General features: G+C 48.8%; 43 protein-coding genes and 2 pseudogenes (2 of these 45 only partly in view). 35 read left to right on the top strand and 10 right to left on the bottom strand.

Features of this window, described 5'->3' with window-relative positions:
• From AC0YNZ_RS04400 to AC0YNZ_RS04375, 6 genes are all read left to right on the top strand, one after another.
• Positions 1 to 419: the final stretch of an ABC transporter permease gene (locus AC0YNZ_RS04400; protein WP_475825427.1), read on the top strand. 568 nt of this gene lie to the left of the window's left edge; 419 of the gene's 987 nt are visible here — the last part of the coding sequence; its start codon lies beyond the left edge, outside the window; it ends in the stop codon at positions 417 to 419.
• A gap of 23 nt (positions 420 to 442) precedes the next feature.
• Positions 443 to 1,327 (top strand): carbohydrate ABC transporter permease, encoded by an 885-nt coding sequence (locus AC0YNZ_RS04395; RefSeq protein ID WP_475825426.1) that lies wholly within the window; start codon positions 443 to 445, stop codon positions 1,325 to 1,327.
• A 128-nt stretch (positions 1,328 to 1,455) separates the two neighbouring features.
• Positions 1,456 to 3,198, top strand: a complete 1,743-nt coding sequence (locus tag AC0YNZ_RS04390; RefSeq protein ID WP_475825425.1) for a type 2 periplasmic-binding domain-containing protein — start codon at positions 1,456 to 1,458, stop codon at positions 3,196 to 3,198.
• 284 nt (positions 3,199 to 3,482) lie between these two features.
• The gene (locus AC0YNZ_RS04385; protein ID WP_475825424.1) at positions 3,483 to 6,398 is read left to right on the top strand and encodes a glycoside hydrolase family 9 protein; all 2,916 of its coding nucleotides are present in this window, start codon (positions 3,483 to 3,485) and stop codon (positions 6,396 to 6,398) included.
• A 405-nt stretch (positions 6,399 to 6,803) separates the two neighbouring features.
• Positions 6,804 to 6,926 (top strand): hypothetical protein, encoded by a 123-nt coding sequence (locus AC0YNZ_RS04380; RefSeq protein ID WP_475825423.1) that lies wholly within the window; start codon positions 6,804 to 6,806, stop codon positions 6,924 to 6,926.
• A 147-nt stretch (positions 6,927 to 7,073) separates the two neighbouring features.
• The gene (locus AC0YNZ_RS04375; protein ID WP_475825422.1) at positions 7,074 to 8,570 is read left to right on the top strand and encodes an alpha-L-fucosidase; all 1,497 of its coding nucleotides are present in this window, start codon (positions 7,074 to 7,076) and stop codon (positions 8,568 to 8,570) included.
• Positions 8,571 to 8,704: 134 nt separating this feature from the next.
• Here the strand turns inward: AC0YNZ_RS04375 and AC0YNZ_RS04370 are convergent.
• A pseudogene (locus tag AC0YNZ_RS04370) lies at positions 8,705 to 8,938 on the bottom strand (IS4 family transposase); the annotation flags it as partial.
• Positions 8,939 to 9,306: 368 nt separating this feature from the next.
• On the opposite strand from AC0YNZ_RS04370, the gene AC0YNZ_RS04365 reads away from it, so the two are divergent.
• On the top strand, positions 9,307 to 10,782 hold the full coding sequence (locus AC0YNZ_RS04365) for a GMC oxidoreductase (protein WP_475825421.1): 1,476 nt from the start codon (positions 9,307 to 9,309) through the stop codon (positions 10,780 to 10,782).
• 20 nt (positions 10,783 to 10,802) lie between these two features.
• A complete protein-coding gene (locus AC0YNZ_RS04360) occupies positions 10,803 to 13,004 on the top strand; it encodes a GMC oxidoreductase (RefSeq protein WP_475825420.1) in 2,202 nt (733 codons plus the stop codon).
• A gap of 69 nt (positions 13,005 to 13,073) precedes the next feature.
• On the opposite strand, the gene AC0YNZ_RS04355 is transcribed toward AC0YNZ_RS04360, so the two are convergent.
• Positions 13,074 to 13,913, bottom strand: coding sequence for a helix-turn-helix transcriptional regulator (locus AC0YNZ_RS04355; RefSeq protein ID WP_475825419.1), 840 nt, complete (start codon positions 13,911 to 13,913; stop codon positions 13,074 to 13,076).
• Between the two features lie 284 nt (positions 13,914 to 14,197).
• On the opposite strand from AC0YNZ_RS04355, the gene AC0YNZ_RS04350 reads away from it, so the two are divergent.
• The 8 genes from AC0YNZ_RS04350 to AC0YNZ_RS04315 all read left to right on the top strand — a co-directional run bounded on the left by AC0YNZ_RS04350 (position 14,198) and on the right by AC0YNZ_RS04315 (position 23,184).
• Positions 14,198 to 14,815 (top strand): sugar-binding domain-containing protein, encoded by a 618-nt coding sequence (locus tag AC0YNZ_RS04350; protein WP_475825418.1) that lies wholly within the window; start codon positions 14,198 to 14,200, stop codon positions 14,813 to 14,815.
• On the top strand, positions 14,779 to 15,102 hold the full coding sequence (locus AC0YNZ_RS04345) for a glycoside hydrolase family 2 TIM barrel-domain containing protein (protein ID WP_475825417.1): 324 nt from the start codon (positions 14,779 to 14,781) through the stop codon (positions 15,100 to 15,102). Before AC0YNZ_RS04350 ends, AC0YNZ_RS04345 begins: the two co-directional genes overlap by 37 nt.
• 159 nt (positions 15,103 to 15,261) lie before the next feature.
• The gene (locus tag AC0YNZ_RS04340) at positions 15,262 to 16,122 is read left to right on the top strand and encodes a helix-turn-helix domain-containing protein (protein WP_475825416.1); all 861 of its coding nucleotides are present in this window, start codon (positions 15,262 to 15,264) and stop codon (positions 16,120 to 16,122) included.
• 189 nt (positions 16,123 to 16,311) lie between these two features.
• Positions 16,312 to 16,473 (top strand): hypothetical protein, encoded by a 162-nt coding sequence (locus tag AC0YNZ_RS04335; RefSeq protein WP_475825415.1) that lies wholly within the window; start codon positions 16,312 to 16,314, stop codon positions 16,471 to 16,473.
• A 119-nt stretch (positions 16,474 to 16,592) separates the two neighbouring features.
• Positions 16,593 to 17,249, top strand: coding sequence for an SGNH/GDSL hydrolase family protein (locus AC0YNZ_RS04330; RefSeq protein ID WP_475825414.1), 657 nt, complete (start codon positions 16,593 to 16,595; stop codon positions 17,247 to 17,249).
• A gap of 239 nt (positions 17,250 to 17,488) precedes the next feature.
• Positions 17,489 to 19,000: a glycoside hydrolase family 43 protein gene (locus AC0YNZ_RS04325; RefSeq protein ID WP_475825413.1), complete on the top strand. Its 1,512-nt coding sequence runs from the start codon at positions 17,489 to 17,491 to the stop codon at positions 18,998 to 19,000.
• Positions 19,001 to 19,102: 102 nt separating this feature from the next.
• Complete coding sequence (locus tag AC0YNZ_RS04320) at positions 19,103 to 21,907, top strand: glycoside hydrolase family 3 protein (RefSeq protein WP_475825412.1); 2,805 nt, start codon at positions 19,103 to 19,105, stop codon at positions 21,905 to 21,907.
• Between the two features lie 164 nt (positions 21,908 to 22,071).
• On the top strand, positions 22,072 to 23,184 hold the full coding sequence (locus AC0YNZ_RS04315) for an RNA-guided endonuclease InsQ/TnpB family protein (RefSeq protein WP_475825411.1): 1,113 nt from the start codon (positions 22,072 to 22,074) through the stop codon (positions 23,182 to 23,184).
• 394 nt (positions 23,185 to 23,578) lie between these two features.
• On the opposite strand, the gene AC0YNZ_RS04310 is transcribed toward AC0YNZ_RS04315, so the two are convergent.
• Positions 23,579 to 23,761, bottom strand: a complete 183-nt coding sequence (locus AC0YNZ_RS04310) for a hypothetical protein (RefSeq protein ID WP_475825410.1) — start codon at positions 23,759 to 23,761, stop codon at positions 23,579 to 23,581.
• A 634-nt stretch (positions 23,762 to 24,395) separates the two neighbouring features.
• Here AC0YNZ_RS04310 and AC0YNZ_RS04305 point away from each other — a divergent pair.
• The 6 genes from AC0YNZ_RS04305 to AC0YNZ_RS04280 all read left to right on the top strand — a co-directional run bounded on the left by AC0YNZ_RS04305 (position 24,396) and on the right by AC0YNZ_RS04280 (position 31,250).
• Entirely contained in the window at positions 24,396 to 24,863 is a 468-nt protein-coding gene (locus tag AC0YNZ_RS04305) for a hypothetical protein (protein WP_475825524.1), read from the top strand.
• A complete protein-coding gene (locus AC0YNZ_RS04300; protein WP_475825523.1) occupies positions 24,754 to 26,427 on the top strand; it encodes a cellulase family glycosylhydrolase in 1,674 nt (557 codons plus the stop codon). Before AC0YNZ_RS04305 ends, AC0YNZ_RS04300 begins: the two co-directional genes overlap by 110 nt.
• A gap of 62 nt (positions 26,428 to 26,489) precedes the next feature.
• Positions 26,490 to 26,714, top strand: a complete 225-nt coding sequence (locus AC0YNZ_RS04295; RefSeq protein ID WP_475825409.1) for a hypothetical protein — start codon at positions 26,490 to 26,492, stop codon at positions 26,712 to 26,714.
• 548 nt (positions 26,715 to 27,262) lie between these two features.
• Positions 27,263 to 27,469: a zinc ribbon domain-containing protein gene (locus AC0YNZ_RS04290; protein ID WP_475825408.1), complete on the top strand. Its 207-nt coding sequence runs from the start codon at positions 27,263 to 27,265 to the stop codon at positions 27,467 to 27,469.
• A gap of 499 nt (positions 27,470 to 27,968) precedes the next feature.
• On the top strand, positions 27,969 to 29,498 hold the full coding sequence (locus AC0YNZ_RS04285; protein WP_475825407.1) for a response regulator: 1,530 nt from the start codon (positions 27,969 to 27,971) through the stop codon (positions 29,496 to 29,498).
• 261 nt (positions 29,499 to 29,759) lie between these two features.
• Positions 29,760 to 31,250 (top strand): glycoside hydrolase family 43 protein, encoded by a 1,491-nt coding sequence (locus tag AC0YNZ_RS04280; protein ID WP_475825406.1) that lies wholly within the window; start codon positions 29,760 to 29,762, stop codon positions 31,248 to 31,250.
• 671 nt (positions 31,251 to 31,921) lie between these two features.
• Here AC0YNZ_RS04280 and AC0YNZ_RS04275 read toward each other — a convergent pair.
• The 6 genes from AC0YNZ_RS04275 to AC0YNZ_RS04250 all read right to left on the bottom strand — a co-directional run bounded on the left by AC0YNZ_RS04275 (position 31,922) and on the right by AC0YNZ_RS04250 (position 40,008).
• Positions 31,922 to 32,809: a carbohydrate ABC transporter permease gene (locus AC0YNZ_RS04275; RefSeq protein WP_475825522.1), complete on the bottom strand. Its 888-nt coding sequence runs from the start codon at positions 32,807 to 32,809 to the stop codon at positions 31,922 to 31,924.
• Between the two features lie 52 nt (positions 32,810 to 32,861).
• The gene (locus tag AC0YNZ_RS04270; RefSeq protein ID WP_475825521.1) at positions 32,862 to 33,800 is read right to left on the bottom strand and encodes an ABC transporter permease; all 939 of its coding nucleotides are present in this window, start codon (positions 33,798 to 33,800) and stop codon (positions 32,862 to 32,864) included.
• 130 nt (positions 33,801 to 33,930) lie between these two features.
• The gene (locus AC0YNZ_RS04265; RefSeq protein WP_475825405.1) at positions 33,931 to 35,613 is read right to left on the bottom strand and encodes an ABC transporter substrate-binding protein; all 1,683 of its coding nucleotides are present in this window, start codon (positions 35,611 to 35,613) and stop codon (positions 33,931 to 33,933) included.
• 123 nt (positions 35,614 to 35,736) lie between these two features.
• Positions 35,737 to 37,482, bottom strand: a complete 1,746-nt coding sequence (locus AC0YNZ_RS04260; protein WP_475825404.1) for a sensor histidine kinase — start codon at positions 37,480 to 37,482, stop codon at positions 35,737 to 35,739.
• A 14-nt stretch (positions 37,483 to 37,496) separates the two neighbouring features.
• The gene (locus tag AC0YNZ_RS04255) at positions 37,497 to 39,062 is read right to left on the bottom strand and encodes a response regulator transcription factor (protein WP_475825403.1); all 1,566 of its coding nucleotides are present in this window, start codon (positions 39,060 to 39,062) and stop codon (positions 37,497 to 37,499) included.
• 43 nt (positions 39,063 to 39,105) lie between these two features.
• Positions 39,106 to 40,008 carry an AraC family transcriptional regulator gene (locus tag AC0YNZ_RS04250; RefSeq protein WP_475825402.1) on the bottom strand — a complete coding sequence of 301 codons (903 nt, stop codon included), beginning with the start codon at positions 40,006 to 40,008 and terminating at the stop codon, positions 39,106 to 39,108.
• A 234-nt stretch (positions 40,009 to 40,242) separates the two neighbouring features.
• Between AC0YNZ_RS04250 and AC0YNZ_RS04245 the strand changes: the two genes are divergently transcribed.
• Positions 40,243 to 40,500 carry a hypothetical protein gene (locus AC0YNZ_RS04245; RefSeq protein ID WP_475825401.1) on the top strand — a complete coding sequence of 86 codons (258 nt, stop codon included), beginning with the start codon at positions 40,243 to 40,245 and terminating at the stop codon, positions 40,498 to 40,500.
• 187 nt (positions 40,501 to 40,687) lie between these two features.
• Here the strand turns inward: AC0YNZ_RS04245 and AC0YNZ_RS04240 are convergent, their stop codons facing one another.
• Complete coding sequence (locus AC0YNZ_RS04240) at positions 40,688 to 40,837, bottom strand: RICIN domain-containing protein (protein WP_245599912.1); 150 nt, start codon at positions 40,835 to 40,837, stop codon at positions 40,688 to 40,690.
• Positions 40,838 to 41,132: 295 nt separating this feature from the next.
• On the opposite strand from AC0YNZ_RS04240, the gene AC0YNZ_RS04235 reads away from it, so the two are divergent.
• From AC0YNZ_RS04235 to AC0YNZ_RS04180, 12 genes and pseudogenes are all read left to right on the top strand, one after another.
• The gene (locus AC0YNZ_RS04235) at positions 41,133 to 41,927 is read left to right on the top strand and encodes an alpha/beta hydrolase (protein ID WP_475825400.1); all 795 of its coding nucleotides are present in this window, start codon (positions 41,133 to 41,135) and stop codon (positions 41,925 to 41,927) included.
• A gap of 443 nt (positions 41,928 to 42,370) precedes the next feature.
• Complete coding sequence (locus AC0YNZ_RS04230; RefSeq protein WP_475825399.1) at positions 42,371 to 43,129, top strand: IclR family transcriptional regulator; 759 nt, start codon at positions 42,371 to 42,373, stop codon at positions 43,127 to 43,129.
• Positions 43,130 to 43,227: 98 nt separating this feature from the next.
• Positions 43,228 to 44,133, top strand: a complete 906-nt coding sequence (locus AC0YNZ_RS04225) for a fumarylacetoacetate hydrolase family protein (protein WP_475825398.1) — start codon at positions 43,228 to 43,230, stop codon at positions 44,131 to 44,133.
• A 13-nt stretch (positions 44,134 to 44,146) separates the two neighbouring features.
• Positions 44,147 to 45,628 (top strand): alpha-ketoglutaric semialdehyde dehydrogenase GucD, encoded by a 1,482-nt coding sequence (gene gucD / locus AC0YNZ_RS04220; protein WP_475825397.1) that lies wholly within the window; start codon positions 44,147 to 44,149, stop codon positions 45,626 to 45,628.
• A gap of 20 nt (positions 45,629 to 45,648) precedes the next feature.
• Entirely contained in the window at positions 45,649 to 47,637 is a 1,989-nt protein-coding gene (locus tag AC0YNZ_RS04215; RefSeq protein WP_475825396.1) for a YjhG/YagF family D-xylonate dehydratase, read from the top strand.
• 151 nt (positions 47,638 to 47,788) lie between these two features.
• A pseudogene (locus AC0YNZ_RS04210) lies at positions 47,789 to 48,200 on the top strand (beta-xylosidase family glycoside hydrolase).
• A 408-nt stretch (positions 48,201 to 48,608) separates the two neighbouring features.
• Positions 48,609 to 50,216 carry an extracellular solute-binding protein gene (locus AC0YNZ_RS04205; RefSeq protein ID WP_475825520.1) on the top strand — a complete coding sequence of 536 codons (1,608 nt, stop codon included), beginning with the start codon at positions 48,609 to 48,611 and terminating at the stop codon, positions 50,214 to 50,216.
• Positions 50,217 to 50,280: 64 nt separating this feature from the next.
• Positions 50,281 to 51,183, top strand: coding sequence for an ABC transporter permease (locus AC0YNZ_RS04200; RefSeq protein WP_475825395.1), 903 nt, complete (start codon positions 50,281 to 50,283; stop codon positions 51,181 to 51,183).
• Between the two features lie 47 nt (positions 51,184 to 51,230).
• A complete protein-coding gene (locus AC0YNZ_RS04195; protein WP_475825519.1) occupies positions 51,231 to 52,121 on the top strand; it encodes a carbohydrate ABC transporter permease in 891 nt (296 codons plus the stop codon).
• Between the two features lie 60 nt (positions 52,122 to 52,181).
• Positions 52,182 to 53,936 (top strand): sensor histidine kinase, encoded by a 1,755-nt coding sequence (locus AC0YNZ_RS04190; RefSeq protein ID WP_475825394.1) that lies wholly within the window; start codon positions 52,182 to 52,184, stop codon positions 53,934 to 53,936.
• Complete coding sequence (locus AC0YNZ_RS04185) at positions 53,929 to 55,572, top strand: helix-turn-helix domain-containing protein (RefSeq protein ID WP_475825393.1); 1,644 nt, start codon at positions 53,929 to 53,931, stop codon at positions 55,570 to 55,572. Before AC0YNZ_RS04190 ends, AC0YNZ_RS04185 begins: the two co-directional genes overlap by 8 nt.
• Before the next feature lie 1,015 nt (positions 55,573 to 56,587).
• Positions 56,588 to 57,671: the 5' portion of a spore germination protein gene (locus AC0YNZ_RS04180; protein WP_475825392.1), read on the top strand. 350 nt of this gene lie beyond the right edge of the window; the window shows 1,084 of its 1,434 coding nt (coding positions 1–1,084); its start codon is at positions 56,588 to 56,590; the stop codon falls past the right edge of the window.

Raw genomic sequence — 57,671 nt, 5'->3', positions numbered from 1 at the left:
TGTCTATGACTTTGTGGGGGGTATGGAAAGGACTCGGCTGGGGAGCGATCTTGTACATTGCCGCGATTACGGGCATCGATCCGGAATTGTATGAGGCGGCGAGAGTGGACGGAGCAGGCCGATTCCGTCTGATGTGGCACGTGACGGTTCCAGGGATTATGCCGACATTCTTCGTGCTGCTCATACTCGGAATCGCGGGTTTTATCAATAATGGATTTGAGCAATATTTTGTATTCTCGAACGCGATAAACATGAATCATATCGAGGTGCTTGATCTTTATGTGTACAACGTCGGTGTAGTGAACAACAACTTCGGGTTCGCGACAGCGGTCAGTATTCTGAAATCGATTGTCAGCTTGATCTTGCTGTTTGTAGCCAACAGCCTGTCAAAGCTGGTTCGCGGCGAAGGCGTTATCTGAGTCAACCGAGGAGGAGAACCGACATGGGGAATAATAACAGGATTACAATTTTTGACGTAATTAACTATACGCTGTTTGCCTTATTTACTTTGGCTTGTTTCTTTCCGTTCTATTATTTGTTCATCAATACAATCAGCAGCAACGACTTGAGCAGTAGAGGACTCGTTATGTTCTACCCCAAAGAGATGCATTTCAACAACTATATACAAGTGTTCAAGATTCCAGGGCTGAGCCAAGCCACGCTTGTATCCTTTGGTCGCACTTTGATCGGCACGGTGCTGACCGTGGCCGCTTCGGGTTTTCTTGGTTACTTGTTTTCGAAACCTACAATGTGGGGGCGCAAGTTTTGGTACCGATTCCTCATCGCCACAATGTACTTTAATGCCGGTTTGATTCCATGGTTCCTGGTCATGCTTAAGCTTGGCCTCATCAACAATTTCCTGGCCTATGTTGTGCCTGGGATCGTCTCGCCGTTCTTTATTATCCTTGTCAAAACGTTTGTCGAGTCGACGCCGATTTCCTTGCAGGAATCGGCGCAACTCGACGGAGCCGGCAATTTGACGATCTTCTGGAAGATTGTTATACCTTTGATCACGCCGATTCTGGCCACGATCGCCATCTTCACGGCCATCGGACAGTGGAACTCGTTCCAGGACACTTTGTTCCTGGTCACAGATTCGAAGCTGTTTACGCTGCAATTTATCCTGTATCGCTATTTTAACGGAGCGACATCGCTGGCAACTCTGTTGCAGTCCGGGGCTACCAATACAAATTTGGCCAATATTCAGACGGCCACTTCGATTCGGACGACGGTTTCGATGGTTGTCGTCATTCCGATATTGCTCGTCTATCCGTTCTTTCAACGATTCTTTGTCAAAGGAATCATGATCGGGGCTGTTAAGGGTTAAATGGGAAATTCTAGCATGGGGGTGAGGCGGGTCGTTGTACGCATGAAAATTTATCAAATGGGAGTCAGCATTCTCAGGAATTAAAGAGAAGGTTTTTGCAGGTACATGACAAGGAGGGTAACAAACACATGACAAAAAGAAACAAATGGACAGCGGCTGCTGTCGCGATTATCGCCATGCTTGTATTCTTATCCGCGTGCAGCGGCTCCGCTGGAAGCAACACAGAAAGCAACTCGGGCAAAAGCGCAGGGACGGAAGTAAGCACCGATCCTTCGAAGCAACCGGAGATCACGCTGAATGTATTCTCGAACCTGGCCAACTATACCGGCGAGCAACCGGGTTGGTTTGGAAAGTTGATCAAGGATAAATTTAACATCAAATTAAACATTATTTCCGGCGGGCAGCAAAAAGCTGCTACGATGATGGCCTCAGGTGATTTGGGCGACATCGCGGTCGCAATCGATATAGTGGATGCTACCAAAGCCGGCTTGCTGCTGGATTGGAACAAGGACGGCCTGCTTGACAAATACGGCCAGGACATTAAGAAATATGCCGGCCAGTCGCTCGAAGCCATCAGCAAGCAGTACGGCGGCGGCACGGCGATTTACGCTGTCGGCAGTAACATCGGCAGCGGCAGCGGCCCGAGCGAAGGCTCCAATATGACGTTTGGTCCGCTGCTTCGTTGGGACTTATATCAGAAGCTGGGAAGCCCGGAAATCAAGACGCTGGAAGACTACCTTACCGTTGTCAAACAAATGCAGGAGCTTAGTCCAAAGAGCGACTCCGGCAAGCCTACGTACGGGTTTTCACTGTGGTCGGACTGGGATGGGATGATGGCGCTGAACCCCAAGGTTATGGCCCAATTTTATGGCTATAATGAAGGGGATGGCTTCAATAACGCCGAACTGATGATGACGAAGGCCGATGAAGCGAAATGGCAAGGCGTGCTGGACGAAGACAGCTACTACATGAGAGGTTTGAAATTCTTCTTTGAAGCGAATAAGATGGGGCTGCTCGATCCAGATTCTTTGACGCAGAAGTTTCCCGACGTGATCAATAAGTATAGTGACGGACAAATTCTATTCGCCCAATTCCCTTGGCTTACCGACGGCTACAACACCGAGGAGCGCGTAAACGAAGGCAAAGGCTTTGCGTTCGTGCCATTCGCCGAAGAGCAAATGTCTTCTGTCGGATTCTCGCCTTATGGCGGAAACCATTGGTACATTGGCTCGAAGACAAAATATCCGGAGCGCGTGATGCAATTCATGAACTGGCTGTTCTCGCCGGAGGGCGTTCAGGAGAGCCAATTAGGTCCGAAGGGCTTGCTGTGGGATATCCAGGATGGCAAGCCGGCCCTAACCGAATTCGGATATAAAGCGGTTACCAACTCCGTCGATATGCCTGCCGAATACGGCGGCGGGCTGTTCAAGGACGGAGGAAACCAAATCAACAACAGAACGATTAATTTGTCCATGATCAATCCGGAAACCGGGGAACCGTACGATTACACGATGTGGACCTCCTATCTGAACAAAAATCCGAATCCGGTCACGAAGAGCTGGCGGGACGCTATGGGTGCACTGACGATGAGAGACTACGTTGTTAAGAACAACAAAGTAGACGTGCAACCTCCATACTTTAGCGAGCAAGCTCGGACGGAGGAACCTTCCGACATTAAGCAGAAGAAAGCCGAAGTGGGCAAAGTCATCAAGGAATTTTCCTGGAAGATGATGTACGCGAAGGACGATAATGAGTTTGCCAGCTTAAAAGAGGATATGGTATCGAAAGCCAAAGGTCTGGGCTACGACGATGTTATTAAGTTCCAAGTGGAGAATTACGAAAAAACGGTTGGTGCGGCCTTGAAAAAGTAATCAACAAGGAATGAACGGCGTGAACATCTAAATTCCGTGAGCGTAATAAGCTCGCGGAATTTTTTTTCAGCTAAGCCCGGCTTCAACAGAGTAGCAACACAAATCGCCTGGCATGGTATTAAATGGAAGCTGCGTAAAAGTACGCCGTTTTTTCATGTCTTTATCGTGCTATTTTATGGCCTGAATATGAAGGTTAATAGTCAAACTGTGTCATATAATCATTCAGAAGGTCGATTTGTATGCGTTTTCATAAAAGAAAACTATTAAAAAAGGAGACTAGCTTGATGAAAACAAGGAAAAAGTCAAGTGGATTCACCAAATCAATCATTTCCTTATTTGTGTCCGTTTCGCTTCTGCTGATGTGCGCGCTTCCCGCTGCAGCTGATGACAACGATCCGTTTCTGCCTCCCGGAGGCGCAGACTGGAACAAGCTGAAGGAGCTCGCGATCAATGGATTTGGGTGGAATTACGGCAGCCAGACGACGAATGAAACGTATATGGGCCAGGCAGCGAGGAAAATCGCTGTCGACAGCTTTTGGGGATCCAATTATACCCTGAACAGTTGGCAAACCTTCGATTTAAGCCCGTACGAGAACGGCACGTTGGAGTTCGATGCGGTCGGAGCGGTTGGCGGCGAAACCTTCTCCGTGGGATTTGTTGATGTCGTCACGGAACGGTTGGTCAACGGAGAGTTTTTTACGGATAACGATCAGCATCCGCTTCAAACCTCTGTGACTGCATCGATTCCGTTAGGAGAAGAACTTACAACAGAATGGAAACATTATTCTGTTCCGCTGAAGGATATCTTTGATTCCAACAGTATTTTCCGTAGTTCCAGTGTGCAGTTGCTGAACTTCACCGGGGATAACAATCCGAAAACGTTCTGGCTCAGCAATATTGTCATCAAATCGCCGAACAAGGCGGCAAGTTATGCCCCGATCAAGGTAAATCAGGTCGGTTATCCTATTAACGGCGAGAAATACGCTCTGGTGAGCGGCTATTACGACGAGCTGACCGCGATGCCCGGCACTCCTTTTCAGGTGAGAAATGCATCGGATATGAGCATCGCTTACTCCGGCGCGTTGTCCTTGGTCTCAGCGTATGATGCACCCTCCGGGGAGAAGGTGCTGAAGGCGGACTTCTCCGGCTTAACCGCATCGGGCGAATATGTGGTGACTGTTGATGGGGCCGCTGAACCTTCCGTTGCATTCCAAATCGGCGACGGCATCTATAGCACTCTTTTGAAAGATGTGCAGAAGTTCTTTTACTTCCAGCGCGCCAATGTGGATCTGTTACCGGAACACGCAGGGATCTTCGCTAGGACCGGCGCTCGCAAGGATGACTACAACCTTCCGTTCCAATCCAATCCGACGGTCACGAAGGATGTTTCAGGCGGATGGTGGGATGCCGGCGACTTGGGCAAATACGTCACCGTGGGAGCGACAGCCATCTCTGATCTCCTCTGGGCATACGAGAGCTTTCCGAGCCAATTCTATGACAATCAGTTGAATATCCCGGAAAGCGGTAACGGTATCCCGGATCTGCTGGACGAGATCAAGGTTGAAACTGATTTTATTCTCAAGATGCAGGACGAGGCTACAGGAGGCTTCTATGCTTACGTCATTCGGGATGAGGCGCCAAATCGCTTCATTATGGATGGAACTGCAGGCAATAGACTTATACCGACATACCACACCGCTGCTGCAGTTGGGGCCCTGGCTCATGCGTATATCGTCATGAAGGATGTTCCGGGGTTGACGGGTTATGCCGAGACACTGAAGGCCGCCGCTCTCCGCGGATGGAACTATCTGGAGCAGCATCCGGAATTCATCCCGCAGCCGGATGGTCCGTACAACTCTAACAGCGATGCGAACGACCGCTTCTATGCGGCAGCGACGCTGTACCGGGCAACCGGAGAGCAAGTGTATAACGATTACGTCGTCGCTAATTACTTGAATTTCGCTTCTATTTTCGAGGATGAAACGTTCTCGCACAATATCGGCTCCTTGCAAAGGATGGGATTCTATCATTACTTGATGGGGGAGCAGCCGAACGCCGCAGTGAAGACATGGTTTACCGATAAATTCGTACAATGGCGTGACATTCTCATCAACGCCAATAGGAATAAATCGGTGTGGGGGAATTCCACCCTGGATGGATTTTATTGGGGAGCGAACTCCAATAATGCCGGCGTTCCGGTCGGTCTCGCGATCGGCAGCCGCCTTCTGGGATTGTATAATGAAGACGACCTGAAGGTAGCCTCCAGCAATCTGGGCTATCTGCTTGGGATTAACTCGCTTCAGTTGAGCTTTATTACCGGGCACGGGGAGCGCCGAGTGACTAGAACTATCCATGAAGTTTACAATGGAGACTATAACTTGGAGATGCCGAGCGGTTACATGCCTGGCGGTCCGAATAACTTTGGAACACAAATCTATACCTTCAACGCCAAGGCTTACAACTCTTCCTCCATCGACTGGGAAACCAACGAGCAGGCCTTGAATTACAACTCGCCTCTGACCTTCCTGGTTGCGATGTTGTCCCAAACGAATTCGGCTCCAACCGCCTCGATCACCTCGTATCAGGATGGTCAGGCGATCAATCTGAACAGTCCGCAGCTTGACTGGACGTTCCTTGACGCCGACGATGCAGATGTACAAGCTGCCTATCAGGTTCAAGCCTCCAGTAACGGTTGGGAGACGGTCGAACTAGACAGCGGCGAACTGACAGGTGCATCCGAATCCTACACGTTGCAAGGATTGGCCGATGGAGACTGGTCGATCAGAGTTCGCACGAAGGACAATCGGGGCGCCTGGTCGGAGTGGGCGTACAGAAGCTTGATCATTGATACGGTTGCTCCTACCCTGAATGTTGTCCTGGATAAGGAAACATTGTGGCCGGCCAACAACCGTCTGGTTAAGGTAACAGCTACCGTTGAAACGGAGGATGAGCTGTCTCAGGTGGAATCTGTCGATCTGCTGTCTATTACGCCGAGCGTCGCCGCCGACAGCTACGAATCCATGGTTCAACAGGCCGATTTCGGCACATTCGATACGGAATTCATGCTGCTGGCTAAAAAAGCTAAGGGTACGGAGCCTCTTGTTTATACGATTAACTATAGAGCCGCAGATCGTGCAGGGAATGTTAAGGAAACATCTGTCACCGTTACGGTCCCCCATGACCAGTCAGGAAATAAATAATAAGCTCTTCCAGCAGCTTGAGGAACTTGATTTGAATAAACTGCTAATCTAATTACATTACATGAAATTGAAAGAACCTCGCCAGCAAGATTTCGAGGTTCTTTCTTTATCAAAGTTGGGATAAGCTTAGGGTTCACTTTATTTGCTTTCCAATATTTATACGACGCTCTGTATTTTGTTCGGCAGCTTCCTTTAGTATTAGCAACAATAGGGTTGAACGATGTCTATATCGTGTTATTTTATGGCCTGAAAATCAAGGTTTATGATCAAGCAGTGTAATATAATCAATTGGAAAGCGTTTTCAAAAACACAGACTTTAAAAAAAGGAGTCTATCAAGATGTACACAAGGAAAAAGTCGCTTCGATTCACCAACAAATCATTTCTTTATGCATGTCCGTCTCACTATGAAGTTTGACGTTCAATCGGCGGCAGACGGCTTCGCTGCAGATTGGCATCCGACGGAGGCAACCAATACCAAAGCTGCAGCCAAGCCGATTGCTAATATTAAAGCGGTGATGAATTGGTAGGTTCGGCAGTTTCCATGCAGTTGGTGTTATGGAATAGATGAGAGAGGATGCATAATGTTGGATAATTCTGCTAGTGCAAGTTAGGATTCTACGTTTTTGTGTATGCTGGGATAAGGATGTAATCAAGAAACAGGAGGCTTGGAACGCATGGTCAAAACGCAAATCGCCAAGGGTCTTTTCGAACCCACATTTGAATCGCTCAGGAAATTCGAGTGTCCAGAATGGTTCCGTGACGCGAAGCTAGGAATATGGTCGCACTGGGGCGCACAATCGGTGCCGATGTACGGGGACTGGTACGCTCGGAACATGTATTGCGAAGGTTCCGAGCAATACCGGTACCATATTCGCCATTACGGACATCCGTCGAAATTCGGCTACAAAGATATTGTTCAGCTGTGGAAAGCGGAAAACTTCGATCCGGAATCACTGATGGACTTGTACGTGGCTGCCGGCGCCAAGTATTTCGTTGCACAGGCGATGCACCACGACAACTTCTTCAACTACGATTCGAAAATCCACCGCTGGAATTCGGTCAACATGGGACCGAAGAAAGATATAGTAGCACTATGGAAAGCCGCCGCTTCCCGCCGAGGACTGCCTTTCGGTTTGACCGAGCATCTGGGAGCGACGTTCAGCTGGTTTAAATTCAATAAGGGCCAAGATAAGGAAGGCCTTTATGCGGGCGTCCCGTATGATGGTAACGACCCTGAATACGAGGATTTGTATTTGCCGAACCGCGAGCATTATGATCCGGAAAATCTGCTGTCCGAACCGAGACCATGGTATACAACCAATCCTTGGTGGCATCAGCGCTGGCTTGACGTCATCAAGGAAGTCATCGATCTGTACCAGCCGGATCTGCTGTACTCCGACGGCGGCCTGCCGTTCGCCAGCGCATGGGATAGAAAAGACGCTTCACTGGATGATCCTCTGTTCACAGCCGGACTGCAAGCGGTTGCGCACCTGTACAATACCAGCGCAGCGGCAAATGGCGGGGTGAATCGCGCAGTTTATAACCAGAAAGACCGCAGGCAGGACGTTTACCGCATCGGGATCCTTGACATTGAGCGCAGCCAGTCTCCGGACATCAGGCTTGACCCGTGGCAGACTGATACTTGTGTCGGGGATTGGTTCTACCATGTGAAAACCGAATACAAGAAACCGGGGCACGTCATCGAAATTCTGGTTGATATCATTGCCAAGAACGGCAACCTGCTCCTTAATATTCCGCAGAAGCCGGACGGTACAATTGATGACGAGTGCACGTATATCCTGCAAGAGATGGCCAAATGGATCAAGGTTTGCGGAGAAGGTGTTTACGGCACCAGGCCGTTCCACGTATCGGGCGAAGGCCGTTCCCGCGTCGTCATCGACCATTTCACGGAGGACAGGGTAGATTGGAACGCCGGCGACTTCCGTTTCACGCAGAAGGGAAATACGCTGTACGCTTTCCAGATGCGGTGGCCGGAAGATCGTCGCGCCGTCATTCGTACGTTGACGCCAGCAGACCAAGTGAAGTCCGTCCGGTTGCTTGGAGCAGGTGAAGTTCCATTCGAACAGCCGTACGGAGCTCTGATCGTTTCGCTGCCGGACAAGCGTCCGACGCCGTACGTCAACTGCCTGGCGATCGAACTTAAGAATTGAGACAAACGCAATCTGCCCATAATATGAAGGACGCTTCCCAAGTGATGGCGGGAGAGCGTCCTTTACTTTTCGCTTACAATTCGTTATAAATCTGGAGGTAGTTTTCATGAAAATGGGAGTCTATTATGACCCAACCGATAAACAGTATCTTTACAGGGAAGCGATTCACTTTTGTTGCTTTCCAGCATACGAAACCAGTTCTTTTGGTGAAACAGAAGAATGAATACAAGGCGAAACAGGTAGGTGCAAGTAAAGCCAAATTTCTTCTTAAAGCCGGCAGCATTCTAGTGTTTCAGTACTCTCAGTTCTTGGAATGCGGGTTTAATCTCTTTAGGTAGTGGATCAAGTGGCTGTGTTTGATCTATCATATAGAGGACACCTCTTCTGTATGGTAGTGATTGGTCGTACTTTCACTTTACCAAACGAAGCGGTGTTTTTCTATTTCCTTCAAGACCGATATTCATTTGCATTCAAAGCATTGCTGGAGTTGTATTTATGCCGATTTTCGCTCTGCGGAAGTTGAATCATGATGATTAAACAGGCGTTCCCGATAAGGGGCGTCTGTTATATATTTCATGATTGTTAAGGGGGAACAGCATATCTATATTAATAAAGCAAAACTTCCCGTATAACAGCACAGAAGACCTGGCCATTCTTATAGAAGTGAACAATTTCATATACGCATTGTTTATAACATACACATGTGTAATAACCAGATTTAAAAGGTGGTGAAACAGTGCATCATAAATCGATTTCAAATAAAACTATAAAATTCTCTTTGAATCCGCATCGTGAAAATACTGTATTCCAAGATCAATGGATTCCTCTCACGCCGATCGAGAAAATGTCGGAAACCAACTATGATGTGATCATCGTCGGCACCGGGGCGGGGGGCGGTGCCGCCCTTTGGCGATTATGCGAGCAATGGGGAAGAAACGGCAAACGGATCGGAGTCGTAGAAGCCGGGGATTTGTTGTTACCAACGCATGCAGAGAATCTTCCTACTGTAAATGGGGAAATGTGGTCTAAACTGTGGATCAGCAATGTGGAATTCATTGGATATCCTGATCTCCCTGGTGGTATTGACTTAATAGCTCTTGGCGGGCAAACACTCTTTTGGGGAAAGGAATGCCCCCGCTTTGACCCGTCGGATTTCATAACGTGGCCAATTACTTATAAAGATATCTTGCCCTATTATTTAATCGCTGAAGAGGTAATGAATGTGACAACAAACTACACGAGAGGTTCCGCCCTTCAGCAAATACTGCTTGATCGTACTCGCTCCAACGGGTTTCCCGAGGCGCAAACGATGCCGATCGCACTCGATATAGAAACAACGAAATACGGACAGGTTCATTCCAACCCTATGTTCAGCTCCATTAACTTCCTCGCCTATGCCATTAATGTTCGCTCCATTGATCTCTCGGTTAATACTCCGGCCGTACAGGTTCTTACCGAAAGGGGAAGAGCCGCAGGAGTTAAAGTGATGACCTCGGATAAGAAGACGTATACGTTATCGGCGAAAACGGTGATTCTTTCGGCAAGCACCTTTAATACGCCTCGTATTTTGTTGAATTCCAACATTCCGGGCGAAGCCATTGGAAGATATCTCAGGGAACATGCTACTGTTTCCGCTGATGTAAAGAGTAGAAGAGACGAATTTCCCGAGGTGTTAGGGACATCACGGATTTATGTTCCGGATTCGGCTGAACGCGAATTACAATTGCTCGTTCTCGGGCCCGGACTAGCTCAACCATTTGCCGAGAAACCGCTTGCTGAAGAGATTAACTTTAGATTTCAAACCTACGGAACTCTTGAACCAAGACCTGATAACCGCGTCTTTCTCGATCCTGGAAGACTCGATCCATATGGCGTTCCTCGATTGAACGTCCAATATTCATACAACAGCCGAGATTTGGAGCGCATTGAAAGAATGTTTGAAGCTACAAAAAAATTTATATCCAGTCTGAAATTTACACTTCAAGAACCGCCTAACTTATGGCCAGCCGGCAATCATTCGTCAGGAACTTGCCGAATGGGCAACGATCCTGCTACTTCGGTAACCGATGCTTATGGGCGAGTCCATGGGATAGCAGGTCTCTACGTTGCAGATAACAGCGTCATGAATCTTACCAGCGGTTCCAATCCAACGTTAACAACTGTTGCATTGGCTATTCGCACGGCAGACCATATCATCGAAACCATGATATAAGCGAGGAGATGACATGCAGGATGCCTAGAGAGACCCAAGCTTTAAAACCGTTCCATATCGTGTTCATAGCTGGAGAAGACGAATACAAATCGGAACTGACCCTGCCTATGGTAGCGAAGGAAGCGCAGCAGTACGGAGCGCGGACAACCGTATTGACTGCTTATCCCGACCCTTCCAACCCTTCCAACATCCCTGGACTGGAGGCGCTTGAAGATGCGGATTTGGCCGTTTTCTTCCTGCGTTTTCGGACATTGCCCGAGGAGCAATTTCGCCATATCCGCAATTATATCGAGAAAGGTAAGCCGGTAATCGGACTTCGCACCAGCACACATGCATTTCGTTATCCAGAAGGCCATCCGCTTGCGCCATGGAACACCAAATTCGGAATTGACGTGCTTGGCGCTCCATATAAAAGCCATTATGGACACACCTCGAGCACAAATGTTACCGTGAACCCAGAGGCGTATACGCATCCGATCATGAGCGGAATGCCGGTAAATTTTTCAAGTCCATCTTGGTTATATTATATATTGCCTTATCCCCTACCCGAGTCGTCGGAAATATTGTTGTTGGGAAATCCGGTAAATCCTGAACCGGGTGAGGTACCGCCCGTCGTAAATCCAGTGGCGTGGACCTTCAGAAACTATGCCGGAGGACGCACATTCACGACGACAATGGGTCATCCCGATGATTTCAGAAATCCTGTTTTCCGTAAACTTCTCATGAATGGATTTTTTTGGGCTTTGGGTTTGAATCCTGAACAACTTCCTCCGGTTCGTGCATACCCGGAATCTAAACAGTGGATTAACATTACACCCATTGAGATGATGGCGGATACCGATTATGATGTGCTGATCGTCGGAAGCGGAGCTGGCGGCGCAGCCGTTCTCTGGCGGCTATGCGAGCAATGGAAGGGAACAGACAAGAAAATCGGCATGATCGAATCGGGTCCGCTGTTATTGCCGTCGCATGCCCGAAATCTTCCGACCTTTAATCAAGAGCGGTTTGTCCGCTATTTTGAAAATCCCCGGATTATGGAATATTTGGAATTTGGACCAGAATTTCCAGATGCCAAAATTCTAAGGGCTCTTGGAGGAAGAACGCTTCAATGGTATTTGATGTCGCCTCGATTAACACCAGACCAATTCCTCCCCTGGCCGATTCCTTATAAGGACATAACTCCTTACTATCTGATCGCTGAACAAATGATGAATGTGACCACCAAGTATGCAGAGGGTTCGGATATTCAGGAAGTCATTCTCAATCGCCTTCGATCAAAAGGATTTCCGGATGCCCAGGCTTTGCCCTCTGCCATTGATCTTCAAGTTTCCCAGTACGGTCAATTTCACTCCGCAGTCTTTTACAGTTCCATCAATTTATTGGCTTACGCCTTGAATCTCAGACCCTTTGATTTGGCTGTAAATACCCGGGCGGTCCAAGTGATGACCGACAATGGAAGAGCCTCAGGCGTGAAGGTCATGACCTCCTCCAAGGAGACATACACGATCAGGGCCAAGACGGTGGTGCTATCAGCAGGCACATGGGAGACGCCGCGCCTTCTTCTTAGTTCCGGTATTCCCGGGAAAGCCATCGGACATTATTTGGTTACACATCCTAAATTGACCGCTGTCGCCAAAGGTAGGCGGGATCAATTTGGCGAAGTATCGGGAATTATCAGCCTCATGATACCAAATCCCGATAATTACAAATTGTTGATTACCGGTATAGGCATTGATCCTGAAGATTATTATTGGTATGCCTTTAGAGATAAACCGTTTTTGGATGAACTAAAATTCAGATTTTTCGGTCCCGGTACGATGGAAGCGCGTTATGAAAACCATGTGTATCTTAACCCTTCGAAACGGGATGATTTCGGCATGCCCAAATTGCAGGTTGAATTTTCCTACAGTAATCAGGACCGGGTCATGATTGAAGAGATGTTCCGATTTATGCGAAATGCGGTGGCCGCGATGGGGTTGGAATTTGATGTGGAACCCTTCCTGCTTTCTCCGGGGAATGTCAATCATGAATCCGGAACCTGCCGGATCGGAATCGATCCGGATACTTCGGCAACCAACTTGTACGGTCAAATCCACGGTGTACCCGGTCTTTTTGTGGCTGACAATAGCGTCGTGCGTCTTACGGGACCTGCGAATCCAACGCTAACAACCACAGCTTTAGCCATTCGTACAGCCGATTATATCATCGATCAAATGAAATAATTGGGCAGGTGCCATGCCGAAACGGTGGTGAATAAGCTTGGTAGATGGTTCTTTTGTGCGTTATAGCATTTATCCTTTCATATGATTGCTTCTGAATTCACCCGGCGTCATTCCTTCAGACTCCATAAATTTTTTGTTGAAATAGCTAAAGCCCGGATAGCCGGCTCGTTTCGCGACTTCTTTAATCGGGATGATCGGATGGCTAACCAATAAATGCTTGCTTAGCTGAATTCTGCATTTCGTAATATAGGAGACGGGCGTCATCCTAATTACTTTCTTGAATAAGCTGCAAAAATAATTCGGGGTATAGCCGGTTGCAGCAGCCCATTCCTCGAGAATGAACGGAAGATGGGCTTTGCGCTGCATCTCGGGCAGCAAGGCCAGCATTTTCTGGGCATTGTCTACCCCGCGATAATGAGAGAATGGAGTGGCGCTGCTAAGAAATTCAATAAGCACGCTATAGGTGAGTGCGGATATGCGCGAATGGCGAAAAAAATTGTTTTGTTCGATTTCATCGAGAAGGCTTATGAAATTACTCTCGAGCAGACTGCCGTCTTTGATGTTCCAAATGCCCGATTGATGATAGCCGTTTTCCGCGACAAACGCAGGCAGCGTGCTGCCGTACATTTGTATCCAAAAAATATTCCACGGATCCTCTTCCGAACGGTAATACCGCATTCTGTCATTTGGAATATGCCAGAACGCATCTCCTTCGCGAAGCTGGAACGTTTCGCCATCGAGCTCTATAAACCCGCTTCCGCTTGCCACATAATGCAGGCTATAGTCTCTGACGCCGTCGGGGCGATTGACGTTATGATCCGTTGGCTGCACGAAATTTCCAACAGAGTGAGGAAAGCAGAAGAAACGAAACTCAGAGAAGTTAGGCAAGTAGAATTCTCGTTCAAACAAGGAGATCACCTCTAATAAAGTTATTTAAACAAATCATAATATAGTTTTAATCATATTAAAATAGTGTTATATAAATTGGTTTATATTCTGAATATACTAGAAACATAAAATCATATATTTATTTTACTACTGGAAGGGATATTACAAAGCATGGCAATAAGCTTGACCAAAAGGCATCAGACGTTAATCAACAACGATTGGACCTTTATGTATGGGGATATTGTCGAGGGCAAAGAAGTTTTATTCGATGATTCGAGCTGGTATGATATCGGAATTCCGCATTCATGCCTTATTTCATGGAGAATGAATTTTATGTAGGCTACGGGTGCTATCGCAAGCATCTTGCCATTCAGTCGGAATGGCTAGGCAAGAGAATATCGCTAGAGTTTCAGGGGGCGTTCCAGGATGCCGACATCTATGTCAACGGCGAATGGGCCGGTATTCATAAGGGTGGATATACGGCATTCCATATCGACATATCGGAACTCGTATTTGAGGGAGATAATTTGCTCTTTGTGGGGTTGAATAATCTGTGGAATCCTCGTCTTGCTCCGCGAGCGGGAGAGCATGTGTTTAACGGAGGCATCTACCGTGACGTCAGCCTCATTGTTACCGAGCGCGTGCACGTCGCTTGGTATGGCACTTTCGTTACGGCTTCCGATGTTTCCGCTGAAAGCGCTGCCTTGAAGGTCAAAACCGAAGTCGTGAACGAAGAAGCGAAAACGGCGGACTGCTTGCTTGTATCCATCGTGGAATACCAAGGTACGGACATTTGTGAGATGAGAAGCCGTCAGTCCATCGAACCGGGACTAAGCTTTGAATTTTACCAGCAACAGCTGAGCATTATGACATCATCGGCGCCAATGTGCATCAGGATCATGCGGGGTGGGGTGACGCCGTAACAAGAGCAGGCATTGCTCGGGATGTTAAGCTGATCAAGGACTGCGGCATGAATTTTATTAGAGGCTCTCACTACCCGCATCATACACACTTCTCCGCAGAATGCGACAAGCAAGGACTGTTGTACTGGTCGGAGCTTTGCTTCTGGGGAATTGGGGGCGCTAATACGGAAGGCTATTGGGCAAGCAGCGCGTATCCGGTTCGCGAGGAAGATAAAGAAGAGTTCGAAGCCAGCTGCATGAGGGCGCTGCATGAGATGATCCGAACGAATCGCAATAAGAAGAATTGATATTCCAATAACACTTCATTATTTCAATATGATGCAGAATATTGATATTAAAATTCGTTTTTATTTGATGTACAAGCGATTGTGAATATGACTAATATTAGATCAAAAGCGGGCCGAGAAACATTTCGAGTGGCTAATACCTGATAAAGGGGGGGGATCTTGATGAACGTCTATTTGGAATGGTTCGCGAAGGATGAGCAGTTTCCGTTCTTTATTCAATATGGCGGACACGACGAGGACACAGACCTGCATAAGCATTTCGACTTCTCCGAACTCGTGATTGTGTTGAATGGGAACGCAACGCATATTGTCCATAATGAAACCTCTTTTATTAAGAAAGGAAATGTATTTGTCATCAACGGCGAAACCCCCCATGCTTACAAAGATCCTTATGATTTTAAAATTTGCAATATTATGTATCGGCCTGAAATGCTGCGGGCGGCGGGTTCGGATCTAAGGACTTCCAACGGTTTTCAGGCGCTTTTCGTTTTGGAGCCCTTTTACCGCAATATTCATTCGTATCAAAGCAAGCTCAGTTTGTCGATTCACAGCCTGGATTATGTCTCTACGCTCATCTCTGTCATGATCGACGAATATAACAACAAGCTTCAGGGATATCAGACGATGCTGATTTCCCGGTTTATGGAGCTAGTCGTCTATTTGTCAAGGCAGTATGACAATCAGGAAAAGGATATACCTGGTAATCTGATGCATTTGGCGAATGCGATCTCCTATATTGAAGATCATTATCTCGAGCCGCTAACATTGGAGGAAATCGCGGAAAAATCTGATATTTCGGTCAGGCATTTGAACCGGATCTTCCAATCCTATTATCAAACGACCCCTATTGCCTATCTTCAACGGCTTCGTTTGGAGCGCGCATGCACTTTGCTGAAGCATACCAATCTCACCATTATGGAGATTTCCCACGAATGCGGGTATAACGACAGCAATTATTTCACTCGTCTGATTACCAAAAATTACGGTCTCTCCCCAAAGGCCTACAGACTGAATCGGTAAACATGTGAGCGCGTTGGTTTCCCAGTCGATTTATCACCTAGATCTATAGTGGGATGAAGTTCGTTTTTATATGATGTACAACTGTTTGAGAAAAACAATTACAATTACATCGACAGTGCCTTATTGCTTTTTTGGTTGGAAAACGTTTTCTGAAAAACATAATTGAAACCTATTAATGGATACTGGACGGTGCTCAATGCGAAAGCGTACCAAATCTGGAACGAGAAGCTGGACGAAGCGATAGAGAAAAATATGGATTCGAAGGCGGCGCTGCAGCAAATCGAAGACGATCCCGTGATTGGGAGGGAGGGAGAAAGCCGATCCCTCAATGATAATCTTCCCTTCGCCTGAAACCGTTTGCAGCCAATGATGAAATGGATAACCGTCGCGTCTTATGACCCTCTCCTGAAACGGATTGTAGCCGATAATTTCAATGTAAAAGGGTACGAATAAAATAGGAGGCTTTCTCAATGAACCAGCAATCCAGAACGATTTTATTTCAAGGTGATTCCATTACCGACGGTAGTCGGGGCCGCAACGAAGATCCCAATCATATATTGGGTCACAGCTACGTCTTTATCCTGGCAGGGAAGTTTGGATATGAACTGGCTGGAGAGCGGCCGCATTTTATCAACAGAGGCATCAGTGGAGATCGGGTATCGGATTTGTACGCGCGTTGGAACGAAGACGCAATCAGCCTGAAACCGGACCTGATCAGCATGCTGATCGGCGTGAACGATGCCTGGCGAATTGTTGAAGGGCTGCCAAGCGGCGCTACCGACCGATTCGAAAGAGCGTATCGGCATTTGCTTGAGGAGACCAAAGAGGTGCTGCCGCATACCGGGCTGGTCATATGCGAGCCGTTTGCTTTAAAAACGGGCTGTACGGTGGAGAAATGGGAGCTGTGGCAAAAACAGCTTGATGAATATAGCGGCATATCGCGCCAGTTATCCGAGGAATTTAATGCAGTGTTCGTTCCTCTGCAGGCGGCGTTCGACAAGGCAGCGTCAGGCACGGAAGCTGCTTATTGGTTATGGGACGGCGTTCATCCGACGGCAGCCGGTCATGAGCTTATAGCCCGCGAATGGTTGTCGGTCGTTCAAAATAGTCCGCTGGCGATTCGCTGATTCGTTCATGCTCAGCATGCACTCAAGCTTTATATACCTCCAACCGCAATGGTTTGGGGGTATTTTTGTGGAATGAATCATCCATAATCGGAAGATGTCTATATCATGCTATTCGCTGACCTAATAATCAAGGTGTGATATTAATCGGTGTTATACAATCGAAAATGAAGAGAGATCACCAAAAGTGATTCTCTTTTTTAACCGTATGAAAACTTTTGAACGATTAGGAGTGCAGCATTGTGACGTATATCAATCCCGTAATTCCTGGATTTTATCCCGACCCGAGTATCTGCCGGGTCGATGATGATTATTATCTGGTGACAAGCACTTTTGCCTATTTTCCTGGCGTCCCTATTTTTCACAGCAAGGATCTTGTCAATTGGCGCCAGATCGGACATTGTCTCACAACCGAGCGGCAGTTGCCGCTGGCAAACACTTGGATCTCGGGAGGGATCTACGCCCCGACGATACGCTATAGCGACGGCTGGTTCTACATGGTGACGACGAATGTGAGCGGGATCGGCAACTTCTATGTCCGCAGTAAGCAGCCGACCGGTCCATGGTCCGATCCAGTACCTGTCGCGCAGGGCGGTATTGATCCTTCTCTGTTCTTCGATGAGGACGGCCGCGTATACTTTCAATCCAATTGTAAAGGCAATGAAGGCTATGGCATTTATCAATGCGAGATCGACATATCGACCGGAAGCATGCTGACTGAGAGCCGTCTGCTCTGGAAGGGAACGGGCGGAGCGCACCCGGAGGCTCCTCATCTTTACAAGATCAACGGACTTTATTATTTAATGATTGCCGAAGGAGGCACGGAATACGGGCATATGGTGACGATTGCAAGAAGCGGAGATCCCTACGGTCCTTTTGAACCATGTCCCGCGAATCCGATCTTGTCTCACAGAAGCTTGAACAGCAGCATACACGCAACCGGGCATGCGGATCTGGTACAGGCGCATGACGGAAGCTGGTGGGCGGTGTTCCTGGGCATCAGGCCTGTCTCCTATCCCTTCCGGCATCATCTGGGTCGGGAGACGTTTCTGGCGCCCGTGTCATGGACATCTGATGGCTGGCCGATCATCGGTGATGGCGGCAGGATCGAGTCCGTTATGGAGGCACCGCAGTTAACTGAAGTCCGGTGGCCGCCGAAGGCAATCAGAGATGATTTTGACGATACAATGCTAGGCTTCGACTGGGTCTTCCTGCGTAATCCGGCGCCGGACAGCTGGTCACTTCGCGAATGTCCGGGGCATCTTGCGCTTCGTGGAAACAAGACGTCGCTCGACGATGCCAGCGCACCCGCCTTTGTGGGGCGCCGCCTGAGCCATATGTCATGCAACATTGCCGCCCTACTAAATTTCGAGCCGGTAAACGACGGTGAGGAAGCCGGACTTACCGTATTTATGAACGAAAGGTATCATTATGATCTGGCCGTAAAGTGTAAAGAAGGACGTAAACTAATTGTACTCCGGCGCACGGTGGGGTCATTGAGAACGGAGCGCACGCTGGACTGCGCAGAGGGTAATGTCGTACTCAAGATTGAGGCTCGTCCGGAATCATTTGGCTTTGCCATTCAGCAAGACGGATCCAATGTTCTTGAATTGGGTTCGGGAGAAACTCATCTTCTCTCAACGGAGGTAGCGGGCGGCTTTACGGGAATACTCATTGCGATGTATGCCGTTTGTGAAACGGGGCAGGGTTCGTCGGCGCTCTTTGATTGGTTCGACTATGAGCCGAGAGATTAATATTGGACGTTCTTAGACATCATGAATGTTGCCCCTCTCGCGTTCGTAGCCAAAGGTTTAGGTAAGTCTAATCAACGATCATAAAATGGAGGCTAGTTGGTGTTGACAAATTATAAAGAATCTTTGCTGCCGTTTCAAAACCCCGATCTGCCAATCCAAGACCGCGTCACCGATCTGGTGTCCCGGTTTACCCTGGAGGAGAAAGTCGGGCTCATGCCCCAATATCAAACCGCAGTCGAACGGCTGGGAGTGAAACCTTACAAGCACGGTACGGAAGCCGCTCACGGGATCGCTTGGCTTGGAGAGGCGACCTCCTATCCGCAACCGATCGGTCTTGGCTGTACCTGGAACCCGGAGCTGCTGGAGCGTATCGGTTCCGCTATCGGTGACGAAGCCAGAGTGTTTTATCAACGGGATCCTGCGCGCAACGGATTGACGCTATGGGCGCCGACCGTCGATATGGAGCGGGACCCGCTGTGGGGCAGGACAGAGGAGGCATACGGGGAGGATCCGCACTTGACAGGCGATCTCACTACCGGACTCGTCAAGGGCATTCAGGGTCCGCATCCTGTCTACCGTAAAGCAATCGCGACCTTGAAGCATTTTCTTGCCAACAACAATGAGAAGGATCGCAGCCACTGCTCGGCCAGCATCGACCCGCGCAATATGAGGGAATATTATTTGAAAGCGTTCGAGCCTGCTTTCCGCAAAGGGGGGGCGCTGTCCATGATGACATCGTACAATTCTATCAACGGTACGCCCACCATTATACATCCCGATGTGAATCGGGTAGTCAAAGGGGAGTGGGGGATGAGCGGCTTTATCGTCAGTGATGCAGGAGACATGCTCGGCCTCGTGAATGATCACCATTATTTTGAGACGTTAAAAGAAGCCGTTGCGGCGTCGATCAAGAGCGGAATTGACAGCGTTACTGACGATACCGACATTACCTGTGAAGCCATACGGGAGGCAATCTCCGAGGGGCTGTTGGAGGAGGGCGACTTGGACCGGGCTTTGATCAACACGTTCCGGGTAAGGTTCCTGCTCGGCGAGTTCGATCCGGATGAGCGTAACCCTTACGCCGGCATTCCGGATGACACGGTCTGCAAGCCGGAGCATGCGGATCTTTCCCTGGAAGCGGCCCGCGAGTCCGTTGTTTTGCTCAAGAACGAGCGTCAGCTGCTATCCCTCGACTGTGACGCCATGCAACGAGTCGCTGTAATCGGACCACTCGGAGATGTGGTGTACCGCGATTGGTATTCCGGCACTTTGCCGTATAAGGTAAGTCCGTTGCAAGGCATTCAAGCGAAAATGAGCAAGAGTTCCGTCGTCTATGCAGACGGGTGTGACCGTGTGCGCTTTCGTTCGGCTGTCTCGGGGAACTATGTGGGAATTTCACCGGAGCCGGCGGAGAATAGTGCGCTGAAGGCGGACCGGACGGAAGCCGATTCGGCGGAGACGTTCCAGCTCACCGACTGGGGCTTCGGCAGTATAACGCTCAAGGCACTTTCCAACGATAAATTCGTGACGACCGACGACGTAACGGTTACAGCATCAGCTGATGAAGTTTACGGATGGTTCGTCAAAGAAGAGTTTCGCCCGGTCGAGGGACCGGATGGGACGATATCGCTCGCTGCCTGGAACGGGGGTCCCGTATCGCTGCCCGGCGAAGCAGAAGGGCGCTTCCGTAAGGAGATCGTCACTGACGGACTGCAGGAAGCGATTGCGGCAGCGGAAGCATCGGATGTTGCGATCGTAGTTGTAGGAAACAATCCGCTAATCAACGGGAGGGAAACGAACGACCGGCCGGACTTGACGTTAGCCTCCTCCCAGGAGAAGCTCATACAAGAAGTTCACCGGGTGAACCCCAATACGATCGTTGTCGTTATCGGAAGCTACCCGTTTGCCCTGAACTGGGTCAATGAGAACATTCCGGCCGTCTTGTATTTATCGCATGCGGGCCAAGAGCTGGGGAACGCCTTGGCGGATGTATTGTTCGGCGATTATAACCCGGCGGGACGGCTGAATATGACCTGGTATCGCTCCGTAGAGCAACTGCCGGATATTATGAATTATGATATTCGAAAGGGGAAGCGCACCTATCAATATTTTGAAGGCCGACCGCTGTATCCGTTCGGATACGGATTGTCCTATACGACATTCCGTTACGATGAGATGAAAGTAAGCCCAGATCGTGTTGGTGCGGGCCTGGACATCTCGGTCAACGTTCGGGTCGAGAATGCGGGAAATAAGGCGGGAGACGAGGTCGTCCAGCTGTACGTGCGAGCTGATTCGTCCCGCGTGCAGAGGCCGCTCAAAGAGCTGAAGGGCTTCCGGCGCATCCGACTGGCTCCTGGTGAGAAACGGACCGTCAGCTTTATGTTGCCGTCATCCGAGCTGGCATTCTGGGATGTGACCAGAGAGGCTTATTGCCTTGAATCCGGCACGTATACGTTCATGATAGGCGGTTCGTCGGAGGATGTCCGCTTGGAGACAAAGCTTACGATAGAAGGCGATATCGTGCCTCTTCGCGACTTGACGAATATAACCCAGGCAATAAACTATGACGATTACGAAGGCGTCTATCTGGACGAGTGCAATGAAGGCGGAAATTTTGTCAGATTATCGGGCGAATCTGGCTGGCTGCGCTTTGATGATGTGGATTTCCGCGCCGGGATCGGCGGCTTCGAAGCACGCTGTTCGTCCGCCAAGAGAGGCGGCAGAATAGAGCTTAGACTGGATGCAGCGGACGGACCTTTGATCGGAGAGTGCACCGTTTCCGAGACGGAGGGGTCACAAGTATGGGAGACTTTTGCCTGCAAGACGATCGGCGTTCAGCAGACCCACTCGGTCTACCTATGCTTGATCGGGGATATCAACTTGAGTCGTTTCCGCTTTACCGTGTGAAGTAAGAATCTCGGATGTCGAAAACCGTTCCTCCTCGTTTTTCATCAATAGGGGCGTGGATACTCGTGACTTCAGTCATGAGAGGAAACGCCTGGTTTTGCTTGTGTACGAACACATGATCGTATACAATGATCGTATAACTCTATCAACAGGGAGGTGAATCCATGAATCTTACCCTTACAGCGAAACTGAAAATCAAACCAACCTCACTTCAAGCCATGTTGTTACACAAAACCATGGCCGCTTATCGAAAAGGATGCAACATGGTTTCGAAGCTCATTTTTGAACGAACAGCCTTAAACGCTAGATCGTTGCACAAGCTAACGTATACCCATTTGCGGCAGCAGTTTGGTTTGCGTTCGCAAATGGCGCAGTCGGTGCTTAAAACCGTTCTCGCACGGTATAAAACCAATGAATCAAGCGGGCATGACCGGACACGCGTACAGTTCAAACGCCCTGAATACGATTTGGTTTGGAACCGTGACTATTCTTTGGCGGCAGGCGTTTTCTCACTCAATACCTTGGAAGGCCGCGTCAATGTAGCCTTCGAGACCAAAGGTATGGATCACTTCTTCGATGGCTCCTGGCGCTTTGGCACGGCCAAGCTAGTTCACAAGCACAGTAAGTGGTTTCTGCATATCCCGATGACCAAAGAAATCGATGAAATCGAAGATAAGGACCTGGGCCAAGTCATCGGTATTGATATGGGGGTAAACTTTCTTGCCACCGCCTATGATTCGGCGGGCAAAACGACCTTCTTTTCGGGTCGGCGCATCAAAGATAAGCGGGCACGTTATAAACAGCTTCGAAAAGCGCTTCAAATGCGGCAAACGCCATCTGCACGTCGTAGATTAAAAAAAATCGGGCAGAGAGAACACCGTTGGATGACCGATGTTAACCATCAGGTCAGTAAGGCACTCCTATCCCGCTATGGAGCCAAAACGCTGTTTGTGCTGGAAGATTTGCAAGGCGTGCGCAAGAGAGCGGAAAGGGTTTACCGAAACAGCCGTTACGTCACGGTTTCGTGGGCCTATTACCAGCTTCGCCAAATGATCACGTACAAAGCGGTGATGGCGGGCTCCAAGACCATCGCGGTCAATCCCAAATACACCTCGCAAACATGCCCGAAATGTAATCACATTGCGAAAGGAAATCGCAACAAAAAGAAGCATCTCTTTTGCTGCCGAGGCTGCGGATACAGGTCGAATGACGATCGCATCGCCTCGATGAATCTTTGGCAGAGTGGAAACAAGTACATCGCCAAAGATGCGACATAAGCACGCTTATGCCGCAGGGTAGCTGTCAGCCTGCCCGTTCGATGTTTCTTTGGAAATATCCATTTCGATATATTCCAAAGGATAAATCGAGGATGTGACCTCACGCTTCCATGGAGGCGATGCCGTCTGGTGCGGTAAAGGTAGGAGCTACGACGGCATCTGTATATACATAGTGCTGTGTCATCGTGTAGCCTTTGCACTACTGGAGCGTCACAAGCTCACGACTTTAGTCGTGAGTCGTTGACGTTAAGCACCTCGAATCAGATTTTGTAGTTTTGATTATACATGCTTGTATCTCCTAAATGAGGGATTTGGACAGGGACTACCTGTACTTCTCAGTTTAGGAGATTTTTTTATGCAGTCTACGTCTTAAACTCAATATATTCAGCACAATTTAGAGCGTATTTCGATCTTTGAATTGGTGAGGCGCCGAAGTGACGTTTGAATACTCGGATGAAATGATAACGTCAGAAGTATCGATGCAGAAGGTCGCCTTAAGCAGATCGAACAGGTTGTTTTCCCCGATTTTGCCGTAAAGTGGCACCAGTATTTCGTAAACCGTGGACCGTTCGTGCAAGAGTAGGATTGCTTCACTCCTTGCGGCATCAGGAACCATTGGCCGATTTGGGGCGTAATCCGAACCGCCAATCTTCAGCCAGCCTTCCCCTTCGCAGATGAATATCAGAATACCACAATGTTGCCAGGATGGAAGGGCAATAGCACCCGGCCTCGCTGCATCCGGATTTTCATCTAAAAATTGCATATTTTGATGATTTATTAGATGAATTTTAGAATAGTTTTTGATGTATCATCAGGAACGCTATGCAGTTAGAATAAAAATGTTGCCGCTTACATCAAACGTCAAATGAGGAGGTAAATGAAAATGAAGCGCAATCACAAATGGCAAGTGCTACTGTGAACCGCTTTGCTCGAAAGTCGGCAGTTCCGCCTTTTTTTAAAACAAAGAAGGATATTTCATGCGCAAAAAAAAGCTTTTCTGTCGCTTATGTTGTTGACTATTGCTTGAACATCAGCATGTTTGAGTAATTCTTGAAGCGGTTGACGATTTGCGTCCGCATTATACTTGGCCAGATTATAGGCGAATACGGGTTGCTCGGCTTCGACAAAGCTTGGGTACGATTGAGTATGGGGAGATGCTAAAGTTTTTTGAATACTTTACCCACTATTCGCGATAGAAGAACGTGACCCATATGCTGTTGGACGAAGCGGTGTACGCGAACGGCATTAACGCAGATCCGCAAAACTGGACCCCGTTTAAGGAGTTCGCCTACGCGTTCTCGCCGAACTACGCGAACAACACGATTACGATTACGCTGAACTTCTTCGCTGAAACGACAGGCGGTACGATCAATCTGATGTTCACTTCTGGAGCGGTGCTACCGTCAAATATCAGCTTGCGAATAAAGGGAACCGGATCACAGGCGTACCTTAGTAAATACGCGGCAGGCAAATCATGTACAGAGTCAGCACAATTTATGAAACCAAAGGAGAATATCGATGCGTACAAAAAGATCATATTTATCAGTCTTTGTGGTCGTTGCCCTGCTGATGGCGTTGTTTTCATCCGTCGGCTCGGCCGCTGCTTCCCCGAAAGAATCCAAGATGCAGTCTTATGTAGACGCGATGCAGCCTGGATGGAACCTGGGCAATACCTTTGATTCATTTAATACGACTGTTCCAAATAACGGCGACGAGACGTCTTGGGGCAACCCGATTGTAACCAAAGCATTCCTTAAGGAAATTAAGAAGCAGGGCTTCAAAAGCATCCGTATTCCGATTACTTGGGACGGGCGGATGGGAGGCGCACCGGATTATACGATCAATCCGGACTGGATGGACCGGGTGCAGGAAGTTGTCGACTGGTCGCTGCAAGAGGGCCTGTATGTCATGATCAACATTCATCACGACTCTTGGATGTGGATCGGCCAAGCGCCTGATAATCATGACGCCGTATTGGCCAAATATAATGCGATATGGACGCAAGTCGCTGACCGCTTCAAGAATCATTCCGACAAACTGATGTTTGAGAGCATCAACGAACCGAAATTTGATAACGTTGATGTGGCGACGCAGCACGCGTTTCTTGATGAGTTCAACAAATCCTTCGTCCATATTGTAAGAGCGTCGGGAGGCAAAAATGACGTTCGTCCGCTCGTGCTGCCGACGTTATTTACGAATAACTCACAAGAGCATGTGGATTCGCTTGCAAGCACGATTGCCGATCTGAACGATCCGAATTTGATCGCGACCGTTCATTTTTACGGCTTCTGGCCGTTCAGCGTAAACATTGCGGGCTTCACGAAGCTTGAAGAATTAACGATTAACGATATCGATACCATGATTAATAATGTAACGACTTCGTTCGTATCGAAAGGAATTCCTGTTGTCATTGGCGAATTCGGACTGCTCGGCTGGGATGCTACACCTTTCAAAACGCCGTTCAATGAAGGTGTGCCCGAGCATGGCGAGATGTTGAAGTTTATCGAGTATTTCACCTCTAAATGCGTAGAGAACAAACTTGCCCTTATGCTGTGGGACAACGGCGGACGTTTTGACCGCAGTACGCTTCAGTGGAACGATCCGGAGCTTTACAATCTGATCATGGCCAGCTTGAAAGGCCGCTCTTCTACTGGCGAATCCGATCTGATCTTTGTCAGGAAAAACGCGCCGATCCAGGACACCCTAGTGCCCCTGCACTTGAACGGCAATGTGATGACCGGCATCCAAGCCGGAGACGTTAAGTTGAAAAAAGGCAAAGACTATGAGTTGAACGGCGAAGAGCTGACCCTCAAAGCAAGTTTTCTCGCCAAGCTGACCGAATCGGCCGAACCCGGCGAGGTAGCCGTATTGAAAGCCCAATTCAACAAAGGCGCCGATTGGAACTTCCATGTCATGTACAATGATACGCCGGTGCTGCAAAGCGTGGTAGGCACCACCGCAAATTTTGCGATTCCGACTGCCTTCAACGGCGACCGTCTTGCCACGATGGAGGCCGTGTACGCTGCAGGAGGCAATGCCGGTCCGAATAACTGGACTTCGTTCAAGGAGTTCGCCCGGACATTCAAACCATCTTATGCTACAAATGAAATCACTTTTACACAGAGCTTCTTCAATGAAGTGAACGACGGAACGGTGATTCTGAAGTTCCACTTCTGGAGCGGCGCCATCATCGAGTACACGATTACGAAGAACGGCACGAGCATCACGGGCACAGCATCGTAGAGCCGGAATCGTTTCGGGAAAAGGGAGTCCTGCCTTGCGCCTGTGCGTTGGGAAGGACTCCCTTGCTGCTGGATCAAGTAATTTTGGGACACGGCTACGCTTTTATCATTGCCAGCAAGCTCGGCTTCGAATTGGCCCGCAACCGGCCGCATTTCATCAACCGAGGCGTCAGCGGCAACAGGGTTTCGGATTTATACGCCCGCTGGGACGATGACCCTTCCGCAGGATTGGTGCTGTGCGAGCCCTTTATTTTGAAAGTCGGGGCGACTGAGGGAAAATGGGAGTAGTGGCGAAAACGGATTGATGACTGCATCTGTATCGTTCGCCAGTTGGCCGAGGATTACGATGCGGTATTCGTTCCCTTGCAGGAGGCGTTCGACAAAGTCTCGTCCGGCATGGATGCCGCCTATTAAGTTTTGGGAAACTGACGAGTGAAATAATTGCTGTCGTTAAGCCAGCATTCATCAATAGGGGCGTGGATACTTGTGACTTCAGTCATGAGAGGAAACGCCTGGTTTTGCTTGTGTGCGAACACATGATCGTATAACTCTATCAACAGGGAGGTGAATCCATGAATCTTACCCTTACAGCGAAACTGAAAATCAAACCAACCTCACTTCAAGCCATGTTGTTACACAAAACCATGGCCGCTTATCGAAAAGGATGCAACATGGTTTCGAAGCTCATTTTTGAACGAACAGCCTTAAACGCTAGATCGTTGTACAAGCTAACGGCGTGCGCAAGAGAGCGGAAAGGGTTTACCGAAACAGCCGTTACGTCACGGTTTCGTGGGCCTATTACCAGCTTCGCCAAATGATCACGTACAAAGGCGGTGATGGCGGGCTCCAAGACCATCGCGGTCAATCCCAAATACACCTCGCAAACATGCCCGAAATGTAATCACATTGCGAAAGGAAATCGCAACAAAAAGAAGCATCTCTTTTGCTGCCGAGGCTGCGGATACAGGTCGAATGACGATCGCATCGCCTCGATGAATCTTTGGCAGAGTGGAAACAAGTACATCGCCAAAGATGCGACATAAGCACGCTTATGCCGCAGGGTAGCTGTCAGCCTGCCCGTTCGATGTTTCTTTGGAAATATCCATTTCGATATATTCCAAAGGATAAATCGAGGATGTGACCTTACGCTTCCATGGAGGCGATGCCGTCTGGTGCGGTAAAGGTAGGAGCTACGACGGCATCTTGTATATACATAGTGCTGTGTCATCGTGTAGCCTTTGCACTACTGGAGCGTCACAAGATCGCGACTTTAGTCGTGAGTCGTTGACAAACCTGGAAATCAGCATCGTCTGATACCCCGGAAGCTTGTCGTTTTATTCGTCAATCATGACGACGGATGTCTATATCATGCTATTCCATGACTTAAAAATCAAGGTGTAATATTAAACAGTGCTATATAATCAGCAATAGTGAGAGAGCATCATATTGTAAGGGAGGCATCCGTGCCGCAACGTATAAAATATTTCGAATTGAAGGCGAGGACGGAAGTTTGCTTTTTTATTCTTGTTGAGGGGGATTCTAATGCATAAGGTCATTCTCGTTGATGATGAAAAGCTAATACGTCAGGGATTGCAAGCGATGGTCGATTGGAAAAGTTACGGCTTTGAAGTAATTGGTGAAGCAAGCAATAGTAGAGAGGCTTTATTGTTGTATACGGATTTACGGCCTGATCTTATGGTCATTGATATTTGTTTGCCTGTTATGAATGGCTTTCAGTTGATTGAAGAAATTCGAAAGCTTGATTCGGATTGTCAATTTATCATCGTAAGCGGTCATGCAGATTTCTCATACGCCAAGACTGCGGTTTCATGGGGGGTCAACGCCTACATATTGAAACCCGTAGATGTAAACGAAATCGAGAGGGAATTGATGCGAATCGGAAAGCTAATGCAAAAGAAAACTGAGCGATCGGCAGGAGAATCAAAGTGGGGGCGAATGATACCGTTGCTTTTGGTTAATGAACAAGCCAATCTGCCTGTCTCCCTTCAATCACTTAATTGGCAGTTGTATCGGGTGCTGCTGCTAAAGCTGTATTCGCCAGACTGTAATAGTCGTATTCTACTCGAAGCCATTAAGCTGAAACTAATGAGACATTTTGAAGATCGTGAAGAAGGTGATGTATTCATCCATGACTCAACAGTAGGAGTTGTTTTACGTGAAACGAGGTTAAATAATCTCGATGCAACAGGCTTGTATTGTGAATTATTGAAAACGCTTGCATTGGAAAGTGGGCAATTTATTGCGGTCGTGGGAGATGCTGTCGAATCGATCGTCGATATCGGGAAATCTTACTACGAGGCTGTAAATTTATTAAAGAATGAGTTTCTGTACCGAGGGGAAACGAGAATTATCGACCGCAGCGCTAGTATTCTGCCGCAGGAAGCGCCTGATATCGGCATTTTATCTGAAAAATTGTATTACGCTATGGATTTCGGAAGTCGATCCTTACTTCGTCGCGTGCTTGAGGAAGGTCTGCTTTCGATCGCACAATACTATGGAACTGAGCGGGCAATTAAAGCTACCGCCTCACAGTGGATTTCGCTCATGCTCACCAGACTGTTGAAAATGAATAATATAGCATATTTCGATATACAAGACACTGAGTCTATGACTTCCGACATTTTCAAGCAGCCCAATTTTCAGACGTTGCAGAGGATGATCGAAGATAGACTGATGCTTATTCTTGATCGGTTAGGATCGCAATGCAGGGATGTTACGGTTATTACGCAAGTTTTGGACTTTGTGGAATGTCATTACTCTGAGAATTTGAAGTTGAAAACACTTGGAGAGAAGTTTCATTATAGCAGTGCTTATTTGGGCCAATTGTTTAGAAGCGTCACAGGCGAACCATTCCGCACTTATTTGGATAAAGTTCGAATCCGCAAAGCCAAGGTCTTGCTTGAGTGTGGTCTCAAGGTTCACGAGGTTGCCGCCCATGTAGGAATCTCTAACGTTAACTACTTCCATATGAAATTCAAAAAAAACTTAGGAAAAAACCCTTCTCATTACAAGGCAAAATCATCTAAAGACCGTGGCACGTCAGCACTATAGAGCTTTCATGAAGAAGAACGTTTTGAAGATTCGGCTAACATCAATGCAACGCTAGTGAATTTGTCCGATATCAAATCTAAAGATGAGGCCGTTTGAGGATTGAGACAAAAATAGATATGATTTTTGTGCTGATTTTAAGGGTTTTATTGTTTGTTTTTGAAAGGTATATTCTAATAACGTACACCTAAAATGCTCTATTGTTGCGTGCTAATCGTGGCTTTTCAGGTTACTTTTATCTATACTGACACAGAGGTGGAAGAATTGAAATACAATAACCCGGTCATAAAAGGATTTTATCCAGACCCTAGCGTTTGCAAGGTTAATGGTACCTATTATCTTGTCTGCAGTTCGATGCAGTATTTCCCCGGTGTGCCTCTTTTTGAAAGCAAGGATATGATAAACTGGACGCAAATCGGTCACTGTCTGACCAGAGAGAGTCAGATCCAACTTGACAAAGTGAACAGTTCAGGCGGTGTTTTTGCCCCTACCATCCGGTATAACGACGGACGATTCTACATGACGACCACCAACGACACGAAACGTCAGAATTTCTATGTATGGACGGACGATATATACGGCGAATGGTCTGACCCGATTTATGTTGATCAAGGGGGAATTGACCCTGATTTGTATTTTGAAGACGGAAAAACCTATTTTATGAGCAACGGAACAGAAGATCATGGCGTTGGCGGTATCGTTCAGTGTGAAATTGATATTGAAACGGGTCGCAAGCTGACCACAAGCCAAGTGATTTGGCAAGGAACGGGCGGACGTTTTCTTGAAGCGCCGCATCTATACAAAATAAACGACAGGTATTATCTTGTAGCGGCTGAGGGAGGAACCGAATTCGGCCATATGGTAACCTATGCCCGGGGGATTTCTCCTTCCGGACCGTTCGAAGCCTATCCCCACAACCCCGTGCTGACTAATCGTAATTTAGGCGGCTATGAAATACAGGCTGTCGGTCACGGAGACCTCGTTCAGGACGACTTCGGAAACTGGTGGATGCTTCATCTCGGATTCCGTCAGATCGGCAAATGGATTGCTTATCATCATCTTGGACGCGAAGTATTCCTTACTCCGATGACCTTCGGCGAGGACGGCTGGTTTACTGCAGGACATAACGGCACCACATTATCGGGCTTTGACACCGACCGTATTCCAAATGACGTCGTTCAGGAAGAGAATAAATGCTATACCTTCGAAAATACGGAATGGGACAAGGAATGGTGTTATCTTCGTCTGCCTTCTGTGGAAAATTACGCGTTTAAACAAAACAAGCTGAAGCTTAAAGGAACTGAAGTCACGCTTGATCAAGTGGATTCACCTACATTCATCGGCATTCGTCAAATGAATTTCAACGCGGAAATTTTCTGTGATGTATACCTCACGAATGGCGAGGCAGGCATCACGCTCTATATGGATGAGAATCATCATTATGATTTCGCGATACGCAAAGGCGACAGCGGGTATGAGGTCATTGAACGCCTGAATGTCGGTGATATTAAATCCATCGAAAAAGTCCTGGATCGACAAAATGACAATCACGCTTCCCTCGTTATACAAGCCAGCCCCACCTGCTACCGTTTCCTTCTTCGTGCAGACGGCGATGACATCTGCCTGGGCACGGCGCAAACGAAATATCTGTCTTCCGAGGTAGCGGGAGGATTCACGGGCGTAATCATCGGGCTGTATGCTTGCGGTGAAGGCTCCGTTGCGGAATTCTCAAACTTTAAATGTGAATATCAATGATTTTCGATCAATGGGGAGGACCGCAAGATAAGCAGAAGAAATAGTTTAACGGCTAATAAACAGGCGTCTTCATAACATGGAAACGTCTACTTTTTGGCTTTGAACTAACTTAATTTTTTAATGGGAATCGTAGGCTGCCCTACTACGCGTTTGGCCCGCGCCTGCTTATGTAGGAGGACGGAGAAAACCATTCGAGGTATCATCCCAAGAATTTATAAGCAGAACGATTTATTTTTGTTCAAAAATTACATCGGAAGGAACGAAGCTCGCGACTTTTGCCGCTCGTTGTATCGAGAATGAAATACTTATGCATTTGCGGTCTTTGAAGAAGACGCGCAAGGATGTATCTTTGCATGACCCGATTGGCACGGACAAGGAAGGCAATGAGATTGCGTTGATCGATATCCTCGGTACTGAATAGGAATCATTTATTGGCTCATGACCAATTCTAGTCGGGGGCATGGAAAATGTCTCAAAATATAACAATGCCCTTCCGACTTCCTACATGGAAGCGAAAGGGCTGAAAAGTTTACATTCTCGTTATTTGGAGCTTTGTTACCCTTATGGACCGCCGAATGCGGACCCGCATGTACATTGGTGTGAGAAGACGGAGGCTAGGCGCTTTCTCCTACTCGATCAACCGACCCGTTCGCCACGCGTTTCCTTTTCCATTAGCCTTTCACACCGCCAACGACCATCCCTTTGACAAAATACTTCTGTAGAAACGGATAGACCATAATAATCGGCACACTGGCTACGATCGTCATCGTTGCGCGAACCGATGTTGGCGTAACCGTCGTTACATTTCCCTGCGCATTAGCAAAGGCATCAGCCGCCGAGCCGCCTGAACTTGTCGTAGCGCTTGATGTGGACAACACCTTCATTAGTTCGTACTGCAAGGTACTTAGATTAGGCTGTGAAGAGTTGTATAAGAATACGTCAAACCAGGAGTTCCACTGGGATACCGCTACGAACAAAGACACCGTAGCAAGAGCAGGAACAGTAAGCGGAAGCACAATACGCATAAATGTGGTAAAGTCTCCGGCTCCATCGATTTTAGCCGATTCCATGATGCCCTCCGGCAAACCTTCAATGAAGGAACGAATAACAATCATATTGAACACGCCGATAATACCCGGGATAATGTATACCCAGAAGCTGTTCAACAATCCAAGCTCTTTGGTCAGCAGGTAGCTCGGAATCAAGCCACCGCTGAAATACATCGTAAAAATGAAGGTAATAGTTACAAACTTTTTCAATGCATATTCAGGACGGCTGATCGTATAAGCCAGCATCGCCGTACAAAGCACGGAGATGATCGTCCCGATGATCGTCCGTGCCGCGGAGATAAAGGTCGCATAAAACACATTAGACTCGTTAAACACATATTCAAAATTTCTCAGAGTCCATTCGCGTGGCCAAATATAAATGCTGCCTCGAATCGAATCATTCGCATCGTTAAACGACAAGGCAAACATATTCAAGAAGGGGTACAGGGTCAAAATGATTAGGATAATCATAAAAATGATGTTACACACATCGAAAATTTTATCGCCCATTGAAGAATTTCGAGCTGATTTGGCTTGTTCCACAGCCTTAGCCTCCTTTCATTTAGTACAATCTGCTTTCGCCCATCCGTTTGGCGAGGTTGTTGGCGGCGATGAGGAAGATGAAGCTGACCACGGTTTTAAACATTCCGGCTGCGGTCGCCAAGCCAAAGTTATTCATTTGCATGCCGTATTTCAAGACGAATATATCCAGATTTTCCGAGAATTCAACATTAATGCCGTTGCCAAGCAAGTATTGCGCTTCGAACCCGGACTCCAGAATATTACCCAGATTCATAATCAGCAAAATGATTATGACTGGCTTCATGCCTGGAAGCGTAACATGCCACATCCGTTGAATGCGTGAAGCGCCATCCATCTCTGCTGCTTCATACTGAGTAGGGTCAATCGTCGTAATGGCGGCCAAGTAAATGATGGTGTTCCAGCCGACATTCTTCCATACTTCCGTTACTCCGAGGATACCCCAGAAATATTCGCCTACCCCCAGCCACAGAATAGGATGATCGATGAGCTGCATTCGGAGCAGCAACACATTGACTATACCTTCGGGCGCCAGCGCTGTTTGCACGATATTTGCAGCTACTACCCATGAAATAAAATGCGGCAAGTAGCTGATCGTCTGCACCGCCCGCTTAAAGTAGACCTTACGCAGTTCATTCAGCAGCAGTGCCAGCACGATGGCCGTTACAAACCCCAGCACCAGATTGATAGAGCTCATAACAAGCGTATTGCGCAGGACTAGATAAAACTGTTGTTCCTTGAACAAAGACCTGAAGTTATCCAATCCGATCCAGGTCTGGTCGAATAGATCCCTTGCCAATCTGAATTTTTGAAAAGCAATCGTCCATCCCCAGAGCGGAAGATACTTAAATATGATGACCCAGATGAGAAATGGCAACGACATCAGCATTAGCATTTTTTGTTTAGACAATGTTTTAAATAAGGTTCTCAGGCGCGAATCTTCAGAAGTCGATCTTGCCATCTGTACTGCATGTTTCTCCACCGATCCGTCTCCCTTCCGGCTAAAACTGTATCTCTCTAACAAGTGTAGAAGAGAAAAGTGAAGTGACTTCACCTTTCCCGGTTCATTATTATGATTCAGAAGCTGCCGCCTACCAATTTCCTGCGACACGCTCCTTCACCTTAGTGGTCATGAATTTCTCGAAACCGGCAGCATCCAGCTTGTTGAACTCTGCAATATACTCATTCCAAGTGGATTCAAAGGCTGCTTCAGAAGCAAACACCATTTTTGGATAGTATTTCTGCTGGAGATCTCCTGCTTTCTGATTGAAGATCTGTTCAGGAGAGCCTAGTTCTTTCTCGATGCTCCAGGCAGGGTACCATGGGCGCTCAACCGGTTTGGAATAGAAGCCGGAGAAGGTCTTCAGACCGTAGGCTTTTAGCAAGGCTAGATCACCCTCCGTGTAATTGACCGCCGCTACTTCCGGCTGACTGGTGGGCACATGAGCGTTGCCGTCCTCGTACACCGAGTTGTTGCCGTAACGCGGCCACTCATAATCGAAATACGCCCAGCCGTAAGTACGTTTAAATTCATTGTCGTTGCGGTTGGCTAATTGCTCCTTGCTCATGACGAAACGGCCTTCTTCATTTACCGAGTAGGTGACATCTTTCTGACCCCATTGAATGAGCTTCTGATTTTCATCTGTCAACATGTTATCCCAATATTTAATGATGCGTACCGGATCCTCAGCGCTCACGGTAATTCCGAGCCCGCGGTTGTTGACGAAGGAAGGCGGATCAATATAGGCATCTGTGATGCTTTCATCAAAGACAATGGGAAGCGCCACATAACGAAGGTCGTCATTGCCCGCCGCTTTCAGATTGTTGGTAGCATCTCCAATCTGCCAGGAATAGTTGGCATATCCCAGAACGCGGCCGGACGTAAGCTTAGCCAGGTACTGATCTTTGTTAGCGGTAAAGGTCTCCGGATCAAGCAAGCCTTTCCGGTTCATCTCGTTTAATGAGGCAAGCCAGCGTTTCTCATATTCGGTGCCCATATAAAGCTTGGCTTCATGGGTCTTCATGTCAACCATGACGTTGCCGTCGTTCGGATATCCGGCAAGATGCATCGGCTGATTGGTTATGGTGAAAAACTCACCAGGGGTGCCGGCGAACGTAAGGAAGCCAATCGTGTTTTTTCCGTCTACAGAAGGGTATTTGGCTTGATACTGCTCGATCAGATCAAAATATTGATCAAGCGTTTTCACTTTCGGATACCCGAATTCTTTCAGCACTCGGCGCTGCATCCAAAAAGTACTGGACGCGTCAGGCTCCATCAAATAGCCGTTTACATTGGCAGTGAAAGGAAGAATATAGATGTTGCCGTCCTCATCCTTCATCTTGTCCATATAGTCGCCGTAGACACGCTTGATGTTAGGACCGTACTTCTCGATCAGATCGTTGAGCGGGATGAACGCGCCTGCATCCAAGAGCTTAGAAAGCTCGCCTACCGGAGAGATGACATCGGGATAATCGCCTCCGGCAATCATGACACCGGACTTTGTGCTAGCATCTCCTACAACATACTCCATCTTCCAATCGACACCTGTCTGCTCCTGGAGAATCTTGCCGATGGTCGTGTTGCTGGCAATCACGTCTTTATTTGTACCGAAGGCGAAGTAATCGTATCTTACCGGGTCTGTGCTGACCTCTCCATTCGTTCCGCCTGCTTCAGTGTTGCTTCCTGCTGGATTATTATTTGAGCAGCCAGCAAGGAGGATTGTCGTAGCCGTTAGAACGGCCAGGCTGTACTGCAGCCATTTTTTCTTGCGCATTGTTGTATCCCCTTTCTCTGTCAAAGTATTGTAAGCACTTTCAGTATAAAAGAAAACGCATACTATTGTTATATAGCAAACCTTAGATCGGTCTTTGAATAATTAAGCTTTTCTTATGCAGGTTCAATCTTTTCTGTCCAGTGGCAGACGCAGCATGATCCGTGATCCTCCTCCCGGATCACTGTCAATCGTGAAGGTGAACGATTCACCATAGCATATTTTCAGGCGAGTAATGACATTTTTCATTCCGATGGAATCGCCCATGATAGCCTCCTCATGGAGGTAATGATGAAGCTCCCGTATCTTCTCCTGATCCATGCCCACCCCATTGTCCGCAATGAGGAAGACAATCTGACCATGTTCTTGCGCGATCTGAATCGTAATATACCCAATGCCCGGCACATTCTCGATGCCATGAATGCTTGCATTTTCCACAAACGGCAAAAAGGTCATCTTCGGAATTTCAATATCCAGAAGGGATTGATCCACTTCGATATGATACTCGAGTTTACTGTCAAAACGGTACTTCTGAATTTCCAGGAAGCTTTCCATCAACTCAAGCTCCTCGCGAATCGTAACGAAGCTCCGTTTCCAAAGAATCGATTTACGAAAGATTTTTGCCATGTTCTGAATTGTCTTGGCCGTTTGTATCTCACCCTTCATCTGGCTTCGCATTCGGATCGTCTCCAACGCATTAAATAAAAAGTGAGGGTTGATCTGACTGTGTAGCGCATGTAATTGGGCTTGTCTTTGGCTCAGCTCCAGCTCTTTCTTCTGTATCTCCGTTTCATACACATCATTAATCAGGTTCTCGATCCGCTCGCTCATTCGGTTGAACTCCACTGCAAGCTCGCCTACCTCATCCCGTTCCCGATGATAAGGAATGCGTTCAAAGTTTTTGCCTTTTATGGACTTCATGTGTTTCAGGATTTTTTGAATGCGTGTATGGATCGAGCGGGAAACAAGCACGATTACGATCGTAGGCACAAGAAAATTAATCCCTGCAAACCAAAGGATAAATTGCCCTGATTGTCTGACATCATACAAAATTTTCTCTTCATCCAAGACCCCGTATACCGTCCAGTCTCCCAAATAGCGATTATTATGATATTGCTTGCTGATGACGATTGCTTTATTGGGTCTGGGTATATCTTTGAGGCGTAGTGACTGCCCTGTTGTGATCTGAACACTTGGTTGACCGCTGGACAGTCTGCCGTAACGAGCTTGATTAGACGGATCCAGAAAGTAAAAGTCCCCCTTAAAGCTGGATAAATCAAGAATTTGAGTAATATAATCCATATTCAAGTCTATTTTCATCACATGCTCATACGTCTCGGTCCGGCGATCGGATAGCTTTTGAATAACGCTGATACTGTCGGACGTTACGTACAAATAGGGATACGTATTATTGAAATTTTTGATTTGATGATACCAATCCGTGTTCCGCATCTCGTCCTCGAGTCTGACGATATGGCTCGATGCCAGTATCGTCGGATTGTCACTCATAATGACAACGGAGCTGATGGTTTTGTACTCCTTGTCGGCTCGGTTGAACAGATTCGAAATGGCATTCAGCGACTCCACATAGCGATAATGAGACGCATGAACGATGTTTAAATGATTGTTGAGCTGCTCGTTAATAGAATACAGATAGGAAATACCTGCTGCATCTTCAATGACTGCACCTAATTCGTCTTTCAATTGATTTATTGCTTGTTCCGCATCTGCCGTTTTCTGATTTTTTATGTTAATGGTTGTCACATGATAGAACATCACGTTAGTTAGTACGATCGGTACGAATACGCATACAATATAGATGAAGACCAGCTTGTTTCGGAGCTTCAAATGATGAAAACGAAAGTTGAGCACGAGGGGGAGCCTCCTTATTTTTTACCGATCATCTTATTGCGATAATCCGTTGGCGTCATGTTCTCCAGTTTTTCAAACTGGGCAGCAAAATAATCGGCATTTTGAAAGCCTACGAGATCCGCGATTTCGTACATGCGTTTTTTCGTTTGCCGCAGCAGCCGCTTTGCCTCCTCGATGCGAAGCGAAAGCACATACTCATTGAAATAAACGCCGTAATTTTTGCGAAACAGCTGTCCGAGGTAGACCGGATTCATGTGAAATTCGGCAGCAATCCCTTTCAGATAGATGTTTTCTTTGTAGTGGCTGTCGATATATTTTTTTACTTTTTCAATACTGCCCTCGTTCTTTTCGCCTCGCTTTTCCGCGATATATTTAGCCGCTTCTTCTATAAATTGCAAAAAAACATGCCTTAGCTGCTTCAAATTGCGGTATTTCATCTGCCAATTGAGCAACTCGTCCAACCATTGCAGATCTTTTTCGTTTCCTTCCAGCTGCCGGATGATATTGATGATAGCAATCATAATTCGCCTGATCGTATTCGTAACTGCACCTGAAGCGAAATGCCGCTCCTGAAAGGCAATAAAAATGGCATCAATAGCGGAGTTATAACCTTCCTTTCGATCCGCTTCAATCTCATAAATGAGCTTGCTGTGCAGGTCTTCATCTACATCAAAATAATATAAGGGCAGCCCCAGCAGGTCCGATGCCATAAAGATGCCGTTATTGCCGGCGGCAAAACGATAATTCAAGCATTCCGCGGCACTGATCCCGGAATGAGCGATCTGTTTTAAATGGCTTGCCGTATGACCAATAAACAAAGCTATTGTCGTTGCAAGCTCCGTCTCCAGCATATCAAGCAGCTTGCCGTAGTTCGTCCGCTCTGCCTCGCTTTGCTCGTCCAGCCACAACTGAGGCACAATAAAGCCATATTGATTGTACGTGCGTACATGAATGAGCAGAGGTTGTCCCTCATGATGAAAATATTGCTGGAGCGATGTTTGCAGTGCTGGCAAATAGTCGATTGCCCCTTGAGGCAGCTTATCCTGTATTTCTGCAATTATATACGTATAGGAAGAGGAGAGTGGAAGCTCCAGCGCATGGGCAATCCGTGCCATCACTTGCTCGCTGGGCTCGGTCTGCAGCAAACTTTCGATGACGGTTTCGACAAGCGGCTTTTCTCTCGTTATCGATAAGAGCTGTTTTTGATTCAGCGTATTGGCTATTTTTTTCAAGGTAGATATAAGCTCCTGTTCATCAACCGGCTTCAGGATATAATCCGACACATTGAAACGAAAGGCTTGCTGAGCATAAGAGAAGTCGGGGTACCCGCTCAAGATGATAAACAGCGGTTGATGGTCGCCCTCCGCTTTCACCTTTTGGATCAGCTCCAGACCGTCTAGCACGGGCATGCGTATATCCACAATGACTAGGTCCGGGGTCAGTTGTTCAATAAGCTCCAGTGCTTGCTCCCCGTTTTCCGCTTCGCCGCAGATTTCAAATTGTTGTGACGACCAATCCATTAGACTGATCAACCCCTTGCGGACAAAAATTTCGTCATCCACGATAAGCACCTTATACATGGTTTTTCCTCCTTCGAGAAATCTACTAAGACATTTATTTCGGTCAGTTTGGGAATGAAGCTCTCCCTTGTAGGCGTTTGAAAGCCGAAGGCGACATCCCCTTGTATTTCTTGAATTGCTTTGAGAAGTAGCTTAGATGCTGAAAGCCGTTCTCAAGCGCCGCTTCCAGCATGCTGCATGAGCCGGATTGGATCATGAGTGCGGCGCTGTTAACTCGGAGCAGATTAATATATTCCAGCGGCCTCATGTCCGTCAGCTCCTTAAATAGCCGGCACAGATGGGACGGCGAAATAGAGCCGATGGACGCCAGATCGTCAAGCGTGAGCGGAGACTTGTAGTTTTCGTTGATGTACTCCAGCACTTGAAGCAGGTTCTTCCATTTGTGCGTGTTTAATGGATTGGCGCGTTCGTATAGCTGCTTTGGAATCAAATGTGAGTAGAGAGCCGCGAGAAGCATATAAAGCCGTCCCTTGACGCCAAGCTGAAATCCGCCATGTTCGTTTCGGTATTCCGCGAGCAGATCCTCGATTCGGCCGATCCCTAGCTGATCCTGCACTCGACGTCGCGTCAACAGGGAAGGGAACATAAGCTCTCCACGAAGAAGCGGATTCAAGTACTGCTCCTGACAGAAATCGGGATGCAGGGTGGATAGCCACGACAGCTTGAATACGATAGTGGAGTAGGAGCAACCGTATGCGGAATCACTATAGCCGCTGTGGGGCTCTCCCGAATTGACGATCAGACAATCGCCAGCCTGCACGGGGATCTCCACATGGCTCACGGAGAATACGGCATGTCCCGTTCGGATATAGATCAACTCGATTTCCTCGTGCCAATGCAACGGAAGGATAAACTGATTTCCCGAAAGGTAATCTACGTTGTAGACGGCGAACGGAAAGTCAGAGGAGCCGTGCGTTACTTTTTCCAGGAGACGGTATTCCAGCAAAGATATTCACCCCTATCAATATTGAGTTAATTATAAGCAAAATTGAGTTAGAAGTTAATTTATATTATCAATATCATTATAATTGAAGGGAATTGCATAGCAAGAGGGAATGGAATTTCGATGGAAACCGGATCTCTACAGGGGCTTTGCTGAATTACACGAAGGAGGATATGCCTGCGAACGAAGCCTTGGTATAAAGCCGTGATCCGGGGAGAAGGAGGAGTCGTTGTCGGCTTGCCGGAGCCGGATGACGAGCTGGCGAAATCATTTGTTTATTTTAAGGACAAGTATTTCATTTCGCTGTACCGCACTTTTTTCGGAGGGTTCGGGGACGCACAAGGTAGTATTAAGGTACAGCAGGATGCAGAGACGGTATTCAGCAGCATGGTCGATCTCGAACATTCTAACGGGAGCGGCAATCGGTTCTATGTCATGGACGACAATGGCTATCAGCTGTATCCGTACGAAGGGGAGGACAAGAACGGTCGTTAATATTTCGACCAGCGATCCAGCCAGGAGCGCCCCCCTTTTTACAAAAACAATCCGTTAAGCGGGGAGAACGACGGAGTGTATAAAAAGATCAGATATTGGAGCTTAAAGGAGGCGATAATGAAGAAATCTAAAGAAGGTGTCCTAGAAGCCAAGGCTTTTAGGATACCTTCTTTTAAATATCTTCCTGCTAATTAATTTGTACCAGTTGCCATTGCTGATTGAGATCGCCGCGGTATAGATTTTGTTGAATCTTTGCTCCATCGGCGGTGGAGGACCCGACGACCTCAACCGCTTTATTGCTGTTCACGTTGAGGATATTCCAATACCCGTTACTCATTCTTATCAATCGGAAACTGCTGCGCGGTATTGGAGAGATCCGGCATAAGCTGAATAGATTCCCCGTTGTTTTTTGTTCCGTTACGAACATCCATGACTTTGTTGTCGGACGAGCTTACGCTTCGCAATTTGTAATAGTTATTGTAGGTGCCTTGATCCGTGACGGGTTCTATGACCCTTCTAACTCTAACTTTGACGTACGAGTGAGAAGTATCAATTGACAGGTTGTTAGTGCAGTTTGCAAAGATTATAATTTTTGGATATGAAACAAGTGCAATCAGAAAGGGGAAGGGAATATGATGAATTCGGATCACGATGAATCTATAAGACATGCCGCTCAGCCAGGGTATGACCAGTACAGGGAAAACATTGCCCGCGGAAAAATAAAAACGGTAGAGTATTTCTCAATGACAGTGGGAAGTAAGCGCAAAGCGATGATTTACATCCCTCCGGGTTATTCCGAAGATCAAAGGTATAACGTTCTCTATTTATTGCACGGTATCGGCGGTGACGAAGCGGAATGGTACAATCATGCGGGTCCGCAAGTGATTCTTGATAATATGTATGCAGACCGCAAGCTTGCGCCTATGATCGTGGTCTTGCCCAACGGTCGTGCAATGCTGAACGACCGGGCGGAGGGGGACCTGTTTGAAGCAAACAAATTAAAGGCGTTCGAAGATTTCGAATCCGATTTGCTTCATGATCTTATACCTTATATAGAATCGAACTATCCAGTTCTAGTGGGGCGAGAGAACCGTGCTATTGCCGGTTTATCGATGGGAGGAGGTCAATCGCTCAACATCGGTTTAGGCAATCTCGATCGATTTGCTTGGATTGGGGGTTTTTCTTCCGCGCCTAACACGAAAGAGCCCGAGTTGCTTGTCCCGGAACCGGAAGAAGCGTCGTCTAGGCTCAGACTTCTCTGGTTGTCATGCGGGCTTTTGGATAATCTTAAGCATGTCAGCGATCGGACGCATACTTATTTGAAACTGAACAATGTGCCACACATTTGGTACGAGGAGAGCGGCGGTCACGATTGGCCGGTTTGGAAGAACGATTTATACCATTTTTCCCAACTCATTTTTAGATAACTTGTCTAGCGACTGATTCCTTATAGGTACAACGGTGAAAAAAACCATGGAATCATGGATCTTTGGATTCTCGACTATCTGAGCATCTCCTTAGCCTGTTCGTACCGTCAATATCCGCCAGTCTATTGTCGCCATAGCGATTAGGTGCAAAATCGTGTTCCAGTCGCCATCATACAATCACCATGAATATGTGGTGGGGTAACAATGGTTCGATATATAAGCTTTACGAAAACGGCGAATTAATTAATGAAGTAGATCTAGAAGATGTATCGTCTAATCTTCAAACGGTTAACACGGATATTGATGGGAAGACCTACGATACCTATACGTGCACTTGCGTGGACTTCAAAAGAGATAAGCAGCTAGACGACATTGTCGATAGTTTGGTACAATATATAAGAACATTGTTTTATATTATAGAACGAAAGGAGGGGGTATATTCCATGCCGATCATACAATCGCTCGACCGGGCGCTTACTATTCTTGATCTTTTCGACGAGCAGAACCGCGAGCTGAAAATTACCGAGATCAGCGCCAGGGTCGGACTGCATAAGAGTACCGTGCATTCCCTGCTCAAGACGCTTCAGCATCATCGCTACATTGAACAGGACGAGAACGGTCTCTATCGGCTCGGCATGCGTCTGCTGGAGAAGGGGCAGCTGCTATTGCAGGGCTTTGATATCCGGGAGATCGCAAGAGGGCCGATGGAAGCGCTGTCCGTGAAGACGGGACAGACCGTTCATCTGGTCATCCGGGACGGAGCGGAAGGCGTCTATATCGATAAGGTCGAGGGGAGCAAAGCTGCGATCCGGTATTCCCGGATCGGCCGGCGCGTTCCGCTGCACAGCAGCGCAGTCGGTAAAATGCTGGCGGCGTTCCTGCCGGAGGCTGAGCTTTCGCGGATGCTGGAGGGATACGATTATTCTATTCATACGCCTCATACGATATCGAATGAGCCGGCTTTCCAGAAAGAGCTGAGCTCCGTGCGGCTTACAGGCATCGCCTATGACCGAGAAGAGAATGAGCCGGGCGTCCGCTGCGCCGCGGCGCCGGTATACGACCACGGCGGGCACGTTGCAGCGGCGGTCAGCATTTCAACTATGACGTCTACGGTCGGCGATGAGGAATTGGCGCAGTTCGTCCTGTATTTGCAGGAAACGTCAGAACAGATTTCCCGCGGACTCGGCTACCGCCCAAGATAATGCTTGGAGGCGCAAAGATCCTGGCCGGGTCTTCGTTTGTCATTATATAAGAACTTGGTTTTATATTATAAAACAAAAAAACGGGAGGCCATGTCATTATGCGTATTTTTCGTTATCGGGAAGCTTCAAGAATCTATTTAGGAGTGAGGACGGAAGAAGGAGCAGCTTACCGGCTGGACGCGCCGGACCTGATGGCGCTTATCGCAGAGGCTCGTGCAGCCGGACAGACAGCCGCGGCCTATATAGAGACACTGCTCGGCAGCCTCTCACCGCTCGGAGTCCCGGCGGAGACGCTGGACCTGACGACGCCGCTGGACGCGCCGGAGGTATGGGCGGCCGGCGTGACCTATCAGCGCAGCCGCGAGGCACGAAATTACGAGGCGACGGAAGGGCGGCTTGACGCGGACACGTTTTACGACAAAGTATACGAGGCCGATCGCCCGGAGCTGTTCATGAAATCGACCGCAGCCCGTACCGTTGGTCCCGGCGAAGCGGTATGCCTGCGCAGCGATTCCTCGTGGCAGGTTCCGGAGGCGGAGCTGGGGCTTGTTCTGGACAGCACCGGCGCAATCGTCGGTTACACGGCCGGCAATGATATGAGCTGCCGCGACATCGAAGGCGAAAATCCTCTTTACCTGCCGCAGGCGAAAATTTGGAAGCGATCATGCTCAATCGGACCGTTCGTCCGGCTGGCGGAAACGGTGGCTGACCCGTACGCGCTTTCGATTGCCTGCCGCATTTACCGGGATGAAGCCCTGGTCGTTGAAGAATCGGCCGGTACCGGGCAATTGAAGCGCAGGCTGGAGGATCTGGCCGGCTTCCTTAAGCGGGATAACGACCTGTTCGACGGTACTGTACTGCTGACTGGCACCTGTCTTGTTCCGCCGAACCAGTTCACGCTGGCATCCGGCGATCGTATCGAGATTGAAATCGAAGGAATCGGGACATTGGTGAACACGGTACTCTGTACTCATGAGCTGGAAACGGCTCCTATTCACGCCTAAGGGGGAAAAAGCAATGGCAATCAGCGAACATTCGACGAACACGGAAATTGCGACAATCGACAACTATATCGGCGGGGAATGGAAAACGCCGATCTCCGGCAGGCGCAAGCCCGGATATAATCCGGCCCGCAGCAGCGAAATCGTCGGGCAAGCGCCCGACTCTGGCCGCGAGGATCTAGGCGTTGCGGTAGCATCCGCCGAAGCGGCCCGGCACGCCTGGCGCAAGCTGACCGGCGCCCAGCGCGGCGCATTGCTGTTCAAGGCTGCAGATCTGCTGGAAAGCCGAATGGAGGAAATCGGGCGGGCGATGACCCTCGAGATGGGCAAGACGCTCGGCGAGGCGAAGGGCGAGACGGCTCGCGGCGCGGCTATTTTGCGCTATTACGCAGGCGAGGGAATGCGCCCAATCGGCGAGGTCATTCCGGCGACGGATGCGGAAGCATTAATGTTCACAACACGTGCGCCGCTCGGCGTTGTCGGCATTATTACGCCATGGAATTTTCCTGTTGCGATTCCAGTTTGGAAAATGGCGCCTGCCCTGATCTACGGCAACACCGTCGTTTGGAAGCCGGCAGCCGAGACGGCTGTTACCGCTTCTCTGATTATGGCTTGCTTCCATGAAGCCGGCTTTCCGGCAGGCGTGGTGAACATGGTCATCGGTGACGGCGCCGTCATCGGGCAGGGGATCGCCGAGCACCCGGACATTCATGGTGTCACGTTCACGGGCTCGGGCGCCGTCGGCAAGCGTGTCGGCCAGCTCGCACTGGCCCGCGGGGCCAAGTATCAGCTGGAAATGGGCGGAAAAAATCCGATCATCATCGCCGCCGACGCCGATCTTGATCTTGCGGTTGATGCGACGATCAGCGGAGGGCTGCGCTCCACCGGCCAGAAATGTACGGCAACGAGTCGGGTGATCGTCGTGCGCGACGTTTATGATGCTTTCCGGACGAAATTGCTCGAGAAGGTGAAGACGCTCCGGGTCGGCGACGGCCTGAACGAGGATACGTGGCTTGGCCCTTGCGCCAACCGGAAGCAGTACGATACAGTGCTGCACTACATTCGCAAGGGCAAGGAGGAGGGCGCGGAGCTGCTCATCGGCGGCGATCGGCCGGCTGATCCGGCGCTAGCGGATGGCTTTTTTGTAACACCTGCCATATTCGACCGGGTGACCCCGAGGATGTCCATTGCGCGGGAGGAAATTTTCGGGCCGGTGCTGGCGCTGATCGAGGCGCGCGACCTGGATGAGGCGATTGAGCTCGCGAACGATACGGAATACGGCCTCAGTGCTTCGCTGTATACCCGCAACATCGGTAATGCTCTGAAGTTCGTTCAGGAAACGGATGCAGGGCTCGTCCGCGTCAACGCCGAAACGGCAGGCGTAGAACTGCAGGCTCCGTTTGGCGGCATGAAAGGCTCCAGCTCCCATTCGCGCGAGCAGGGACAGGCGGCGATCGAGTTTTATACGTCGGTGAAAACGGTGTTCGTGAAGCCTTAACCGGGAGGGGGAAACGCACGATGGAGGATCTGTTAAAAGCTGTGATGGGCCGGGAAGACGAGCATTATTTCGAGGTGGCCACGCATGCGCCGGGACCATCCGGCAAGCTGCCTCTTACACCGGAGCTGCTGCTTAACGCGCCGAGCGGCGACCTGTTCGGTTGGAGCCAGAATGTCGGCATGGGTTGGCGGGCGGACCGATTGCAGGGCAGGGAGGTGCTCATTCTGGGCACGCTTGGCGGTATCCGTGGCGAGGACGGCACGCCGGTCGCGCTCGGCTTTCATACCGGACATTGGGAGATCGGCCTGTTGATGAAGGCGGCTGCTGAAGAGATCGCCGGGGCGGGAGGCATCCCGTTCGCCGCCCATGTCAGCGATCCGTGCGACGGCCGCTCGCAGGGCACGACAGGGATGTTCGATTCGCTGCCGTATCGCAATGACGCGGCTATGGTAATGCGGCGGCTAATTCGCTCACTGCCTACGAGAGCTGCCGTTATTGGCGTCGCAACGTGCGACAAGGGGCTGCCGGCCATGATGCTGGCGCTTGCCGGCATGAAGAAGCTTCCCGGCGTTATCGTGCCGGGCGGCGTTACGCTGCCGCCGACGAATGGAGAGGACGCCGGCAAAATCCAGACGATCGGCGCCCGTTACGCGAACGGCGAGCTTTCGCTGGAAGAGGCTGCGGATCTCGGCTGCCGAGCCTGCGCGACGCCGGGCGGCGGCTGTCAGTTCCTCGGCACGGCGGGAACCGCGCAGGTGGTGGCGGAGGCATTGGGTTTGACCGTGCCGCATGCCGCGCTGGCCCCGTCTGGCCAGCCGGTCTGGACGGCGATGGCGCGCCAATCCGCCCGGGCAGCCATGGCGCTAGCAAGCCGTGGCCTGACACTTGGCGACCTGCTGACGGACGCGTCCATCCGAAACGCAATGGCGGTTCATGCGGCCTTCGGCGGCTCCACCAACCTCCTGCTGCACATCCCAGCGATCGCGCATGCGGCGGGACTCGCGGTGCCGGACGCCGGGGACTGGGCGGAGGTTAACCGGAGCGTTCCGCGGCTCGTCAGCGTGCTGCCGAACGGACCCGTACCGCATCCAACAGTTCGCGTTTTTCTGGCCGGCGGCGTGCCTGAGGTCATGCTGCATCTTCGACGCCTCGGCGTTCTGGATGTAAGCGTGCTCACTGCGGCAGGCGTGACGCTTGACGAGACGCTGAACTGGTGGGAGACTTCCGAGCGGCGTCGGCGCATGCGCGCTTATCTCGCTGAGCGGGAAGGTATCGACCCGGACACGGTCATCTACAGCCCGGACCGGGCGCGGATTGCAGGCCTGACACCAACCGTCACGTTCCCTACCGGCAATATCGCGCCGGAAGGATCGGTGATCAAGTCGACGGCGATTGACCCTTCGGTTCTGGATGCAGAAGGTGTATTCCGACATGTAGGCCGGGTCAAAGTGTTCACGACCGAACGCGACGCGATCCGTGCGATTAAGACCGGCGGCATCTCAGCGGGCGACATTCTGGCGTTGATCGGACGCGGCCCGTCGGGCACCGGGATGGAGGAGACGTACCAACTGACGTCCGCGCTGAAGCATTTGACCTTCGGCCGGCAGGTATCACTTCTGACCGATGCCCGATTCTCCGGCGTGTCGACCGGCGCTTGCATCGGCCATATTGGGCCGGAGGCGCTAGCCGGGGGTCCCGTCGGACTGCTTCGAGACGGCGATTGGGTGGACATCCGTATCGACACTCGCAAGCTGGAGGGCTCGATCCATATGGTCGGCTGCGGCCCGCAGCCCGGCACGCCGGAAGTCGGCTCGGCTGTTCTCACTGCGAGAGCGCCTCATCCCGGATTGTCGGAGGATCCCGGGCTCCCGGACGATACCCGTCTGTGGGCCGCGCTGCAATCAGCCAGCGGCGGAACCTGGCAGGGCTGCGTCTACGACACGAATCGTATCATCCGGACTCTGGAAGCCGGCATGCGAGCGCTAGCGGCGGAAGGTGCCGGCAAATAGTCCAAAAAACGAAAAGGAGAAACGCCAACTATGAGCACGATAGCTAATCCGATTCTGAGGGGCTTTAATCCAGATCCGTCGATTCTTCGCGCAGTCGTTCGCGGTCGAAGCCGAGACAGTAGTCGAATTCGAGCCTGACACGTATCAGCAGATGGCGGGCTTGGTTTACTACTACAACGCGAAAAACTGGTTTTATTTGCGAATCAGCCGCGACGAAGAGCTGGGCAAAAGCATCACCATCCTGACAAGTAATCAGGGGCAATACGACGAGCCGCTGGAGGGACATTTCCGTCGACGGCTGGGAGCGGGTTTATTTGAAGCTGACGCTGAACTACGAAACGTCCCAATTTCACTATTCGGCTGACGGGCACGAATGGACGGCGATCGGGCCCGAACTGGAGGCCGGTCGGATGTCCGACGAGAATGCTGAGGCGAAGCGCGGCGGATTTTTGCTCGACCAAGGCTTCACCGGAGCGTTCGTCGGCGTGTGCGTCCAGGATTTAAGCGGTGCCCGAAAGCATGCGGATTTCGATTATTTTGTTTATCGTGAGATGGAAGAATAACCGCATCAAAGATTTGTAATTCCATATGATCGGTATGCAAGCGACAACGGACGCAGCCCGACCCTTTCTCAATCGAAAAGGTCGGGTATTTGCCGTGGCGAAGGAACTTCGTATAATGATGAATATTCGAAATGGCAGTATTTTTGGTAAGCGCTTGCAATTAGTAAACGCGGGTTAACAAAGTAAAAAGATGAAAATTGTAGGCACAATTGTGGAACATTATAATGAAAGCGTAGCCATCATAAACGGCATATCACAAATATTGAAATGGGGGATTCGGAAATGAAACAAAATAAACGAAAAAACTCCTATACCAAAGGAATGACGCTGCTGCTGGCGGCGGTCATGCTGACTTCGGCATGCAGCGCCAATACCGGAGGGAACAACAATGGGTCGGCAGAGCAAAATATGACTGATTCCGGCAATGGATCGGCTGTTGGAAACGAGACGGTCGCGGAGCCGCTTGGAAAGTTTGATCCGCCTATTGAAGTGACGACCGTCCGAAGCCTGAGCGATGTCGTCGAGAACAACGTACTTGGCGTGTTGAAGGACGAAACGCTGGAAGACAACAGATGGTCCCGCATCTACGAGGAGCAGCTCGGCATCAAAATCAAATACAAATGGGTCGTCAAAGGCTCGGACACCTCGGATCAATATTTGCAGAAGATGAACGTTACGCTCGCATCCGGGGATCTGCCCGACATTGTTCCGGTCAATGCGATCCAGCTGAAGCAGCTTACGGATTCGGATCAGATCGAGGACATGACACAATTATATGAGAAATATGCATCTCCGCTGCTGAAGGATATTTTATCGCAGGAAGGGACTAGCCCTTTTGACGCAGCGACTTACGACGGCAAGCTGATGGCGATTCCGCAGGTGGATCCGTCGATCGAACGTTCCATGTTTGTCTGGGTACGCACGGATTGGCTGGACAAGCTCGGGCTCCAGCCTCCGAAATCGATGGATGATGTACTGGCAATTTCAAAAGCATTTACCGAGAACGATCCGGATGGCAACGGAAAGAAGGACACGTACGGTCTCGGCATGACCAAAGGTCTCTGGGGAGGAGCTATGGGCCTCGAAGGTTTTATGGCCGGCTTTAAAGCATATCCGAATATTTGGGTTGAGAACGAATCCGGACAGCTTGAGTTTGGCAGCATTCAGCCTGAGGCGAAAAAAGCTCTGCAAGTGCTGCAGGACATGGTGAAGCAGGGACAGCTCGATAAGGAGTTCGGAACGAAGGACGGCGGCAAGGTGGCCGAGCAGATTTCGGCGGGGAAAATCGGCATGGAGTATGGCGAGCAATGGAACTCCATCTGGCCGCTCCAGCTGAGCAAGGATAATGACAAAAACGCGAAATGGCGGGCGTTCCCGATCGTATCGGAGACGAGTGAAACGCCGAAGGTGCCGCTGAAGTTCAGTACCACGAAATTTTTCGCGGTTAGAAAAGGCGCCGAAAATCCGGAAGCGATAATCAAGCTCTTCAATATGCACGTGGAGAAAAACTGGGGTGAAACGGCTGAATTTGATAAGTATTATGCGCCGAAGGAAGCTGAAAGCGTATGGCAATTGTCACCTGTAACCCCGGCTCCTCCCAAGAAAAATCTCGAGGCGTTTCGTCAGATCGACGCGGCCCGTAAAGCCGGCGATATGTCGACGCTTAAGGGCGAAGCGCAGACGATTCAGGAGAAGATCGATCTTTACAATTCCGGCGCTACCGAAGGCTTTGCCGTATGGGGCTGGGAACGTATTTACGGTCCAGAAGGCTCGATAGGAATTACCGATCAGTACGATAAGAACAAGTTGTTCCTCCTTGACAAATTTGTAGGCGCGCCTACGGCAACAATGGTCGAGCGTAAAACGACACTGGAGAAAATGCAAAACGAGGTGTTCATCAAGATCATCCTTGGCCAACCGATCGAGGAGTTCGACAAGTTCGTCGCAGATTGGAAGAAGCTTGGCGGCGATCAAATCACGCAGGAAGTCAATGATTGGTACGCATCCAATAAGTAGAGGCTAACAGGGGGAGCGCGCATTCATGGCGGCTCTCCCCGCCTATGCATCGGAGGAAAATATAATGAAGAGCGCAAGGACGAGGAGAGAGCTACCTTTTCACTTGATGATTTTACCGGGTTTGCTGTTTATCGTGATTTTTTCATATATTCCAATGGCCGGGATCACGATCGCTTTCCAAAAATTCATTCCCGCCAGAGGGCTTTTCGGTGAGCAGAAATGGGTGGGGTGGGAGAACTTCAGCTATGTTTTGGAGCTGCCGAGCTTTGGACAGGTGCTTTGGAACACGCTTTACATTTCCAGCTTTAAGCTTGTGCTCGGTCTGCTTGTACCGATCATCTTTGCAATTCTGTTAAATGAGCTGAAGAATGAGAAGATTAAGAGGTCGATCCAAACGACGATTTATCTGCCTTATTTTTTGTCATGGGTTGTGCTTGGCGGTATTCTGATCGATCTGTTGTCCCCCTCGGGCGGCATTGTTAACGCATTGCTGAAGTCTTTTTCCATCGAGCCCATCTTTTTTTTGGGGGACAACAAGTGGTTTCCGGCTACTCTGATCGTCTCAGATATTTGGAAAAGCTTCGGTTACGGAACTATTGTATATTTGGCGGCTATTACCGGCATCGATCCGGGCTTGTATGAGGCTGCGACGATCGACGGCGCGAATCGCTGGAAAAAAGTATGGTATATTACGCTGCCCGGCATGCGAATGGTCATCGTGCTGTTGTCGGTGCTTAGTCTCGGTCAGTTATTGAATGCGGGATTTGATCAGGTGTTCAACTTGTACAGCCCTCAAGTATATGAGAGCGGCGATATACTGGATACGTTTGTGTACCGGATCGGACTTCTCGATGCGCAATACGGCGTGGCTACTGCTGTCGGATTTTTCAAATCAATCGTATCTCTCATTCTGATATCGGGCTCGTATTTCCTTGCTTACCGGTTCGCCAAATACAGAATTTTTTAGGAGGTTCCACCATGTCAGGTAACTCTGCCAAATCGGATTCATCCATCATGTACCGTTCACCGAAAACCGGCAAGCGCTTCGACTGGTTCGCTGTCGTGAACGCTGTATTTCTGATAGCGGTTGCTCTCCTGTGCGTGCTCCCGCTTCTTCATATTATCGCCTTATCGTTCAGTTCCAACGCCGCAGCATCAGCAGGTTATGTGAAGCTTTGGCCGGTGGATTTCACTTTGGCTTCTTATGATTTTACGGCAGGAAGGGAAGGCTTCTGGCGATCTATGCTGATCTCCCTGGAGCGAATCGCCATTGGTACCCCGCTGAATCTTTTGCTTACGATTCTTGTTGCCTATCCGTTATCCAAAGAGACGCAGCATTTCCGTTACCGGCTCGTGTATGCCTGGATTTTCTTCGTGACCATGCTGTTCAACGGCGGCCTTATCCCGTGGTACGTTACGATTAAACAACTTGGTCTGCTGGATTCCATCTGGGCTCTGGTTCTACCCGGTGCGGTTCCGGTGTTCAGCATCGTGCTGTTGCTTAATTTTTTCCGTGAGGTGCCCAAAGAGCTGGAGGAGTCCGCTATTATCGACGGAGCGGGACAATGGACGACCTTATGGCGAATCTATGTACCGATTTCCAAGCCGGCGATTGCCACGCTTGCGCTGTTCTCGATGGTGGAGCACTGGAACAGCTGGTTTGACGGTCTCATATTGATGGGGGACCCTATTCGTTATCCGCTGCAGAGCTACATTCAAACGATTGTCATCCAGATGAATTTTGGTTCGATGTCGCGCGAAGATTTGATGAATCTGGCTCTTATTTCGGACAGAACGTTAAAAGCGTCACAAATTTTTCTCGGATCACTCCCGATTATCGCCGCTTACCCTTTCTTGCAAAAATACTTTGTCAAGGGGATCGTGCTTGGAAGCGTAAAAGGATAGCGCAGCAGGTACCGGGGAAGGGTGATGTATACTAGAGGAAAAGATCTGGGGGAAACTGTTTTGGTTAGACGTCCCGAATTCTCATTACGAAATACAATCTTCATCCGGTTGATCGTCACCTTTCTGCTGATCATGGTGCCTGTCGCGCTGCTCGGCATTTATATTTATCACTGGGGCATCCGAACCGCGAGCGAAGACATCTCGAAGACGGCCGTCTCCCAAATCTCGTTCTATCTGAACGATCTGGAGAATGAAATTGAGCGAATGAAGCTCCTTCAGTACGGCTTTGTGGAAGACACCGATCTGAACAATCTTGCTATCATTTGGGAATCGATGGGCGACATTGAACGGATGGAAAGCATCAATTCGGTTCTAGGACGTGCCATTACAATGCAGAACAGCAGTGACTACATCTTGGATGTCAACGTTCATATTCGGGCGATCGGCAAAACCATTTCAGCCATTTACGGTGTAAAAGATTTTGACGAAAAGCGTTATGAAGCTATGCGCGCGCTGTTAGGTAAGCAAACCCAATTGACGGATTGGGAGGGTCATCTTCTCCTTATTGCAGCCAAGCCTGCCGGAACGATAGAAAGAGAGCCGCTCTTCATTGTTGAAATCGGGCTTGACAATCTGAAGCTCCAGGAAGCGCTGCAGCAATTCAATGTGTATCCGGATAGCTCTGCCGTCCTCATCACCGGCCATGCCGGATTAGTTCTCGTAAGCGGACAAGGAGTCGGTCGGACAAAGTACGTGGAAGAGCTTAAGAATGATCTCTTGAAGATAGCTGACGGCAATTCTGAATCGCTTGAGCTTGAAGGCCGCTCCTATTTCGTTTCCCATGCCTACTCCAGTCATCTGGACATGTCCATTTACCGGTTTATCCCGGAGCAGATCGTAAGAAGGCCGCTGGACAAGTTTTATATTTGGGCTTGGCTTTTCGCGTTTGTCTCGCTCATCATCATTATGGTTTATGCCTTATCGACATACAAGTTTATCCACAAACCTCTGCTTAAGCTGGTCAAAGGATTCCGCCGTCTGGAAAGCGGTGATCTCGAGTTGGCCATCGCGCACGATGCAAACGATGAGTTTCGTTATATCTATGCTCGTTTCAATCAGATGGTGGCCAATTTGCGGACGCTTATCGATCAAGTGTACAAACAGAAAATTTTGGCGCAGCGCTCGGAATTGAAGCAGCTTCAATCGCAGATTAATCCGCACTTTCTGTACAACAGCTTCTTTATAATAAACACGATGGCCAAAAGAGGGGACAATGAGCGGATCGAACAATTCTCGGTTCAGCTAGGCGAGTACTTCCAGTTTGTGACCCGTAATGCATCGGATGAGGTGACGTTGAAGCAAGAGATTCATCATGCAATGATGTATACCGAAATTCAAAAGCTGCGGTTTTCACGACGAATTCAGGTCCGGTTCGACGATTTGCCTGCAGCGTTTGAGGAGATACTGGTTCCTCGGCTTATTGTGCAACCCATTATTGAGAACGCGTTCGAACATAGTCTCGAAAAAATGGCGCGAAATGGCGTCATTTCGGTTCAATTTGAACGCTTCGAAGATTGGGCATGCATTATCGTGGAAGACAACGGGAACAGCTTGAGCAACGAGGAGCTTGAGCGAATTTCCCTTGCAATAGTACATCAGGATGACAAGTCTGAAACGACAGGAATGGTGAATATTCATCGCCGGCTTGTCATCACTTTCGGCGAGGGGAGCGGCCTGCACTTATCTCGAGGAGAGCTTGGAGGAATCCGGGTAGCGATCCGAGTACCGCTGGGGGAGGGTAAACCAATTGTATAAACTGCTCGTTGTGGACGATGAAGAGATTATAACGGATGGATTAGCCGAAATTTTGAGCGATCTGCGCATACCGGGACTGGACATTTACAAAGCTTATTCCGGGAGCGAAGCGCTGGAGTGGTTAAATGACACCCGGATCGACATTGTTCTCTCAGATATAAGAATGCCTGAAATCGGCGGATTAGAGCTGATGGAGATCATTCGCCGGAACTGGCCAAGATGCCGGATTATTTTCTTGACGGGCTATAATGATTTTGAATCCATTTACAAAGCGATTCAGGCAAGTGGCGTGCGATATTTGCTGAAGACGGAAGGCAATGCCAAAGTGATTGCCGAGGTGCGTGATGTTTTACGGGAGCTGGACGGAGAGCTGCAGAAGGATCATCTTCTGCAGCAGGCAACGGAACAGCGAAACACGCTAGAGACACTGGCGCATGGCGATTATTTCCGTCATCTGCTGTTCGGTACAGAAGGAGGCATGTCGACAGTTAGAGCGGAAGACTTCCGGAAGCTGGATATTCTGCTCGATCCTCACAAACCGGTCCTGCTGGTTCTAGGCAGTTTGATTCGGACAAGGTCACTGCCATTGTTTACCGAGAGACAGGAAGCGGCGTTAGCCGTCAAGCTTCTTGGAGACGGCTATCTCAGAGAAAAAACACGATCCGTAGGGCTGATTGACAGATATGGCGACCTGCTTTGGTTGATCCAGCCGGAAGACAGTACTCCGCCGGCCGAATCGGCTCAGACGTATGAAACAATCGTGCGGTTCCTTGAAGGTACATTAGAGCATATCCAAGCCGTCTGCTGCGACTCCCTCCAATTAGAATCGTCTTTTACCGTCTGCAGGACGCTTATCGACTGGGAAGTTTTACCGGATGCCTATGAGAGAATCAGGCAATTGCAGTACAACCGGGCTGGTGACGGCGCAAACATGGTGATGACCGTACAAATCGAAGAGAACGATCCGGCCGGGCAGACGAAAGAGCGAGTGCGCAGCGAGAAGTTCGAACAGCTTGCCGGTCATTTGGAAGGCGGGCGGAAGGATGCTTTCATGGAACTCCTGCAAGAACTTTTTATGCCCATCGACACCGGACGGCTGGCGGAAGGCGCCCAAGCTGCGGAGTTATATTATTCTTTGGCCTTGGTGCTTATATCCTACATTAACCGCAGACAGCTTCACGAACAAGTTCCGACAGCGGCATTGCTGCGCTTTGATGCGCATTGCTCGTGGCAGGAAGGCTTTGATTACCTCTCCAGGACAGCAGTGCTGCTATTCACGCTTAGACGAAACGTGGAGAACAGCAGGGCTGCTGAAGCCATTGCAGCAGTCTGCCATTATATTGATAAGCATATCGCTGAAGAGCTTTCGCTTGTTCGATTGGCAAAGTGCGTCCATTTTAATCCGTCTTATCTATCCCGCCTTTTTAAACAGGAGAAAGGTTTGAACGTGTCGGAATACATTGAAGACGCAAGAATCGGGAAAGCGAAGGAGCTGTTTGCATCAGAAGAGCTGAAGATCCAAGAGATCGGGACTCGGGTCGGCTATGATTCGCCGCAATCCTTTACTCGTTTCTTCAAGAAAGCAACCGGAATGACCCCTCAAGAATACAGGGACACTGCTAGGGACGAACTTTAGCCATATTTTATTGAATCCGCGCTAAATTTTTTAGCTGCTTACGATATAATCAACAGTACGAATAGCGAGGCCGACGGTGGAAAGGGTCGGGTTGTGTTCCCGATTCCATCGAATGGTTGTCATTCATAGAAGAAGTGAAGGGTCTTAGAGAATTCAAAGATTATGATACAAGGCTAATAATGCTTCCTTTATATATTTCGAAGAGCGTCCTCCTGGATGAAGGAATTTTTAGGGCTATGACCCGTTGCGTACTTCCATCGTACCGAGGTGCTCGTTTTTATGCAAAGCGGCAATTTAACGCTCTACAGGAATACTAACGGGTAACGATAGTTTGCACAAACTATTTTACAGACTCTTTCATTAATTAAAGAAATAATTTTTGATGAAAAATCAACTGTTTGGACTACTCGATACAAAAGTGGAATTGTTTCAGATGGATTATTGAATCGTCTGTGGGTATGGAGAAATCGAAATCATCAACGGCAGATCACCTAATTAGGCAATGAGCAGGACCCGGGTAACGGGATTTGGATCAAGCTCAGACGATTAAGACGATCTATACTGTAGGTCTGCCTTCTTCTATTGAGCTGATGTTTGAAAATCAGAGCTGTTCGCCTCGGCGACGGCTCTTTTTTTTTTCCACAGAGGGGGGTGATTTTAATGGCATCAGACAACATGAAGGGCATGTTTTGAGAGGGTTCAACGAAACAAAGGAAACAAAGTCTCAATTTCGGGTTGTAATTCGTGAAGCATTCCTAACCAAAACGATCAGCTTCTAAGTAGTGGTCGACTGTTTTCTTATCGATTCCAGACTAAAGTTATAGACTCTTCAGGCAGTTAAAGGATAATTACGATTAAGTTGTGGTTTTCGTCACGTGAAATATTCAAAAAGAATCAATTCGTACTGTTGAATATTTCTGAACCAATTAAACCAATAATATAATACCAATGGGAACGATTACGATAGAAATTATGGAAATTTTATTATCTTGATGGACTTTTGGGGGATATAGCAATGGAGCTGAAATCAGAACATATTAGTACATCTATAGCCCCGAATCTAGAAAAGCTGTTACAACAATTTGCAAATAATGATTTTGTAATTGTCCGTAACTTTAGTAAGGCTGACGATTCACCGTTAGCTTCTATTGTTTACTTAAATATCCTTGTTGATGAGAAAACATTAAATCAACAAATCATTCGTAAAATGACTGAAGATCTTTTCGTTCAGCAGGGACAAGCAGATGAGGTAATTATTGAGTCGTTTCATTCTCTGGGCGAGGTTAGATCGATACAGGAACTGGACGGAATTGTGAGCCTGGTAGCAAATGCGGGTATAGTTATATTTGTTGAAGGCCGCTCCGAAGCGTATGGCATGGTGTTGCCCGGATACGACACACGTCAGATAGATGAGCCGAAGATTGAGATTAATGTTCGGGGACCGCGAGAGGGATTCACTGAAAATTTGCAAACAAATCTTGGCATGGTTTATAGGAGACTGAAAACACCTGAATTAAAATCAAAATCGTATACAATTGGTCGGCAAAGTCAAACAAAAGCGATCATACTATATCTTGAAAATCAAGTGGATCCAGACGTTCTAAAGGAATTTCAAAGAAGAATCGAATCCATCGACTTGAATGTTGTGGTGGATAGCGCTCAAATCGAGGAATGGGTTCAGGATAGCACCTATTCACCTTTTCCCCAGATCCTATATACGGAAAGGCCTGATCGAATCGTTAGTGCGTTAAATAGAGGGAAAATTGCAATGATAATTGACGGAACGCCGAATGCCTTGATTGCCCCTACCTCGTTTTTCGAAATGCTGCACCCAAGCGATGATCTATATGAAAGGTTTTATTTTGCTAATTTTTTGCGTTTCTTACGCTTGATCACATTATTTATTTCATTGTTTGGACCTTCGTTATATATCGCATTGACTACGTTCCATCTGGAAATGATCCCAACGCCGTTAATAATGGCTTTTCTTTCCGCGAAAGCGGGGATCCCCTTTCCTACTTTTGTAGAAGCAATTATCATGGAGGTTGCTTTCGAGATCTTGCGGGAAGCTAGCCTGAGACTGCCTCGCGCAGTGGGTC

The sequence above is a fragment of the Paenibacillus sp. J2L1-98 genome, assembly GCF_056269405.1.
This window is presented reverse-complemented; position numbering and strand designations above follow the sequence as displayed.

Coding starts and splice junctions, on each gene's coding strand:
- AC0YNZ_RS04395 (WP_475825426.1), top strand. CDS start 443: ATGGGGAATAATAACAGGATTACAATTTTTGACGTAATTAACTATACG.
- AC0YNZ_RS04390 (WP_475825425.1), top strand. CDS start 1,456: ATGACAAAAAGAAACAAATGGACAGCGGCTGCTGTCGCGATTATCGCC.
- AC0YNZ_RS04385 (WP_475825424.1), top strand. CDS start 3,483: ATGAAAACAAGGAAAAAGTCAAGTGGATTCACCAAATCAATCATTTCC.
- AC0YNZ_RS04380 (WP_475825423.1), top strand. CDS start 6,804: ATGAAGTTTGACGTTCAATCGGCGGCAGACGGCTTCGCTGCAGATTGG.
- AC0YNZ_RS04375 (WP_475825422.1), top strand. CDS start 7,074: ATGGTCAAAACGCAAATCGCCAAGGGTCTTTTCGAACCCACATTTGAA.
- AC0YNZ_RS04360 (WP_475825420.1), top strand. CDS start 10,803: ATGCCTAGAGAGACCCAAGCTTTAAAACCGTTCCATATCGTGTTCATA.
- AC0YNZ_RS04350 (WP_475825418.1), top strand. CDS start 14,198: ATGCCTTATTTCATGGAGAATGAATTTTATGTAGGCTACGGGTGCTAT.
- AC0YNZ_RS04330 (WP_475825414.1), top strand. CDS start 16,593: ATGAACCAGCAATCCAGAACGATTTTATTTCAAGGTGATTCCATTACC.
- AC0YNZ_RS04315 (WP_475825411.1), top strand. CDS start 22,072: ATGAATCTTACCCTTACAGCGAAACTGAAAATCAAACCAACCTCACTT.
- AC0YNZ_RS04305 (WP_475825524.1), top strand. CDS start 24,396: ATGCTGTTGGACGAAGCGGTGTACGCGAACGGCATTAACGCAGATCCG.
- AC0YNZ_RS04300 (WP_475825523.1), top strand. CDS start 24,754: ATGGCGTTGTTTTCATCCGTCGGCTCGGCCGCTGCTTCCCCGAAAGAA.
- AC0YNZ_RS04290 (WP_475825408.1), top strand. CDS start 27,263: ATGGCGGGCTCCAAGACCATCGCGGTCAATCCCAAATACACCTCGCAA.
- AC0YNZ_RS04285 (WP_475825407.1), top strand. CDS start 27,969: ATGCATAAGGTCATTCTCGTTGATGATGAAAAGCTAATACGTCAGGGA.
- AC0YNZ_RS04275 (WP_475825522.1), bottom strand. CDS start 32,809: ATGGGCGATAAAATTTTCGATGTGTGTAACATCATTTTTATGATTATC.
- AC0YNZ_RS04270 (WP_475825521.1), bottom strand. CDS start 33,800: ATGGCAAGATCGACTTCTGAAGATTCGCGCCTGAGAACCTTATTTAAA.
- AC0YNZ_RS04265 (WP_475825405.1), bottom strand. CDS start 35,613: ATGCGCAAGAAAAAATGGCTGCAGTACAGCCTGGCCGTTCTAACGGCT.
- AC0YNZ_RS04255 (WP_475825403.1), bottom strand. CDS start 39,062: ATGTATAAGGTGCTTATCGTGGATGACGAAATTTTTGTCCGCAAGGGG.
- AC0YNZ_RS04240 (WP_245599912.1), bottom strand. CDS start 40,837: ATGAGTAACGGGTATTGGAATATCCTCAACGTGAACAGCAATAAAGCG.
- AC0YNZ_RS04235 (WP_475825400.1), top strand. CDS start 41,133: ATGATGAATTCGGATCACGATGAATCTATAAGACATGCCGCTCAGCCA.
- AC0YNZ_RS04230 (WP_475825399.1), top strand. CDS start 42,371: ATGCCGATCATACAATCGCTCGACCGGGCGCTTACTATTCTTGATCTT.
- AC0YNZ_RS04225 (WP_475825398.1), top strand. CDS start 43,228: ATGCGTATTTTTCGTTATCGGGAAGCTTCAAGAATCTATTTAGGAGTG.
- gucD (WP_475825397.1), top strand. CDS start 44,147: ATGGCAATCAGCGAACATTCGACGAACACGGAAATTGCGACAATCGAC.
- AC0YNZ_RS04215 (WP_475825396.1), top strand. CDS start 45,649: ATGGAGGATCTGTTAAAAGCTGTGATGGGCCGGGAAGACGAGCATTAT.
- AC0YNZ_RS04205 (WP_475825520.1), top strand. CDS start 48,609: ATGACTGATTCCGGCAATGGATCGGCTGTTGGAAACGAGACGGTCGCG.
- AC0YNZ_RS04200 (WP_475825395.1), top strand. CDS start 50,281: ATGAAGAGCGCAAGGACGAGGAGAGAGCTACCTTTTCACTTGATGATT.
- AC0YNZ_RS04195 (WP_475825519.1), top strand. CDS start 51,231: ATGTACCGTTCACCGAAAACCGGCAAGCGCTTCGACTGGTTCGCTGTC.